Origin of the sequence: Pseudothioclava nitratireducens (assembly GCF_029210495.1) — a bacterium.
Lineage (GTDB): Bacteria > Pseudomonadota > Alphaproteobacteria > Rhodobacterales > Rhodobacteraceae > Pseudothioclava > Pseudothioclava nitratireducens.
On the sequence record NZ_JARGDK010000001.1, the window covers coordinates 109,554 to 155,999 of the forward strand.

The 46,446-nt window shown below is 65.0% G+C and carries 38 protein-coding genes (1 of these 38 cut by a window edge); 19 read left to right on the forward strand and 19 right to left on the reverse strand.

Annotation, left to right across the window (positions count from 1 at the left end; genetic code table 11):
• Positions 1–372, reverse strand: partial view of a 2-hydroxyacid dehydrogenase gene (locus P0X85_RS00565; RefSeq protein ID WP_275806862.1) — the 5' end (the start) only. Its footprint begins 615 nt before the window's first position; the window shows 372 of its 987 coding nt (coding positions 1–372); the start codon lies at positions 370–372; its stop codon lies beyond the left edge, outside the window.
• Between the two features lie 163 nt (positions 373–535).
• On the opposite strand from P0X85_RS00565, the gene P0X85_RS00570 reads away from it, so the two are divergent.
• A complete protein-coding gene (locus P0X85_RS00570) occupies positions 536–1,063 on the forward strand; it encodes an SH3 domain-containing protein (RefSeq protein WP_275806865.1) in 528 nt (175 codons plus the stop codon).
• 75 nt (positions 1,064–1,138) lie between these two features.
• Positions 1,139–2,020 (forward strand): cation diffusion facilitator family transporter, encoded by an 882-nt coding sequence (locus tag P0X85_RS00575; RefSeq protein ID WP_275806868.1) that lies wholly within the window; start codon positions 1,139–1,141, stop codon positions 2,018–2,020.
• A gap of 57 nt (positions 2,021–2,077) precedes the next feature.
• Here the strand turns inward: P0X85_RS00575 and P0X85_RS00580 are convergent, their stop codons facing one another.
• The 6 genes from P0X85_RS00580 to P0X85_RS00605 all read right to left on the reverse strand — a co-directional run bounded on the left by P0X85_RS00580 (position 2,078) and on the right by P0X85_RS00605 (position 8,662).
• On the reverse strand, positions 2,078–4,084 hold the full coding sequence (locus P0X85_RS00580) for a M3 family metallopeptidase (protein ID WP_275806871.1): 2,007 nt from the start codon (positions 4,082–4,084) through the stop codon (positions 2,078–2,080).
• A 71-nt stretch (positions 4,085–4,155) separates the two neighbouring features.
• Positions 4,156–5,229 (reverse strand): HesA/MoeB/ThiF family protein, encoded by a 1,074-nt coding sequence (locus P0X85_RS00585; protein WP_275806875.1) that lies wholly within the window; start codon positions 5,227–5,229, stop codon positions 4,156–4,158.
• A gap of 3 nt (positions 5,230–5,232) precedes the next feature.
• Complete coding sequence (dut, locus tag P0X85_RS00590) at positions 5,233–5,700, reverse strand: dUTP diphosphatase (RefSeq protein ID WP_275806878.1); 468 nt, start codon at positions 5,698–5,700, stop codon at positions 5,233–5,235.
• Positions 5,697–6,893 (reverse strand): bifunctional phosphopantothenoylcysteine decarboxylase/phosphopantothenate--cysteine ligase CoaBC, encoded by a 1,197-nt coding sequence (gene coaBC, locus P0X85_RS00595; RefSeq protein WP_275806881.1) that lies wholly within the window; start codon positions 6,891–6,893, stop codon positions 5,697–5,699. Before coaBC ends, dut begins: the two co-directional genes overlap by 4 nt.
• A gap of 63 nt (positions 6,894–6,956) precedes the next feature.
• Positions 6,957–7,787: a ChaN family lipoprotein gene (locus P0X85_RS00600; protein WP_275806884.1), complete on the reverse strand. Its 831-nt coding sequence runs from the start codon at positions 7,785–7,787 to the stop codon at positions 6,957–6,959.
• Positions 7,784–8,662 carry an RNA polymerase factor sigma-32 gene (locus tag P0X85_RS00605; RefSeq protein WP_275806887.1) on the reverse strand — a complete coding sequence of 293 codons (879 nt, stop codon included), beginning with the start codon at positions 8,660–8,662 and terminating at the stop codon, positions 7,784–7,786. Before P0X85_RS00605 ends, P0X85_RS00600 begins: the two co-directional genes overlap by 4 nt.
• Positions 8,663–8,895: 233 nt before the next feature.
• Here P0X85_RS00605 and P0X85_RS00610 point away from each other — a divergent pair, with 233 nt between their 5' ends.
• A complete protein-coding gene (locus P0X85_RS00610; protein WP_275806890.1) occupies positions 8,896–10,407 on the forward strand; it encodes a YifB family Mg chelatase-like AAA ATPase in 1,512 nt (503 codons plus the stop codon).
• Here P0X85_RS00610 and P0X85_RS00615 read toward each other — a convergent pair.
• The 4 genes from P0X85_RS00615 to rsmI are packed head-to-tail and all read right to left on the reverse strand — an operon-like array spanning position 10,388 to position 13,597.
• Positions 10,388–11,296, reverse strand: a complete 909-nt coding sequence (locus tag P0X85_RS00615; protein ID WP_275806893.1) for an alpha/beta hydrolase — start codon at positions 11,294–11,296, stop codon at positions 10,388–10,390. The genes P0X85_RS00610 and P0X85_RS00615 overlap by 20 nt on opposite strands.
• A complete protein-coding gene (gshB, locus tag P0X85_RS00620) occupies positions 11,296–12,240 on the reverse strand; it encodes a glutathione synthase (RefSeq protein WP_275806895.1) in 945 nt (314 codons plus the stop codon). Before gshB ends, P0X85_RS00615 begins: the two co-directional genes overlap by 1 nt.
• A 58-nt stretch (positions 12,241–12,298) precedes the next feature.
• On the reverse strand, positions 12,299–12,658 hold the full coding sequence (locus tag P0X85_RS00625) for a YraN family protein (protein WP_275806898.1): 360 nt from the start codon (positions 12,656–12,658) through the stop codon (positions 12,299–12,301).
• Positions 12,659–12,691: 33 nt separating this feature from the next.
• Positions 12,692–13,597: a 16S rRNA (cytidine(1402)-2'-O)-methyltransferase gene (rsmI, locus tag P0X85_RS00630; protein WP_275806901.1), complete on the reverse strand. Its 906-nt coding sequence runs from the start codon at positions 13,595–13,597 to the stop codon at positions 12,692–12,694.
• Positions 13,598–13,710: 113 nt separating this feature from the next.
• Here rsmI and P0X85_RS00635 point away from each other — a divergent pair, with 113 nt between their 5' ends.
• Genes P0X85_RS00635 through murJ form a run of 3 tightly spaced genes read left to right on the forward strand, consistent with a single transcriptional unit; the run spans position 13,711 to position 19,291 of the window.
• Positions 13,711–14,892: a penicillin-binding protein activator gene (locus P0X85_RS00635; protein ID WP_275806904.1), complete on the forward strand. Its 1,182-nt coding sequence runs from the start codon at positions 13,711–13,713 to the stop codon at positions 14,890–14,892.
• 52 nt (positions 14,893–14,944) lie between these two features.
• On the forward strand, positions 14,945–17,737 hold the full coding sequence (locus P0X85_RS00640) for a [protein-PII] uridylyltransferase (protein WP_275806907.1): 2,793 nt from the start codon (positions 14,945–14,947) through the stop codon (positions 17,735–17,737).
• On the forward strand, positions 17,738–19,291 hold the full coding sequence (gene murJ, locus P0X85_RS00645) for a murein biosynthesis integral membrane protein MurJ (RefSeq protein ID WP_275806910.1): 1,554 nt from the start codon (positions 17,738–17,740) through the stop codon (positions 19,289–19,291).
• Positions 19,292–19,294: 3 nt separating this feature from the next.
• Here murJ and P0X85_RS00650 read toward each other — a convergent pair whose 3' ends face one another.
• Positions 19,295–19,975 carry a rhomboid family intramembrane serine protease gene (locus tag P0X85_RS00650; RefSeq protein ID WP_275806913.1) on the reverse strand — a complete coding sequence of 227 codons (681 nt, stop codon included), beginning with the start codon at positions 19,973–19,975 and terminating at the stop codon, positions 19,295–19,297.
• Positions 19,976–20,073: 98 nt separating this feature from the next.
• Here P0X85_RS00650 and trpS point away from each other — a divergent pair, with 98 nt between their 5' ends.
• Positions 20,074–21,114, forward strand: coding sequence for a tryptophan--tRNA ligase (gene trpS, locus P0X85_RS00655; RefSeq protein ID WP_275806916.1), 1,041 nt, complete (start codon positions 20,074–20,076; stop codon positions 21,112–21,114).
• Positions 21,115–21,186: 72 nt separating this feature from the next.
• Here the strand turns inward: trpS and P0X85_RS00660 are convergent, their stop codons facing one another.
• Positions 21,187–22,419, reverse strand: a complete 1,233-nt coding sequence (locus P0X85_RS00660; protein WP_275806920.1) for a urate hydroxylase PuuD — start codon at positions 22,417–22,419, stop codon at positions 21,187–21,189.
• 96 nt (positions 22,420–22,515) lie between these two features.
• On the opposite strand from P0X85_RS00660, the gene P0X85_RS00665 reads away from it, so the two are divergent.
• Positions 22,516–23,448 (forward strand): LysR family transcriptional regulator, encoded by a 933-nt coding sequence (locus tag P0X85_RS00665; RefSeq protein ID WP_275806923.1) that lies wholly within the window; start codon positions 22,516–22,518, stop codon positions 23,446–23,448.
• Here P0X85_RS00665 and uraH read toward each other — a convergent pair.
• Positions 23,428–23,781: a hydroxyisourate hydrolase gene (uraH, locus tag P0X85_RS00670; protein ID WP_275806926.1), complete on the reverse strand. Its 354-nt coding sequence runs from the start codon at positions 23,779–23,781 to the stop codon at positions 23,428–23,430. The two genes, P0X85_RS00665 and uraH, sit on opposite strands and share 21 nt — an antisense overlap.
• Before the next feature lie 151 nt (positions 23,782–23,932).
• Between uraH and puuE the strand changes: the two genes are divergently transcribed.
• Positions 23,933–25,345 (forward strand): allantoinase PuuE, encoded by a 1,413-nt coding sequence (gene puuE, locus P0X85_RS00675; RefSeq protein ID WP_275806929.1) that lies wholly within the window; start codon positions 23,933–23,935, stop codon positions 25,343–25,345.
• Entirely contained in the window at positions 25,342–25,836 is a 495-nt protein-coding gene (locus tag P0X85_RS00680; RefSeq protein WP_275806932.1) for an ureidoglycolate lyase, read from the forward strand. The genes puuE and P0X85_RS00680 overlap by 4 nt, the downstream gene beginning before the upstream one ends.
• A 338-nt stretch (positions 25,837–26,174) precedes the next feature.
• Here the strand turns inward: P0X85_RS00680 and P0X85_RS00685 are convergent, their stop codons facing one another.
• The 3 genes from P0X85_RS00685 to P0X85_RS00695 form a co-directional block, all read right to left on the reverse strand.
• Complete coding sequence (locus tag P0X85_RS00685) at positions 26,175–27,029, reverse strand: bifunctional allantoicase/(S)-ureidoglycine aminohydrolase (RefSeq protein ID WP_275806935.1); 855 nt, start codon at positions 27,027–27,029, stop codon at positions 26,175–26,177.
• 154 nt (positions 27,030–27,183) lie between these two features.
• A complete protein-coding gene (locus P0X85_RS00690; RefSeq protein WP_275806938.1) occupies positions 27,184–29,355 on the reverse strand; it encodes a malate synthase G in 2,172 nt (723 codons plus the stop codon).
• Between the two features lie 158 nt (positions 29,356–29,513).
• Positions 29,514–31,172, reverse strand: coding sequence for an NAD+ synthase (locus tag P0X85_RS00695; RefSeq protein WP_275806941.1), 1,659 nt, complete (start codon positions 31,170–31,172; stop codon positions 29,514–29,516).
• A 243-nt stretch (positions 31,173–31,415) separates the two neighbouring features.
• Here P0X85_RS00695 and P0X85_RS00700 point away from each other — a divergent pair, with 243 nt between their 5' ends.
• Positions 31,416–32,867, forward strand: coding sequence for an MORN repeat-containing protein (locus P0X85_RS00700; RefSeq protein WP_275806944.1), 1,452 nt, complete (start codon positions 31,416–31,418; stop codon positions 32,865–32,867).
• Positions 32,868–32,895: 28 nt separating this feature from the next.
• Here P0X85_RS00700 and P0X85_RS00705 read toward each other — a convergent pair whose 3' ends face one another.
• Positions 32,896–33,543 (reverse strand): SDR family NAD(P)-dependent oxidoreductase, encoded by a 648-nt coding sequence (locus P0X85_RS00705; RefSeq protein WP_275806947.1) that lies wholly within the window; start codon positions 33,541–33,543, stop codon positions 32,896–32,898.
• A gap of 60 nt (positions 33,544–33,603) precedes the next feature.
• On the reverse strand, positions 33,604–37,047 hold the full coding sequence (gene putA, locus P0X85_RS00710; protein WP_275806951.1) for a bifunctional proline dehydrogenase/L-glutamate gamma-semialdehyde dehydrogenase PutA: 3,444 nt from the start codon (positions 37,045–37,047) through the stop codon (positions 33,604–33,606).
• A 117-nt stretch (positions 37,048–37,164) separates the two neighbouring features.
• On the opposite strand from putA, the gene P0X85_RS00715 reads away from it, so the two are divergent.
• The 8 genes from P0X85_RS00715 (at position 37,165) to P0X85_RS00750 (ending at position 46,370) form a co-directional block, all read left to right on the forward strand.
• Complete coding sequence (locus P0X85_RS00715) at positions 37,165–37,638, forward strand: Lrp/AsnC family transcriptional regulator (protein WP_275806954.1); 474 nt, start codon at positions 37,165–37,167, stop codon at positions 37,636–37,638.
• A 268-nt stretch (positions 37,639–37,906) separates the two neighbouring features.
• Entirely contained in the window at positions 37,907–39,466 is a 1,560-nt protein-coding gene (locus P0X85_RS00720) for a 2-isopropylmalate synthase (RefSeq protein WP_275806957.1), read from the forward strand.
• A 318-nt stretch (positions 39,467–39,784) separates the two neighbouring features.
• A complete protein-coding gene (locus P0X85_RS00725; RefSeq protein WP_338030508.1) occupies positions 39,785–40,822 on the forward strand; it encodes a rod shape-determining protein in 1,038 nt (345 codons plus the stop codon).
• Between the two features lie 52 nt (positions 40,823–40,874).
• On the forward strand, positions 40,875–41,777 hold the full coding sequence (gene mreC / locus P0X85_RS00730) for a rod shape-determining protein MreC (RefSeq protein ID WP_275806960.1): 903 nt from the start codon (positions 40,875–40,877) through the stop codon (positions 41,775–41,777).
• The gene (locus P0X85_RS00735) at positions 41,770–42,309 is read left to right on the forward strand and encodes a rod shape-determining protein MreD (protein WP_275806963.1); all 540 of its coding nucleotides are present in this window, start codon (positions 41,770–41,772) and stop codon (positions 42,307–42,309) included. The genes mreC and P0X85_RS00735 overlap by 8 nt, the downstream gene beginning before the upstream one ends.
• Positions 42,310–42,322: 13 nt before the next feature.
• Entirely contained in the window at positions 42,323–44,269 is a 1,947-nt protein-coding gene (gene mrdA / locus P0X85_RS00740) for a penicillin-binding protein 2 (protein WP_275806966.1), read from the forward strand.
• A 12-nt stretch (positions 44,270–44,281) separates the two neighbouring features.
• Complete coding sequence (rodA, locus tag P0X85_RS00745) at positions 44,282–45,421, forward strand: rod shape-determining protein RodA (RefSeq protein ID WP_275806969.1); 1,140 nt, start codon at positions 44,282–44,284, stop codon at positions 45,419–45,421.
• 10 nt (positions 45,422–45,431) lie between these two features.
• Positions 45,432–46,370: a 2-hydroxyacid dehydrogenase gene (locus P0X85_RS00750; RefSeq protein WP_275806972.1), complete on the forward strand. Its 939-nt coding sequence runs from the start codon at positions 45,432–45,434 to the stop codon at positions 46,368–46,370.
• Positions 46,371–46,446: the final 76 nt, after the last annotated feature.

Below are 46,446 nucleotides of genomic sequence, written 5' to 3' on the forward strand. Positions count from 1 at the left end.
GGGAATGCGACGCGTCACGGCGAGGATCAGGGCCATCACCATATCGGCGGTGTCCTCGGTAACCACGCCGGGGGTGTTCGACACCAGAACCCCGCGCTGACGGGCCGAGGCCACGTCGATATGGTCAACGCCGGCGCCGTAGTTGGCGATGAGTTTCAGCCGATCCCCAGCCGCCGCCAGCATATTGGCGTCGATCTGGTCGGTCACGCAGGGCACCAGAACATCCGCGCGGCTCATCGCGGCGACAAGCTCTTCGCGGCTCATCCGTTCATCGGTTTCACGCAATTCCACATCGAAAAGTTCTTTCATCCGGGTCTCGACAACCTCGGGTAACCGTCGCGTCACGACAACACTCAGCCGCGGTGCGGGCATGGCGGTGCTCTCCTCTCTTCCAAACGTCTCGACTTAGGTGCAAAGTGACCTCCAACGGGGCGAGGCACAAGGCCCCCAAGAGCAGAAATGGCAAAAATCGGCATGTTAGCGCAATTTTCTTGCGCGCCCGATTGACGCAAACCGGACGTTGGGACGATTTCGAATGATGCGAGCGGGTCTTTGGGCGGCAGCTTTGGCACTGACACTCATCGGCGGGCAAGTCTCGGCGGATTCGAGCACGGTTCAGACCGCTGCGGCGCCTGCCCGAGGTGATGTGACCAACCTTCCGATTCCCCGATACGTGTCGCTCAAGGGGTCGACCGGGAATGCCCGGCGCGGGCCTTCTTTGTCGCACCGCATCGACTGGGTGTTCAAGCATAGCGGGATGCCATTGCGCGTGACCGCCGAGTTCGGCCACTGGCGCCGGGTCGAGGACCGCGAGGGCGCGGGCGGCTGGGTGCATTACTCGCTCCTGTCGGGCGTGCGCAATGTCATCATCGAAGAGGATATGACCGAGTTGCACATGCGCGCCGACGAGGCCTCGCAAGTGGTGGCGGTCGCCGAGGCGGGGGCCATCATGCGGCTGGGCGCCTGCGGGCTGGACTGGTGCGAGGTGTCTTCGGACGGGGTCGATGGCTGGGTGCCGAAATCGGGTCTTTGGGGCGTCTTCCCCGACGAAACCCGCGACTGAAATCCGTCGCTCGGTCATGACAATGCCGCGCGGGCCTGCTAGAGCGCAGACCCGGACCGAGACACGAGGCACGAGATGCAGGCGGACAGTCAGATCAGGTTGAACCTTTCGGCAGGGCTGGCCTCGGTCGGGGTGGCGCTGGTGCTGGTGCTGCTCAAGCTTTGGGCCCTGATGCAGACCGGCGCGCTTTCGATCGCCGCTTCGATGGCCGATAGCGCGATGGATCTGTTGATCTCGGGCGCGGGGCTTTGGGCGATCATCTATGCCGCGCGTCCCGCCGATGACGATCACACGTTCGGGCACAGTTCGGTCGAGGATCTGGTCTCGCTTGGGCAGGCGCTTTTCGTGATGGCGTCGGCGCTCAGCATCGGCTGGCTGGCAATCCGGCGGCTCGTCTCTGATACGCCGCCGGATCTGGAGGCGGAAGGCGCCGGGATCGCGGTGATGTTGGTGGCTGTCGTGCTGACGGCGGGGCTGGTGCTGTGGCAGCGGCGCGTGGCGCGGCGCACCGGCAACAAGGTCGTCGCCGCCGATATGCTGCATTACGTGGGCGACCTGCTGCCGACGATTGGCGCGATCCTCGCGCTGGTGCTTTCAAAGACGATGGGGCTAAGCAAGGTCGACAGCGTAATCGCGCTGATCGCCGCGGGTCTGATGCTGCATGGCGCGCGCGGCATCGGCGCGAATGCATGGCACGCCTTGATGGACCGCGCCGCCGATCCCGAGATCGTCGCGGGGATTGAGACGATTGCGGCAGACTGGCCGGGTGTGCGCGGCTATCACGACCTGCAAACCCGCACCGCAGGGTCCAAGCTGTTCGTGAACCTGCATATCGAGCTGGACGGCGAGCAGACCCTGCGCGAAGCCCACGACATCGGCGCCGCGCTCAAGCGAGGGATCGTCGCGGCCTATCCGCAAGCCGAGGTCATCATCCACAAGGATGTCTGGCACGGCTGAAGGCCGGGGGCTCTACCCCCGGACCCCCGGGATATTTGGAGCGATTGGAAGCCGGGATCAGCTTTCCGCGAGAAGGCCGCGCCCTTTCAGAAGCGGCTCGACGCCGGGCATCTTGCCCCGGAACTCCATGTAAAGCTCTTCCGCCGGACGGGAGCCACCGGTCGAGAGGATGAAGCGCTCGAGCCGCCCGGCAACCTCGGGGTCGAAGGGGCCGCCCGCTTCTTCGAATGCCGCGAAAGCGTCCGCATCCATCACCTCGGACCACATGTAGCTGTAATAGCCAGCCGAGTACCCATCGCCCGAGAAGACATGCGCGAAATGCGGTGTCGCGTGGCGCATTCCGATGGCCGCCGGCATACCAAGCGACGAGAGCACCTCGGCTTGTTTCTCCATCGGGTCGGCGGGCGCCGCGCCCTCGTGGAAGGCCAGATCGACGAGGGCCGAGCCCAGATATTCGACCGTGGCAAAGCCCTGATCATAGGTCGCCGCCGCCAGCAGCTTGTCGAGGAGCGCCTTGGGCATCGGAGCGCCGGTTTCATAGTGGCGCGCGTGGCGCTCGAGCACCTCGGGCACTTCAAGCCAGTGTTCGTAAAGCTGGCTTGGGAGTTCGACGAAATCGCGCGCGACGCTGGTGCCCGAGATGAATTCGTAGGTCACATTGGAAAGCATCTGATGCAGCGCATGGCCGAACTCGTGGAAGAGCGTCCGGGCGTCGTCATAGGAGAGCAGCGTCGGGGCACCCTTGGCGAAGTTGCACACATTGATGACGATCGGACGGGTTTCGCCCCCGAGGTTCTTTTGCGAGCGCATCGCAGAGCACCACGCGCCCGATCGCTTCGAGCCGCGCGCGAAATAGTCGCCAAGGAACACCGCGATATGACGCCCCGCCCGGGTCACGTCCCAGCCACGCACATCGGGGTGATAGAACGGGCCCTCGATCTCACGGAATTCCAGCCCGAAGAGCTTCGTCGCGGTGTCGAACATCGCGCCGAGCATGGCATCGAGGGAGAGATAAGGCTTGAGCGCCGCCTCGTCGAGATCGTGCTCCGCCACTCGGCGCTTCTCGGAATAGTAGCGCCAGTCCCACGGCTCCAGCTCACCGTTGATCCCGTCCTCGTGCATCATTCTCGCAAGGATCGCTCCATCCGCCTCGGCGCGCGCCTTGGCCGGCTCCCAGACGCGCATCAACAGATCGCGCACGCGGTCAGGGGTCTTGGCCATCTCCGGTTCGAGCTTGTAGTCGGCAAAGCTTGCATAGCCCAAAAGCCGCGCGCGTTCCTCGCGCAGCGTCAGGATCTCGGCGGCAATCGCGCGGTTGTCGGTCTCGCCGCCATTCGCGCCCCGCGCGGCCCATGCGCGCCAGGCTTGCTCGCGCAGATCGCGCCGGGTCGAGAATTGCAGAAAGGGCACGATGAGCGATCGCGAGAGCGTGATGACCGGCCCCTTCGCGCCGCGGTCTTCGCCAGCGGCGCGGGCCGTATCGACCACGAAATCGGGCAGGCCTGAAAGGTCGTCGATCTCCATGAACCAGCCCCGCTCGTCGGCCAGAAGGTTCTGCGTGAACTGGTTCTGGATGATGGCGAGGCGTTCCTTGATCGCGCGCATCCGCTCGGCCTCCTCGCCAGTCAGGGCGGCGCCTGCGCGAATGAACATCTGATGATAGAGATCGGCCACACGCGCCTCTTCGGGGGCGAGCCCCGCGCGCTCTTCCCAGACCGCCCGCACCCGTGCGAAGAGCGCGGGGTTCATCGTGATTTCCGAGGAATAGGCGGCGAGTTTCGGCGCCAGATCGCGCTGCAACGCCTCACGCGCGGGCGTCGAATCCGCGCCCGACAAATTGTAGAAAACGCCCAGAACCTTATCGAGCGTCTCGCTTGCGCTCTCCATTGCGGCAATCGTATTGGCAAAATCGGCAGGCTCGGGGTTCTCGGCAATCGCGGCGATATTGGCGCGTGCCTCGATCAGCGCGGTCTCGATCGCGGGGCCGAAATCGGCATCGGACAGATCGGCGAAAGGCGGCAGGGCGAAGGGGCCGGTCCAGTCGGCCAAAAGCGGGTTCGTCATCGGGCAAATCTCCTTTGAGGGAAACCTAGGAGCGATACTGCCCGAGAACCAGCCCCTCTTGTCAGTCTGCCTCAAATATCCCCGCCGGAGGCTCCTGCCCCCTCGGCCCGCGCACCGCAGACCACGCAATCCGCCCGACGTTTCACCGCGATCTCGCGGCTTTCGCCCCAGAGCATGTCATGGATCAGGAGCCGCCCGCGCAGCCCGCGCCCTGCGCCGGTGATGTCCTTCACAGCCTCCCCCGCCATCATGGTGCCGATGACGCCCGGCAAGGCGCCGATCACGCCCGCCTCGGCACAAGAGGGCGCCAGCCCCGGCGCCGGCGCTTCGGGGAAAACGCAGGCGTAGCAGGGTGCTCCCCTGGCCGGATCATAGAGCGAGAGCTGCCCCTCCCACTGCGTGATCGCACCCGACAAGAGCGGTTTGCCCGCCGCCACGCAGGCCGCGTTCAACAGGTAGCGGGTCTCGAAATTATCGGTCCCGTCGATCACCAGATCATACTCCCCGACCAGCGCCGCCGCATCCCCGGCGTTGAGGCGGCGGTTATAGGGACGGACATCGATATGAGGGTTAAGCGCGCGCATCGCGGCCTCGGCGGAAAAGACCTTGGGGATGCCGATATCGGCATCGCGGTGGATCACTTGCCGTTGCAGGTTGGAGTTCGAGACCACATCGTCATCGACGACGCCAATGGTGCCCACCCCCGCCGCTGCCAGATAGAGCAGCACCGGAGAGCCGAGCCCGCCTGCCCCCACCACCAACACCTTCGCGGATTTCAGCTTTTTCTGCCCCGGCCCGCCCAGTTCACGCAGCATGATATGGCGCGCGTAGCGGTCGAGTTCGGCCTCGGAGAAGGTGCCCGCAGGCCGGGCGCTGGCCTGCACCGGCTCGGCGGCCCGGCCGCGCAGGCGCGCGAGAAGCGCCGCATAGGCCCAGACCAGCCCGCCGATCATGCCCAGCGCCACCCATGCCAGAAGGCTTCCGCCGAAGACCCGACCCAGCGCGGGCATCCCAAGCCCGGCCAGCAGATGCGCCGCCACGATCACCACCCAGAGAACCGCCAGCGCCCCCCAAAGCCGCGACCGCGCCCAGCCGCGCCAATAGCCGAGCCCGGCCAATCCGATCAGCAGGATAAGCCCGAGCATCGCTCAGCCCCGCCCGGTCGAACCGAACCCGCCCTCGCCGCGTTCGGTGTCGCTCAGGGCCTCGGTGATCTCGTAGCGCGCCTGCACCACGGGCGCGATCACCGCCTGCGCGATCCGCTCGCCATGGGTCACGGTAAAGGGCTCGGCCCCAAGATTGATCAGCAGCACGCCCAGCGGGCCGCGATAGTCACAGTCGATCGTGCCCGGCGTGTTCGGCAGGCTGATCCCGTGTTTGAACGCGAGGCCCGAGCGCGGCCGGATCTGCATCTCGAACCCTTCGGGGATCTCAACACGCAGGCCCGTCGGAATGATCGAGCGCTGCATCGGGTAGAGGGTGAAACCGCTCTCGCGGTCCTCGGGGCGCAGGTTCGCGCGCAGATCGGCACCTGCCGCCCCCGCCGTCTCATAGGCCGGGAGTGCCACGCCCGGATCGGCCCAGTCCTCACGGATCACCCGGATCAGCGGCGTCATGCCAAGGCCTCCGCGATGCGCTGCGCAAGCCGCGCGGCCACTTCGGATTTGCCCATGCGCGGCCAGCTCTCGGCCCCCTCCGCGTCGATCACGGTGACCGCGTTTTCGGTCCCGCCCATGATCCCCGTCGCGGGGCTCACATCATTGGCGACGATCCAGTCGCAGCCCTTGCGTGCCCGCTTGGCGGTTGCATGTGCAATCACATCATGGGTCTCGGCGGCAAAGCCCACCACCAGACCGGGACGGCCCTTTTTCATCTGACTGACGGTCGCAAGAATATCCGGGTTCTCCGCGAATTCGAGCGCGGGCAGGCTCCCGGTGCCATCCTTCTTCATCTTCTTGTCGGCGGCATTGGCCACGCGCCAATCCGCCACGGCGGCGGCAAAGATCGCCGCATCGGCGGGCAGCGCCGCCTGCACCGCGTCCAACATCTCGCGCGCGGTTTCCACCCGGATCAGATCGACGCCTTGCGGGGGCGCGACCGTTGCGGGGCCGGTAACGAAACTCACCTTCGCGCCCAGATCACGCAGGGCCGCGGCCAACGCCGTGCCCTGCGCGCCCGAGGAGCGGTTCGCAATGTAGCGCACCGGGTCGATCGGCTCATGCGTCGGACCGGAGGTCACGATTACATGCTTGCCCGCAAGCGGCCCGCCGCCCAGCGCGGCCTCGATGCCCGCCACGATCTCCAGCGGCTCGGCCATCCGCCCCGGCCCGTATTCGCCACAGGCCATTTCGCCTGCGTTCGGCCCGACGCTCAGCACCCCATCCGCCGCCAGAACCGCCCGGTTGCGCGCGGTCGCGGGATGCTCCCACATCCGCACATTCATCGCCGGCGCCAGCAGCACGCGCTTGTCCGTCGCAAGCAACAGCGTCGAAGCCAGATCATTCGCAAGCCCCGCCGCCATCTTCGCCATAAGATCGGCCGTCGCGGGTGCGACCACGACCAGATCGGCCGCGCGACTAAGCTGGATATGGCCCATCTCGGCCTCATCCGTCAGATCGAACAGATCACGGTAGACCTTGGACCCCGAGAGCGCCGAAACGCTGAGCGGCGTGACGAATTCCTCGGCAGCGCGCGTCAGCACAGGCACCACCTCGGCCCCGCGCTCGCGCAGCCGCCGGATCAGATCGAGCGACTTGTAGGCCGCGATCCCGCCGCCGATGATCAGAAGAACCTTCTTGCCCGCGAGCATCGCACCCTCCGCCATTTGTCAAAGGTTTAGGGGGCGGGGGGGCCGCACGCAAGGCCCGCGCGCCTATCGGAAGGCCTCACAGGGGTCGGGACGCTCGGTCGGGGCGGTGGCGATCCAGAAATCATAGGGCAGCCCGGTCTCGGGTTCCGCGCCCGGATCGCGCTCGATCTGGCCCAATGCGAACAGTCGGATGCCGGGCAGCGCCTTGCGGATCATCGCCGGCACGGCACGGTCGGTGCGGGCGTGCCCCGTCCCGGTGATCAGCGCCACCGGCCCGCCGGTCGTCTTGCGCGCCCGGATCACCGCGCGGGCAAAGACCGCATCGCGCAGCCGCTGCGCCGCGACGATGCCGGGCAGCGCCTCGGGGGGCAGGGCGTTGCAGTGATCGCGCTGCGCCTCGGCTTCAAGCTGGGCCTGAAGCTCGGGCGGATAGGGCTGGTCGATGCCAAAGCCTGCCGCGTCTACCCCAAGGAATTTCTCGGCCCCCTCGGCAATGGCCGCGCGCAACGCATCGCGCGGCAGGGCGGCACCGATGATAAGCGCGTCGGGCGCGGCCTCGAAAATCGGGGCGTAGAGCGCGAAATCGGGCCAGCCCGCTTCCTCCCATCCGACAGCCTCGGCCAGCGCCTCCGGGTCTGCGCGCAATTCTGGCGTGATGATCGCCGCCTGATCCGGGGTCAGCATCTCGAAGACGAGCGCCCGCGGCTTGAGCGCCGCCACCGCCGCCGCCTGATTGAGATGGTGGCCCGGATTGTCATGCACCTCGCCCAGCACCGCGATATCGGGCTGCGCGGTCTGGATGAAGGTCGGCAGCATCTGCGCCTCGATCTCCATGGCAGAGACGGGCGCGGCGAGCGTCGCGCCAAGCGCGCAGGCAAGCAGAACGTGTTTCATAGCAGAAGGTTCTGCACCTCGCCCCCGTGGCTTTCAAGGCTTTTGCGCATCTTGCCAAAGGCTTGCGCCTCAAGCTGCCGGATGCGTTCCTTGGACAAACCCAGTTCCTCGCCAAGGCTTTCAAGGGTGCGGGGCGCTTCGATCAGGCGGCGCTCTGTGACGATATACCGCTCCCGGTCCGAGAGCCGATCCATCGCCTCCCCGATCCAGCCGCGCATCAGCGCGCCGTCATGGTCTTCGGTCACGCGTTCCTCGGGACCCGGCCCGTCATCAATCAGCGTATCGACCCATTCACGGCCCTCGTCCTCGGTCGATTGGGTCGCGTTAAGCGAGAAGTCGGACCCCGAAAGCCGCCCTTCCATCATCTCCACGTCCGCGAGCGGCACACCGATCACCTCGGCCACCCGCGCCCGGATCGCCGCGCCGTCGAGCGTTACACCCTCGGCATTCGCCTCGCGCTCGATCTGCGCCTGCACGCGGCGCATATTGAAAAACAGCGACTTCTGCGAACTGGTCGAGCCTGTGCGCACCATCGACCAGTTGCGCATCACGAATTCCTGAATCGAGGCCTTGATCCACCAGACCGCGTAGGTCGAAAACCGCACACCGCGATCGGGGTCGAACTTGTCAGCGGCCTTCATCAAGCCAAGGCTCGCCTCCTGAATAAGATCGCTCATCGGCGCGCCGTAGCGGCGGAATTTCGACGCCATCGAGATCGCCAGCCGCATGTAAGCCGTCACAAGCCGGTGCAACGCCTGTTCGTCGCGGTGATCCCGCCACGCCCGTGCGAGTTCAAGTTCGGTCTCGGCGTCGAGATATTCCGCGCGCATCGCTTTGCGCGGAAGGGTCTCATCGGTCATTCCTTCGGTTGCCATCTCAGTCTCCCGGGTCTCCCACCCAACTGTTGGCCGTCCATCTTCAGAGTATGGGGCACGACTCTTCTAACTTCCCAGAGAGAATTTGGTTCCTCACGAAAAAGTTCAATCTGCCGCATATGTTTCGAGCCCTGTGCAAATTCGCACATCGACCTTACGGGCGGGACCTTGTTAACCATTCATCAACCAAGCTGCGCTAGCCGTTAACCTGTGTGAAGGGCAGGCAGGACAGCATGGTCGCCAGAACCTATACCGTCGCCTTCGAAGGCGTCGAAGCGCGCCTCGTCGAGGTGCAATGCGCGCTTGCGGCCGGGATGCCCGGTTTCTCGGTCGTGGGTCTGCCTGACAAGGCCGTGTCCGAGGCGCGCGAGAGGGTGCGCGCGGCGCTGGGGGCGCTCTCCATCGCGCTGCCGATGAAAAAGATCACGATCAACCTTTCGCCTGCGGATCTGCCCAAGGAGGGTTCGCATTTCGACCTGCCGATCGCGCTTGCGGTGCTGGCGGCGATCGGGATCATTCCGCCCGAAGACATAGAGGATTGCGTGTCGATCGGAGAATTGTCGCTCGATGGGCGGCTCATCCCGGTTGTGGGCGCCCTGCCCTCCGCCATGGCCGCCGCCGAGGCCGGGCGCGCCCTGATCTGTCCCGCCGCCTGCGGGTCAGAGGCTGCCTGGGTCGGCGCGACACAGGTCTTTGCCCCCTCGACGCTCGATGCGGCGCTGCGCCATTTCACGGGCCAATCCCCCCTGCCCCCGGCCCGCCCCGGCGAGGTGACACCCGATCCCTCCCTGCGCGATCTGCGCGATGTCAAAGGTCAGGAGCGCGCCAAACGCGCGCTGGAAATAGCCGCTGCCGGGCGGCATCATCTGTTCATGGTCGGCCCGCCCGGCGCCGGCAAATCCATGCTCGCCGCGCGGCTGCCCGGCATCCTGCCCCCTCTGAACGCCGCCGAGGCGCTGGAGACTTCGATGATCCAGTCGCTCGCCGGATTGTTATCGGATGGCGGCATCTCTCGCACCCGCCCGTTCCGGGAGCCGCATCACACCGCCTCGACCGCTGCCATGATCGGCGGCGGGCGCGGGGCGCGGCCCGGCGAAATCAGCCTCGCCCATAATGGCGTCCTGTTCATGGACGAGTTCCCCGAGTTCGCGCGCACCGTCCTTGATACGCTGCGCCAGCCCATCGAGACCGGAGAGGTCGTCGTCGCCCGCGCCAATGCCCATGTGCGCTACCCCTGCCGCTTCCTGTTGATTGCTGCGGCAAACCCTTGCAAATGCGGCCATTTCGGCGATGCGGCGCGGGCCTGTTCTCGTGCGCCGGGTTGCGCCGAAGATTATCTCGGGCGCATTTCGGGGCCGCTGATGGACCGGTTCGACCTGCGCATCGAGGTGCCGCCGGTGGGATTTGCCGATCTCGACCTGCCCGCTTCGGGCGACAGTTCCGCGACGGTAGCCGCACGCGTCGCTGCCGCCCGTGCGGTGCAAAACGCGCGCTTTTCCGCCCACCCGGCCACCCGCACCAATGCCGAGGCCGAAGGCGCAATTCTTGAACAGATCGCTGGCCCGGATGCCGAGGGGCGCGACCTGTTGACCCGTGCGGCAGAACGCTTCGGCCTCTCTGCGCGGGCCTATCATCGCATTTTGCGGGTGGCGCGCACGGTTGCCGATCTCGACGGGTCCGAGCATGTGCGCAAGCCGCATCTGGCCGAGGCGATCAGCTTCCGGCTCACCGGGGCGGCAGGCTGAGCATCTGCCGGATGGTCCGCGCCGCATCACTCAGCGCCGCACGAGCCTCGGGGATGTAACCGTCAAAGAGCTGCCAGACATGCGGCGCGCGCGGCCAGCTCTGGACCATGACCTCCGCGCCGAAGTCGCGCAGCCGCGCCGCCATGCGCAGGCTGTCATCCGCCAGAATCTCCGTTTCCGAATGCTGGATAAGAACGGGCGGCGCGCCCGGAAAGGCCGCGAAGAGGGGTGAGGCATCGGGGTGATCGGGTGCAGCGCCTTGCAGCACGAAATCCCGCGCCTCCTGCAAGCGATCAGAGGGCAGCATCGGGTCGCGGCGGGCATTGATGCGGTAACTCTCGCCACTGCCGGTCATGTCGGTCCAGGGCGAAAATGCGACCAGCCCCGCAGGTGGCGTTCCCCGTGCGCACAGCCGCGCCAAGAGCGCCAGCGCAAGCCCGCCGCCCGCGCTGTCCCCGCCCAGGACGATCCCGTCAGGCGCGTAGCCGCACGCTATCAGGTGATCCCAGACGGTCTCGGCATCGGTCATCGCGGCTGGGAAAGGATGCTCCGGGGCCAACCGATAGCCCGGCAGAATCACCTCGACCCGCGCCAGCCGCGAGATCCGCGCCGCCAGCGCCCGATGTGTTCGGGGCGAGCCCGCCAAATAACCACCGCCGTGGAAATAAAGCATGATCTTGCGCGGATCGGACACGCGCCCAGAGCGAACGGCCAACCCGCTGACCTCACCCAAAGGGACGGGAAGGCTCAGCGTGAAAGGCGGCGTTCGGAGGAAGGCGGCGCCGAACTCGGCCTGCTTACGGGCCTCGACCGGGTCTCGCACACGGCTCAGATACGGCCGCGCCGACAAGCGCAGCGCGATGTTCAAGAACTCTTGGCGCAGGCTCATCAACCCGCTCGCCGGGCCTCGATCGCCTCCCAGATCTTTGCCGCGATATTGACGCCGTCGAAGCGCTCCAACTCCTGAATGCCGGTGGGCGAGGTGACGTTGATTTCGGTCAGCCAGTTACCGATCACGTCGATGCCGACGAATATCTGACCCTTTTCGCGCAAAAGCGGGCCGATGGCCGCGCAAATTTCTTTATCGCGCGCGGTCAGGCCAACCTTCTCGGGCCGCCCGCCCACATGCATGTTCGAGCGCGTTTCGCCCGCCGCCGGCACGCGGTTGATCGCGCCCACCGCTTCGCCATCGACCAGAATGATGCGCTTGTCGCCCTTGCTGACATCGGGGACGAATTTCTGCGCGATCAGCGGCTCTCGATTGATGCCCGTGAACAACTCATGCAGCGAAGCAAGATTGCGATCGTTGGGATCGAGCCGGAAAACGCCCGCGCCACCATTGCCATAGAGCGGCTTGAGAATGATGTCGCCATGCTCGGCCTTGAAGGCGCGGATGGCCTCAAGGTCGCGCGCGATCAGTGTGGGCGGCGTGAGATCGGGGAAGCTCAGCACGAGGAGCTTCTCGGGGTAGTTGCGCACCCAGAACGGATCGTTGACGACAAGGGTCGCAGGATGAATGCGCTCGAGAATATGGGTTGTGGTGATATAGCCCATATCGAAGGGCGGATCCTGCCGCAGCCAGACAACATCGTATTCCGACAGGTCAACCTCGGCTTCGTCTCCCAACGCGAAATGGTTGCCCCGCTCGCGCCGTACCGTCAACGGCCAGCCGCGTGCGAGGACACGACCCTCGCGATAGATCAGCTTGTCGGGCGTGTAATAGAACAGAGAGTGCCCGCGCGCCTGCGCTTCCTCGGCAATGCGGAAGGTGCTGTCGGCATCGATATTGATCGCGCCGATCGGGTCCATCTGGATAGCAACTTTCAAGGCCATGCGCCCCCCTTTCATTGCCACCTTGATGCACTGCCGGCGCAGCCGATGCAATCGGGTGTCAGTTCAGGTAGAGCGCGTTTTCCAGCACTTCGATCTGACCGCCCCCGTCGACGAGTGCCAGATCATAACCCACGTCAGTCTTCTCATCGCACCCCTCGTTCGCCAGAAACTCTTCGGCGGAGCGCAGGATACGGAGCATTTGTCGCTGGGAGAGGCGTTCGGCTGCCTGCGCATGGGTTCTGGCACGCTTGACCTCTATAAAGACAACCCGCTCACCGTCGCGCGCGATCAGGTCGATCTCCCCGCCGTATTTCCCCCGCCAGCGCTGTGCCGCGATTCGACAACCGCTGCGCATGTAATGCGCCGCGACCTGCTCCTCGGCGGCCAGACCGGAATAATACGAGACAGCGCCACTCATCCTCATCCCTCTCTGCCTGGCCGTCGCTGCCGGTCAATCCTCCCGGTCGAGCGCCAGCGCAGCCTGATACACCTCCCGGCGTGGCAGGCCCAAAACCTCTGCGACCTCTGTCGCCGCATCCTTGACGCTCATATGCGCCAGACGCGCGCGCAGGGCCGTCTCCATATCCTCGGTGGAGACCGCCCGTTCATGCGGGCGATCCACGAGTACGACGACCTCTCCCTTGACGGGCGCCGTCTCCAATCCTGCCGCAAGATCCGACAGCGTGCCGCGCCGCACCTCTTCGAACCGTTTGGTGAGTTCCCGACACAGCGCCGCCTGTCTCATCTCTCCGAACTCTTGCACAGCGTCCGCTAACATTTCCCTAACGCGCTTGGGCGATTCATAAAAAACAAGCGTCGCGGGGATTTGCGCGAAACCTCGCAGCCATTTCTGGCGCGCCGATTTCGTGTTCGGCGGGAAGCCCGCGAACAGGAACCGATCCGACGGCAGCCCCGAGACCGTCAGCGCGGCCAGCACCGCCGAGGGACCGGGCGCGGCATGCACCGGCAAGCCCGCCGCGATCGCCGCACGTCCCAGTTGGTAGCCCGGATCGGCCACCAGAGGCGTCCCCGCTTCCGAGGCATAGACCACCGACTTACCCTCCTCCAGCGCGCGGAGGATACGCGGGCGGGCGGTCTCGCCGTTATGGTCGTGATAGGGGATCATCGGCCTCTGGGCGAGCGCGACACCATGGATATCCATGAGATGGCGCAGCGTGCGGGTATCCTCCGCCGCGATCACATCCGCATCACGCAGGATATCGAGCGCGCGCAGCGTAATGTCGCGCGCGGCCCCGATCGGGGTCGCAATGAAATAGAGCCCCGGCGCGAGCTGCGCTCCGCCTGCTGCCCTGCGCGGCTCCGGCGAAACTTTGCCCGCGCTGTCCGAATGATCCATCCGTTGCCCTCACTGCCCTTGCTGGAACGTTTACTTCGAGACGCGATACGCTTAGGGTTCGGGACGCCTCGGGTCCCCTGACCCGCCCTGTCTGCTTATCAGAGGACGCCCTCATGTTTGCCATTTTACGTAACAACCGCAACCCATTGCTGCGAATCGGCGCCCTGTTTTCCGCCCTCTGGCTGGCCGCCTGCGAGCCGATCCCGTTGAGCGGCGGCAATACCGGTCAGCGGGTCGACACTTCAACCCCGATTCCGGTGGCGCTTCTGGTGCCGGGCGGTTCGGGCAGCTCGGACGAAGAGACCATCGCGCGTGCGCTGCGCCAATCGGCACAGCTTGCGATCAGCGACCTCAAGGACGTGCGTATCGACCTGCGGGTCTACAATACCGGCGGCAATGCCGGACAAGCGGCGCAGGTCGCGGCCAAGGCCGTCGATGAGGGTGCCAAGATCATTCTGGGACCGGTCTTTGCCGAGGCCGCCAATGCCGCGGGCCTCGCCGTCGCACCGCGCAATGTGAACGTTCTGGCCTTCTCGAACAACACCGCCATTGCGGGCGGCAACGTCTTCGTGCTTGGCCCGACCTTCCCGAATACGGCCAACCGTCTTGCCCGCTACGCCTCGGCCACCGGCAAGAAGCGCATCCTCGTCGTGCATGAGCAAACCCCCGCAGGTGAGATCGGTGCCGCCGCCATCGAAGGTGCGGTCGCGCGCGCCGGCGGCTCGGTCGTGAGCAAGGCCAGCTTCCCGTTCTCGCAGCAGGGCGTGAGCAGCGCCGTGCCGCAGATCGCGCAGCGCGTGAAGGCGGGTGACGTCGATGCGCTGTTCATGACCGCCGATGCGGCGGGCGCGCTTCCGCTTCTGGCGCAGATGCTGCCCGAGCAGGGCGCAGGCCCCGCCACCGCGCAGTATATCGGCCTGACCCGTTGGGACGTGCCGCCGGCGACGCTGAGCCTTCCGGGGCTGCAAGGCGGCTGGTTCGCCCTGCCCGATCCGGCGCTCAACAACCAGTTCCAGGCGCGCTATCAGGCCGCCTATGGCGAAGCGCCCCACCCGATCGCGGGCCTCGCCTATGACGGGATCGCGGCGATTGGCGCTTTGGTGAAATCGGGCAATCCGAACGCGCTCACCAAGGCTGGCCTCACGCAGGGCTCTGGCTTTGCCGGGGTGAACGGCATCTTCCGCCTGCGCCCCGACGGCTCCAATGAGCGCGGCCTCGCCATCGCCACCGTGCGCAACGGGCAGGCCGTGGTCATCGACCCCGCGCCACGCAGCTTCGGGGGCGCCGGTTTCTGACCCGGCGCCGCCCCAACACCACCACCAACCCGACTGAACGGGACATGACCAAGTGAACGACACGATCACCTCCGCCCCGGCCCCACAGGCCGGGGCCTCTGCCACCCGGACCTACTCCGAAGCCCCCCTTCTGCTCGACCCGCAGCGGCTTGAAGCCGAGCTGGACGCGGCCATTTCCGGTGTCGAAACCGACAAGGATGTGCGCAAGGCCGTCGTGCAGTTTCTCGACACCGCGCGCGGCGAGGCCACCGCTTACATAGAGGCCGATTTCAGAGGGCATCCGCGCGCCGCACGGGATACGGTGCGCGCCTATTCCGATATGACCGACGGCATCGTCCGCTCGATCCTTCAGGTGGCCACCCGCCGCCTGCATCCGCTGCCCACCCCGACCGAAGCCGAAAAGATCGCCGTGCTCTCCGTCGGAGGCTATGGCCGCGCCGAGATGGCGCCGCATTCCGATGTCGATCTGCTGTTCCTGACGCCGTGGAAAATCACACCCTGGGCCGAGAGCGTGATCGAGTCGATGCTCTACATGATGTGGGACCTCAAGCTGAAGGTCGGCCACTCCTCGCGCACGATCGACGATTGCCTGCGGCTCGGGCGTGAGGATTACACGATCCGCACCGCCCTTCTGGAGCACCGCTTCATCGACGGCGACGAGGCGCTGGCCACCAAACTCACCGCCAAGCTGCACACCGATCTGTTCCGCGGCACCGGCGCCGAGTTCATCGAGGCCAAGCTCGCCGAGCGCGCCGAGCGCCACAAGCGCCAAGGCGGGCAGCGCTATGTTCTCGAGCCCAATGTCAAAGAGGGCAAAGGGGGCTTGCGCGACCTCCAGACGCTTTACTGGATCGCGAAATATATTCACCTCGTGGACCGCGCGGCCGAACTGGTCGATCTGGGCCTGTTCTCCGCCGAGGAATACCGCGTCTTCCGCGATGCCGAGGATTTCCTCTGGGCCGTGCGCTGCCATCTGCACCTGATCGCGCATCGGGCTTCGGATCAGCTAACCTTCGATGCGCAAGTCGAGGTGGCCGCGCGTATGGGCTATGCCGACACCGCCGGACGGCGCGCGGTTGAGGTCTTCATGCAGGACTATTTCCGCCATGCGACGCAGGTGGGCGAGGTCACGCGCATCTTCCTCACCGCGCTCGAAGCGCGGCACGTCAAAACCGCCCCCGTCCTGCAACGCATCTTCCGTCGCCGCCGCAAGCTGCGCGCACCCTATTCGGATGACAATGGGCGCATCAACATCGCCGACACCAAGGCGTTTCTCGCGGAAAAGGTGAACCTGCTGCGGCTGTTCGAAGAGGGGCTGCGCACCGGGATGCTCATTCACCCGGACGCTATGCGGGTCGTGACCGCGAACCTGCATCTGATCGACGACGAGCTACGCGAGAACCGCGAGGCGCGGCGGATTTTCCTCGACCTGCTGCTCAAGCACGGCAACCCGGAACGCGCGCTGCGGCGGATGAACGAGCTGGGCGTGCTCTCGGCCTTCATCCCCGAATTCGAGCCGATCGTGGCGATGATGCAGTTCAATATGTATCACAGCTACACGGTGGACGAGCACACCATCCAGTGCATCTCCAACCTCGCCCAGATCGAGCGCCACGAGCTGATCGAAGAGCTGCCGCTCTCATCGCATATCCTTGACGAAGGGGTGAACCGGCGCGTGCTCTATGTGGCGCTACTGCTCCATGATATCGGCAAAGGTCGCCCCGAGGACCACTCGATCCTCGGCGCGCAGATCGCACGCAAGGTCGCGCCCCGCTTGGGGCTGAACGCCAAGGAATCGGAACTCGTGGAATGGCTGGTACGCCACCACCTGCTGATGTCCGATGTGGCGCAGAAGCGTGACCTGTCCGACCCCCGGACAATCCGCGACTTCGCCAAGCAGATGAAATCGCGCGAGCGGCTCGACCTGCTCACCGTGCTGACGGTGTGCGACATTCGCGGCGTCGGCCCGAATGTCTGGAACAACTGGAAGGCGACGCTCCTGCGGCGGCTCCATTCCGACACGGCGCGCGCGCTCGAACATGGGCTTGAAGCCGTCAACCGCGAGCAGCGCACGAACGAGGCCAAGAAGGCGCTCCGCGAGGAGCTTGCCAACTGGGACCCCAAGGCCATGCGCGCCGAACTCGCCCGCCATTACGATCCCTACTGGCAAGGTCTGACGACCGAGACCCAGCTGATCTTCGCGGAACTGCTGCGCGATCTCGAAGATCACGAGATCCGTATCGACCTGCATCCCGACCCCGACCACGACGCAACTCGCGCGGCCTTTGCGCTGGCCGATCATCCGGGCATCTTCTCGCGGCTCGCAGGCGCGCTCGCTCTGGTCGGCGCGAACGTGGTGGATGCGCGGACCTATACCTCCAAGGACGGTTACGCGACCGCCGTCTTCTGGGTGCAGGATGCCGAAGGCCACCCCTATGAGGCCTCGAAACTGCAGCGCCTGAGGACCATGATCGAGAAGACGCTGAAGGGTGAAGTCGTCGCCCGCGAGGCGCTCAAGGACCGTGACAAAGTCAAGAAACGCGAGCGTGAGTTCCGCTTCCCGACGCATATCACCTTCGACAACGAGGGCTCGGAGCTTTACACCATCGTCGAGGTCGATACCCGCGACCGCCCCGGTCTGCTCTATGACCTGACGCGCGCGCTGGCCTCCTCCAATATCTACATCGCCTCTGCCGTGATCGCGACCTATGGCGCGCAGGTCGTCGACAGCTTCTATGTCAAGGACATGTTCGGCTTGAAACTCCATTCGAAATCCAAGCGCGACGCGCTGGAAAAACGGCTGCGCGACGCGATTGCGTCGGGCGCGCAGCGGGCGGGCAACTGAATGCAGCCGATCCGGCTTGTCAGCGGCTTTCTGACGGTGGGCGTATGGACGCTCGCCAGCCGCATTCTGGGCTTTGCCCGCGACATGATGATCGCCGCCTATCTGGGCACCGGCCCCGTGGCCGAAGCCTTCCTGATCGCGTTTTCGCTGCCCAACATGTTCCGCCGCTTCTTTGCCGAGGGCGCGTTCAACATGGCCTTCGTGCCGATGTTCTCGAAAAAGCTCGAAGGCGGCGAGGATGCGACGGGGTTTGCCCGCGAGGCGATGTCGGGGCTCGCAACGGTGCTGATCGCGCTGACCCTCGTGGCGATGGTGGCGATGCCGTGGCTGGTGCTGGCGATGGCGTCGGGCTTTGCGGCGGATGAACGCTTTGCGCTGGCGACACATTTCGGGCGGATTGCCTTTCCCTATATCCTGTTCATCTCGCTCGCAGCGCTGCTTTCGGGCGTGCTGAACGCGGCCGGGCGCTTCGCCGCCGCCGCCGCCGCGCCCGTCCTCTTAAACGTCGTCTTTGTCTGTGCGATGATCGCGGCGGATGCGATGGGTTGGCCGATTGGCGAGGCCCTGGCATGGGCCGTGCCGGTCGCGGGCATCGCGCAACTGGTGCTCGTCTGGGTGGCTGCGAAACGCGCGGGCTACACGATCCTGCCAAGCCGCCCCACCCTCTCGCCTGAGATGAAACGCCTCGCCCGGATCGCGGCCCCTGCGATGCTTGCGGGCGGCGTGGTGCAGATCAACCTGCTTGTCGGGCGTCAGGTCGCCTCGCATTTCGAGGGGGCCATCGCGTGGCTCAACTATGCCGACCGGCTCTATCAACTACCGCTCGGCGTGGTCGGCATCGCCATCGGCGTCGTGCTTTTGCCGGACCTGTCCCGCAAGCTGCGCGCGGGCGACACGGCTGGCGGGCAACATTCCTTCTCCCGTGCGGGCGAGTTTGCACTGGCGCTCACCATCCCGTCCGCCGTGGCGCTCGCCGTTATCGCGCTTCCCATCGTCTCGGTCCTCTACGAACGGGGCCGCTTCGATACCGAGGACAGCCTCGCCACCGCTTGGGCGGTTGCGATCTACGGGCTGGGGCTCCCGGCCTTCGTACTGCAAAAAGTGCTCCAGCCGCTCTTCTTCGCCCGCGAGAATACCCGTGCGCCCTTCTATTACGCCGTGGCCGCGATGGTGGTGAATGCGGGCATCGCCATCGGCCTTGCGCCAGTGATCGGCTACCTCTCGGCGGCCATCGCGACGACGCTGGCGGGTTGGGCGATGGTGTTCCAGCTCTGGCGCGGCGCGCGCCCGATGGGTGAGGCCGCCCGGTTCGATACGCGCTTCCGCACCCGCCTGCCCCGGATCGTCGCCGCCTCGCTTTTCATGGGGGCGGTTCTCTGGGGCGTGGCGTGGGTACTCAATGATGCGTTCTACTCGGCGGGATGGCGCTATCTGGCGCTGCTCGCCCTGATCGCCTCGGGCATTGTCAGCTACTTCGCCTTTGGCGCGAAGATCGGCGCGTTCCGCATGTCGGATTTCCGCTCGGCGGTTCGGCGTAGCACGCCGCGCGGGTGACGCTTAGCGGCGGCGGATACGGGCCAGCGCCCGCCGCCAGCCCCCCGGCGCGACAAGGAAGCTGATGAAGAAACCGGAGGCCGCGCCAACGACCTCGGCGAGCCAATCCGAGCGCGCGCCGAAAATCAGGCTGAAAACCAGCTGAATACCCAGCAGAAAGCCAATCAGCGAAAACGCCCGCATCTGGTTGGCGTTTTCCTGCCCAAGCCGCGTCCAGAGGATCCATGTAAACGCCCCGACAAGCCCGTAAACCGCCGGGTAGCCGCCATAGAGCGCAGCCTCAAACCCCACCGCCGTATGCGCCAGCGCGCCCAAGATCGACGCCCCGAAGAACACCGCCAGAACCGCCCAAGGCCGGAAGATCTCGGCCACCATCTTGCCCAGCGCAAGGATGAAAACGATCACCATCAGCGAATGGGTGAAGGAGCCATGGACGAACGGGTAGGTCACGATCCGCGCGACATGCCGCCACGGGTAGATCCCCTGCTCGATCATGGTGCGCAGGATCGTCGGGTCGAAGGCAAAGCGCTGCAACGCATCGAGCCGCCAGCCGCGCGACATCTCGCCGGCCAGACCCTGCCCGCCAATCGCGAACAGGATTTCGCCGATCACCACCGGCGCGACCAGAAGCCAGACGACCGGCGGCAGCGGATTGATCGGATGTTCGTCGTAACCTTCGCGCATCGCGCCCTCCCTGCGGGCGGGGTCCGGTTGACGCCCCGCGCGCTTTAGCGATAAGCGAGCGGAGACAAGATTTCCAGCCTGCGCGACAGGAGCGCCCGATGACTGAGACCCAGACCAACCCCAACGCGAATTTCAAACGCCGGATCTTTTCGGGGATTCAGCCCTCTGGGAACCTCACGCTCGGTAACTATCTGGGTGCTCTGAAGCGCTTTGCCGAAAAGCAGAACGAGGGGATCGAGACGATCTTTTGCATCGTCGATCTGCACGCCGTGACCGTCTGGCAGGAGCCGGAGGCGCTCAAGCGGCAGACGCGCGAACTGGCGGCGGGCTATCTGGCGTCCGGGATCGACCCCGAGCGCTCGATCCTGTTCAACCAGTCGCAGGTGAGCGCGCATGCCGAGATGGGCTGGCTTCTAAACTGCGTGGCCCGGCTCGGCTGGATGAACCGGATGACCCAGTTCAAGGATAAGGCGGGCAAGAATGCCGAGAAGGCCTCGCTCGGGCTTTACGCCTACCCCGCGCTGATGGCGGCGGACATCCTTGTCTACCACGCAACCGAGGTGCCGGTTGGCGAAGACCAAAAGCAGCACGTGGAACTGACCCGCGACATCGCGGCCAAGTTCAACCATGACTACAAGACCGAGTTCTTCCCGGCCCCGGCCCCGGTGATCGAGGGCGCCGCCACCCGCGTCATGAGCCTGCGGGACGGGTCGAAGAAGATGTCGAAGTCCGATCCCTCCGACGCGAGCCGGATCAATCTGACGGACACCGCCGACCAGATCGCCAAGAAGATCCGCAAGGCCGTGACCGACCCGGAGCCGCTGCCCGAAACGCTGGACGGGCTTGAGGGCCGGGCCGAGGCCAAGAACCTCGTGAATATCTACGCCGCGCTTTCTGGCAAGACGCCGGCAGAGGTGCTGGGCGAGTATGGCGGCGCGGGCTTTGGCACTTTCAAACCGGCGTTGGCCGATCTGGCCGTGTCGGTGATGGAGCCGATCACGACCGAGATGAACCGCCTGATGCAGGACCCCGCCGAGATCGACCGCATCCTGGGTCGCGGAGCCGAGCGGGCCGAGGCCATCGCACGCCCGATCCTCGACCGGACGCTCGACATCATGGGGATGGTACGCTCGCGCTAAGCGCGGACCGGGGGCTTCGCGTCCCGCCCCCGCTGAGTATTTTGGGTTTAAAGAAAGCGGGCCGTCTGGGGGTCACGGCTTTGTGGCGCCTTGATACCATGCGGTGATGATCTGGCGCGCTTCGGGGTCGAGCTCAAAGGCGTTGGGCGGCGGCATCGCGTGGCTTGCGCCGGCTTGCAGAAATATCTGGCGGGCGTGGCGGGCGATGTCTGCCTCGGTTTCGAGCGTCACACCTTTGGGCGGCCAGTGCATACCCTCCCAACTGGGTTCGCGGGCGTGGCACATCGAGCAACTTCCGACCACCGTGTCATAGGCCTCGGCAAATCCCGGCGCGGCGGCGAAGCGTTGCTCCGAGGCGGTCAGCGGGCGGGCCTCGGCTTCCTCCAGCGTCTCGCCCTGTTGACCCATCGACAGCCACACGATCAGAGCGAAGATCAGCGCGGTCAGCCCCCAGGTCCAGAGTGGCCCCTTGCCGGTCTTGTGCATCGTGTTGAAGTAATGCCGGATCGTCACGCCCGTCAAAAAGATCAGGCAGGCGATGATCCAGGCATGCTTGGTCGCGAAGGCCAGCGGGTAATGGTTCGACAGCATCAGGAACACCACCGGCAGTGTCAGGTAGTTGTTATGCGTCGAGCGCAACTTGGCGATCTTGCCGTATTTGGCATCCGGCACGCGGCCTGCCTTGAGATCGGCCACCACGATGCGCTGGTTCGGCATGATCTGGAAGAACACGTTGCCGGTCATGATCGAGGCGGTGAAGGCCCCCAGATGCAGAAGCGCCGCGCGCCCGGTAAAGATCTGGTTGTAGCTCCAGGACATCGCCACGAGGATCGCAAACAGGATCAGCATCAGCGCGGTCGGGTTTTCTCCAAGGCGCGATTTGCACAGCTGGTCATAGGCGATCCAGCCGATCGTCAGCGAGCCCGCCGAGATCAGCACACCCTGCCAGAGCGCCAGTTCCACCTTGCCCGGATCGAGCAGATAAAGCTCTCCCCCGACCCAGTAGACGATCATCAACAGCGCCGCCCCCGAGAGCCATGTCGAATAGCTTTGCCATTTATGCCAGGTGAGATGCTCGGGCAGGCGATCCGGGGCCACGAGATATTTGACGGTGTGATAGAAGCCGCCGCCATGGACTTCCCATTCCTCGCCATAGGCACCCTTGGGAAGGTCCGGCGCCGGGCGCAGCATCAGATCGAGCGCGATGAAATAGAACGAGGCGCCAATCCAGGCCATCGCGGTGACCACATGCAACCAGCGCACCCCGAACCCCAGCCAGTCCCACGCCACCGAAAGCTCATACATCGTCGTCTCCTGTCTCGCCTGCGCGCCAGTCTATGCGCGGCGGATTTCTTCTGCTATTCCCCGCAAAGGTTAAGCAGCATCAAAAAAACCCGAAGAATGTCTTATCTCGACAATATACGCACCTTCGTCCGCGTCTACGAGCTTGGCAGCATGTCCGCTGCGGGCCGTGACCTGCGGATCTCTCCGGCGGTGATTTCGGCGCGTATTTCTCAGCTTGAGGATCATCTCGGCGTGCGGCTGTTTCAACGCACAACGCGCAGCCTCACCCCGACCGAACAGGGGCAATCGTTTTATCGGGGTGCGACCGAAATCCTTGAGGCGGTCGAGAGCGCAGAGGCGCAGATCGTCAATATCACCGAGAACTTGCGCGGGTCACGCTATATCGCCGCACCGCTGGGCGTTGGGCGGCGACTGATCGCTCCACAAGTCCCTGATTTCCTGAAAGATTACCCAGAGGTCAGCGTCCGCCTGCGATTGACCGACCGCAAGGTCGATCTGACGACGGAGGGTCTTGATCTGGCCTTCTTCCTCGGACAGCCCGAGGATAGCAATCTGCGCATCCGCAAGATCGCCGATGTCGAGCGGGTGCTTTGCGCCGCGCCCGATTACATCGCGCGGCGGGGCATGCCGAAAAGTGGCGACGATCTTCTGGCGGGGCGGCACGAATGCCTGAACCTGCGCTTTCCCGGCGCAACCGAATTCCAATGGCGTTTGCAGACAGCGACGGGGCCGAAACGGTTTCGGGTCGCAGGGCGCTACGAGTCGGATGACGGCGATGTGCTCACGGATTGGGCGCTGGCCGGACACGGGGTCGCGCTCAAACCGGTCTTCGATATCGCCGATCATCTGCGCAGCGGCGCACTTGTCCCGGTCGCCTGCGATACCCCGCCCGAGCCGATCCAGATGGCCTGTCTGTTCACCCATCGGCGCAGGCAGGACCCCAAGACCCGCCTGTTCATGGAATTCATGATCGAACGGATCGCCGCGACGATCCGGCGTCAGGACCCCTCAGCTCCCCCGGTAGGTTGAGTAGCCAAAAGGCGAAAGCAGGAGCGGCACATGGTAATGCGCGGGCTCCGACATGCCGAAACGGATCGGGACCTCATCGAGAAAACGCGGGGTCTCGGGCGGGGTTCCGCTTGCATCGAGATAGGCGCCGGCGTGAAAGACCAGCTCATAGGTGCCGGTCTGGAACTCGGCCGCGGGCAAAATATGGCTATCGGTACGGCCATCGGCATTGGTCGTCAGGCTGCGCAGGTGATGCCGCTCGGCCCCGGCAATGCGATACAGGTCAATCCGCAGCCCCGCCGCCGGGACACCGCGCGCGGTGTCGAGAACATGGGTGGTCAGATATCCGCTCATGGGCGCGCTCCTTTCGGGTTTGCGTCTTTCTATGCGTCTTGCCAATCTGAACACAAAGCCGATGCGCCAAAAGGCTGTTTTCGGATTTTTTTGAAAAAAGACTCGAATTTTCGGGTTTATGACTTGTCAAAACAAAAAGGAACCTTGGACAGTGACACGTTATCCGCGCGACATGACGGGATATGGTGGCCATCCGCCTGCGGCCAACTGGCCGAACGGGGCGCGGATCGCCGTGCAGATCGTGCTCAACTATGAAGAAGGCGGCGAGAACAACGTCCTGCATGGCGATGCCGCCTCCGAGGCTTTTCTCTCCGAGATCACCGGTGCGCAGCCATGGCCGGGGCAGCGGCACTGGAACATGGAGTCGATCTACGAATATGGCGCGCGCGCCGGGTTCTGGCGGCTGCACCGTATGCTCGGTTCTCTGCCGATCACGGTCTACGGCGTCGCCACGGCCCTCGCGCGCTCGCCCGAGCAGGTGGCGGCGATGCAGGCCTCTGGCTGGGAGATCGCGAGCCACGGGCTGAAATGGGTCGAGCATAAGGATATGCCCGAAGCGGAGGAGCGCGCCCAGATCCGCGAGGCGATCCGGCTGCATACCGAGGTCACGGGCAGCCCCCCGCGCGGCTGGTATACCGGGCGCTGCTCGATGAACACGGTGCGGCTTGCGGCGGAAGAGGGCGCGTTTGCCTATATCGCCGACAGCTATGCCGACGACCTGCCCTACTGGATGGAGATCGGCGCGCGCGATCAGCTGATCGTGCCCTACACGCTTGATTGCAACGACATGCGCTTTGCCATTCAGGCGGGGTTCACCGCGGGCGACCAGTTCGAGACCTATCTGCGCGACAGTTTCGACACGCTTTATGCGGAGGGGCTGGCTGGCGCGCCGAAAATGCTTTCGATCGGGCTGCATTGCCGACTGATCGGGCGTCCGGGCCGGGCGGCCGCGCTCAAGCGGGTGATCGAGTATTTCAAGGGCCATGAGGGCGTCTGGTTCGCCACGCGCGAGCAGATCGCGGATCACTGGGCGGCGGCCCATCCGCATCTGCGCAAGGCACGCCCTTCGCAGATGAGCCGGGACGCGTTCGTTTCGGCCTTTGGCGGGATTTTCGAGCATAGCGCATGGATCGCCGAACGCACCCATGAGCGCGAGCTTGGCCCGGCGCATGATACGGCCCTCGGGCTGCACAGCGCACTGGCGCGGGTCTTCCGTTCCGCCAGCGCGGCGGAACGGCTGGGCGTGCTGACCGCGCACCCGGATCTGGCAGGTAAGCTTGCGCAGGCCAAACGGCTCACGGCGGAGTCGACCGCCGAACAGGCGGGCGCCGGCCTCGACGCGCTGACCGACGAAGAACGTGCGACCTTTACCGAGTTGAACGCGGCCTATACTGCGAAATTCGGATTCCCCTTCATCATCGCCGTGCGCGACAACACCAAGGCCTCGATCCTGAGCGCCTTCCGTCGCCGCATCGAGAATGACCGGGCGCGCGAATTCGCCGAAGCCTGCCGGCAGGTCGAGCGGATCGCCGAGCTGCGCCTGATCGAGAAGCTCGGCGGATGAGCGCGCGGATCGTGATCCAGCCGCTCACCCCGGAGGCGTTCGCGCCGTTCGGAGACGTGCTGGAGGCCGTGGGCGACCCGGACAAGATCATCAATCAAGGCCTGTGCGGGCGCTATCACGACCGCGCCCGGCTGGATTTCGGCACCGGGCGCGCGGGGATCAGCCTGTTCAAGGCGGAGCCGCGCAGCCTGCCCTATCGGCTCGATCTGGTGGAACGGCATCCCGAGGGCAGTCAGGCGTTCATCCCGATGAGCCTCGACCCGTTTCTGGTGATCGTGGCCCCCGATGAGGGCGATCGCCCCGGCACGCCACGCGCCTTTCTGACCGCGCCCGGACAGGGGATCAACTTCCACCGGGGGACATGGCATGGCGTGCTGACACCGCTGGCCGCGCCGGGACTTTTCACCGTGATCGACCGGATCGGCGATGGACCAAATCTTGAGGAACATTGGTTCGATCAGCCACCGCTCGTGGTTTCGGAACACCCCTAGACCGCGCAGGTCGAGGGATATGCTGCGTCGGTTGGACACGGGCAGGGAGGCCCGGTCCAAACCCGAAAAAACTCAGGGAGGAGAACCACATGGGGCTCATACCGCAGATGGGCGCGCTGGTCGAGGCGCTGCCGAGCGCAGTTCTCGGCTGTGGTGCTGAACATCGTGTTCAACGGTGGCACGAAAGTCGATGAGGAGGAGCTGCGCGAGGCCGCGATGCAGGCTGATAGCGGGCACTAAGCCGTTCCGTCCGGCGGCACACCCGCCGGACGTCCCATCACACGAAAAGCGGCGCAGAAACCCTGCGCCGCTTTTTTCTGTCGGATCGGAGCCCGGTGTCAGGTACAGCGCGCGCCGCCGCCGTAAGTGCCAGCAGGCCGGAGCGTCATATGGCGGTTCACATCCTTGTAGAGCAAATAGCGGAACTTGCCCGGCCCGCCCGCGTAACACGCCTGCGGGCAGAAGGCGCGCAGCCACATGTAATCGCCCGCTTCGACCTCGACCCAGTCATTGTTCAACCGATAGACCGCCTTGCCTTCGAGCACGTAAAGCCCGTGCTCCATCACATGCGTCTCCGCAAAGGGGATCACCCCGCCGGGTTCAAAGGTAACGATGGTGACATGCATGTCGTGGCGCAGATCGGACGGGTCCACGAAGCGGGTCGTCGCCCATTTGCCATCGGTGCCGGGCATTGGAGTCGGGGCGATGTCCTTCTCGTTCAGGATGAGCACATCGGGGCGATCCAGCCCTTCGACCGCCTCATAGGCCTTGCGAATCCAGTGGAAGCGCAGAACGTCCGCCCCACGATTGTGCAGAACCCAGTCGCTCGCCGGCGGCAGGTAGGCATAGCCCCCCGGCACCAGCTCATGAGTAGCACCATTGACCGTGAGCGTCGCGCTGCCCTCGACCACGAACAGCACCGCCTCCGCCTCGGGATCGGTTTCGGGACGGTCAGACCCGCCGCCCGGCTGCACTTCCATGATGTATTGCGAGAAGGTCTCGGCAAACCCGCTCAGCGGGCGCGACAGAACCCAAAGCCGCGTGCCCTCCCAGAAGGGCAGAAAGCTGGTGACGATGTCGCGCATCGTGCCTTTGGGGATCACCACGTAGGCCTCGGTAAAGATCGCGCGGTCGGTCAGAAGCTGCTCCTGACCCGGATGTCCTCCGTGCGGCGCGAAATACTTGGTGCTCATGGGCGCTCCTGAAATCTGGGGCTGTTGGTCACGACTATGCGACAGGGGGCGAGGGGGAACCAGACGCAAAGCGACGAGATGTGCTTTCGGATGGATTTGATAATCCGGCGCAATGCAGAGAGCGGCGCACCGGAGCACGCCGCTCTTTGAAGCCTCAGCCCGAAGCCCGCGCCTTCAACTCAAGGCGGCGGCGATGCAGGACCGGCTCGGTATAGCCTGAGGGCTGCACGCGGCCCTCAAACACCAGATCACACGCCGCCTCGAAGGCGACCCCGTCGAAGCCCGGAGCCATCGCGCGATAGGCCGGATCGCCCGCGTTCTGACGGTCCACCACCTCAGCCATCTGGCGCATGATCTCCATCACCTGATCGCGGCTAACCACCCCGTGATGGAGCCAATTCGCAACATGCTGCGCCGAGATGCGGCAGGTCGCGCGGTCTTCCATCAGGCCGACATCGTGGATGTCCGGCACTTTGGAGCAGCCAACCCCCTGATCAATCCAGCGCACAACATAGCCAAGAATACCCTGCGCGTTGTTCTCGACCTCGCGGCGGATTTGCTCGGGCGTCCAGCGCCGATAGGTGGCCAGCGGAATGTCGAGCAGTGCATCGAGATGGCCGCGCCGCCCGCCCCTGGCAAGCTGCGCCTGCACCGCCATCACATCGACCTTGTGGTAATGCGTGGCGTGAAGCGTCGCGGCCGTCGGGCTCGGCACCCAGGCGCAATTGGCGCCCGCGCGCGGATGCTCGATTTTCTGCTCCAGCATGGCCGCCATCTTATCCGGCACGGCCCACATTCCCTTGCCGATCTGCGCCTTGCCCGAAAGCCCGCATTCCAGCCCGATATCGACGTTCTGGTTCTCATAGGCCGCGATCCAGCCCTTGCGCTTGATGAAGTCCTTGCGGCTGAAGGGACCCGCCTCCATCGAGGTGTGAATCTCGTCCCCGGTGCGGTCGAGGAAGCCCGTGTTGATAAAGCAAACGCGGTGTTTCGCGGCCCGGATACATTCCTTGAGATTGACGCTGTTGCGGCGCTCTTCGTCCATGATGCCGAGTTTGACGGTGTAAACCGGCAGGCCCAGTGCCGCCTCGACCGCGCCGAAAACTTCATCCGCGAAAGCGACCTCTTCGGGGCCGTGCATCTTGGGTTTCACCACATAAACCGAGCCGCAAACCGAGTTGCGCGGGCCGGAGGTCTTTTGCAGGTCGTGCATGGCGATGAGCACGGTGATCATCGCATCCATCAGCCCCTCGAACACCTCGTTGCCCTCGCGGTCACGGATCGCCGGGTTGGTCATCAGGTGGCCGACATTGCGCACCAGCAAAAGCGCGCGGCCCTTCAGGGTCAGCTCCGATCCATCGGGCGCGGTGAAGCTACGATCCCCGTTCAGGCGGCGCGTCATCGTCTTGCCGCCCTTCTCGAAAGTCTCCTCAAGGTCGCCCTGCATCAGCCCAAGCCAGTTGCGATAGGCGAGGATCTTGTCCTCGGCATCGACGCAGGCCACCGAGTCCTCAAGGTCGATGATCGCGGACATCGCGGATTCCAGCACCACATCCGCAAGCCCCGAGGCCGAGGTCTTGCCGATCGGGTTCTCGGGATCGAACCGCAATTCGACATGCAGCCCGTGATTGCGCAGCAGCACCGAGCGCGGCGCGTCCGGCGTGCCGGTGTAGCCCACGAAAGCCCCGGGGTCGCGCAGGTCAGAGCCATCGACCTTCAGCTTGCCGTCAACGACCCGGTAGGCGCTCGCCTTCGCGTGGCTCGTCCCTGCGATCGGAAACACCTCATCGAGGAACACCGCTGCCCGCGTCACGACCCGCGCACCGCGCCCGGCATCGAACCCGCCCGAAGCGGGCGGTGCGCCCATCGCATCGGTGCCGTAAAACCCGTCATAGAAGCTACCCCAGCGCGCATTGGCCGCGTTCAGCACGAAGCGCGCATTGGTCGAGGGCACCACAAGCTGCGGCCCCGGAATCTGCGCGATTTCGGGGTCCGTGTTCGCGGTCTCGATGCTGAAATCCCCGCCCCTCGGAACGATATAGCCAATCTCTTCGAGAAACGCGCGATAGGCCTCGCGGTCATGCGGATGACCGCGACGGGCCTTATGCCAGTCGTCGATCTGCGTCTGGATCGCTTCACGCTTGGCCAGCAACGCGCGGTTGCGCGAGGTGAAGTCGTGCACGATCCCCGAAAACGCGCTCCAGAACCGATCCGGCGTGATGTCGAGCCCGGCCAACACATCCTCCTCGATGAACCGCTTCAGGCTCGGATCGATGCTGAGATCGTGCGTGAGCACCATGGCTTGGGGCGGGTTGGTATCCGGCATGTGGGCTTCCTTGGCAAAGGCTGGACGGAGCCATGCCGTTGCGAAAGACGACCGGGCACGGCTTGGGTGACAGCCATTTTCTACCAGATCTCTTTGATCTGACTTCTTTGAAAGTCCGAAAGGACTTTCAAACTATACCGGGCAATTCCTGCGCCCGTTCAGCTTGGATCGCGCCAGCGGTTCACCATCGGATAGCGCCGGTCGAGCCAGAAAGCCCGCGTCGTCAGACGTGGTCCCGGTGCCGACTGGAAGCGCTTCCACTCGGAGATATAGAGCAGATGCTCGATCCGCTTGACGGTGGCGCGGTCGAAGCCGGCGGCGACGATCTCGCCCACGGATTGATCCTCTTCGACGAGCCGTTCAAGGATCGCGTCCAGCACCTCATAGGGCGGCAGGCTGTCCTGATCTTTCTGGTCCGGGCGCAGCTCTGCCGAGGGCGGCTTATCGATGATCGAGACCGGGATGACCTCCCCGGCGGGTGCTTTCATCCACGGGCGGTGGTTCACGTTGCGCCAGCGGCAGGTCTCGAACACACGGGTTTTATACAGGTCCTTCAGCGGGTTATAGCCACCCGCCATGTCGCCATAGATGGTGCAATAGCCCACAGCGACCTCGGATTTATTGCCCGTGGTCAGCAGCATCGAGCCGAACTTGTTCGAAATCGCCATGAGCATCACGCCGCGCAGGCGCGACTGGATATTCTCTTCGGTGACATCGGGCTTGGTGCCAGCCATCAGATGCGCGAGCGCCCCCTCGACCGCATGGCGGCTCTCTTCGATCGAGACAGTATCGAGACGCGTCCCCAGACGCCCCGCGATATCGGCGGCATCGTCGAGCGAGCTTTGCGAGGTGTATTCCGAGGGCAGCATCACGCAATGCACATTCTCGGGGCCGAGCGCATCGGCGGCAATCACCGCCACCAGCGCCGAGTCGATCCCGCCAGAAAGGCCCAGCACGACTTTCGAAAAGCCCGATTTCGCCAGATAGTCGTGCAGCCCCATGACCATCGCGCGGTAGTCCTGCTCCCAGTCGTCGGGCTGCGGGTCCATGCGACCGGGCAGCGCGCGCCAGCCCTCGGCCCCGCGTTCGAAATCAATATGATCCACGATCTCTTCCCAGGGCGCGAAATGCGCGGCCATCTGCCCATGCGGATTGAGCACGAAGCTCGACCCGTCGAAAAGCTGATCGTCCTGACCGCCCAGCGCGTTGAGGTAAACCACGGGCAGACCCGTTTCGACCACCCGCGAGACGATCACGTTCATCCGCAGATCGAGCTTGCCGCGGCGATAGGGCGAGCCGTTCGGGATCAGAAGGATCTCGGCGCCGGTCTCCTCCAGCGTCTCGGCCACATCGGGGTGCCACGCGTCCTCGCAGACCGGGGTGCCGATCCGCAGCGGCCCGATCCGGTAAGGCCCCGAAATCGGCCCGGAATCAAAGAGGCGCATCTCGTCGAACACATCGTCATGCGGCAGGTGATGCTTGAGCATCCGCGCACGCACCGCGCCCTCTTCGATCACCCAATAGGCGTTGTAATGGCCGCTTTCGTCCCAATAGGGCCCGCCGATCCCCAGCGCCGGACCATCCACGATCCGCTGCGCCAGAGCCGCCATCTGCGCCATCGCGTCATGGACGAAGGCAGGCTTCAGCACGAGGTCCTGCGTCTGATAGCCGGTCAGGAACATCTCGGGCAACGCGACCATATCGGCCCCGGCCGCCTTGCCTTCGAGCCAGGCCTGATAGGCCTTCTCGGCATTGGCCGCCAAGGCGCCCACGGTCGGGTTGAGCTGCGCGAGCGTCAGACGAAAGCGATCGGCCATCGGCGTCGGGTCCTGTCGGTTGGGTCAGCGATACTCCCCTGATTTAGCAGATGTTCCCCAAGTTGAAAGCGCCGATCGGGGGGAAAATGGCGCGGCTTTACGCATCGCGCACCGCTCGCGCGGATGTGGGGGCTCGGCGCTTGTCACGCCCGGCGGCGCGCTTTAGGGTCCGGACGGGTTCAGGGGTGGGGATGCAAGCCGGATGGCGCGGCACCCCCTTCGGTCTTGAAGAAGGATCGCATCATGTCGGGCAAAGCTCTTCGCGCATTCACCTTGTCTCTGGCTGTCGCGGCCGGGTCCGCAGGCATGGCCTTTGCGCAGGATGTCGTGACCAAACAATATGACGATGGCGGGCTCTACGAGGGCACCTTCAAGAACGGCAAACAGCACGGGCGCGGGACGTACAAGCTCCCCTCCGGCTACGAATACGAGGGGGAATGGGTCGAGGGCGAGATCCGCGGCCAAGGCATCGCCCGCTTCCCAAATGGCTCTGTCTACGAGGGCAGCTTCGCGCGCGGCAAACCGCATGGGACGGGCAAGATCACCTTCGCCGACGGCGGCACCTACGAAGGTACTTGGGACTTCGGCGCGATCACCGGCGAGGGCGTGGCGAATTACGCGAATGGCACCCGCTATACCGGCCAGTTCAAGGGCGCGCTGCATGACGGCCAAGGCGTGCTCGAGGGCGCGAACGGCTATCGCTACGAGGGCGAGTGGGTCGCGGGCGTCAAGCAGGGCAAGGGCAAGATCAGCTACCCCGATGGCGCGGTCTACGAGGGCCAAATGCAGAACGGCCAACGCCACGGCCAGGGCACGCTTACGATGGCGGACGGGCTGACCTATGCGGGCGAGTGGCGCGATGGGCAAATGAACGGCCTCGGCAAACTCAGCCAGCCTAATGGCGATGTCTACGAAGGCGAGATGTCCAACGGCAAACGCCACGGGCTCGGCAAGGTGACCTATGCCAATGGCGACATCTATGACGGGGCCTTCATGCTGGACCAGCGCCACGGGCGCGGCGTGTTCACGGGCACCGATGGCTATGTCTACGATGGCGAATGGGTCGAAGGCCGGATTGAAGGGCAAGGCCGTGTCAACTACCCGGATGGCTCGACCTATGAGGGTCAGTTTGTCAACGACTTGCCCGAGGGTCAGGGCAAGATCACCTACCCCGACGGCTCAAGCTATGAGGGCGGCTGGCTGGCCGGTGTGATCGAAGGCCAAGGCATTGCACGCTACGCCAACGGGCTGATTTATGAGGGCGAATTCCTCTCGGCCCGGAACCACGGCAAAGGCAGGATGAGCTACCCTGACGGCTATGTCTACGAAGGCGACTGGGCCGATGGGCAGCGGCATGGGGAGGGCCGGGCGACCTATGCGGATGGCACCGTTTACGAGGGCAGCTTCGAGGCCGGTCAACGCTCGGGTCAGGGCACGATCACCAAGCCGGACGGATTTTCTTACACGGGCGGCTGGCGCAACGGCGAGATCGACGGCACCGGTGTTGCGACCTATGCGAATGGCGACGTCTATGAGGGCAACTTCATGCAAGGTAAGCGGCAGGGCGAAGGCACCATGCGCTATGCCTCCGGCAAGGTCGAAGCGGGGCGCTGGACCGAAGATGTGCTGACCGAGGAGCGCCCCGTCGAGGAGGCCGCGCCGTCGGAAGCCCCCGCAGAGGGCACCGCTCAATAGCAGATTTCGAACATCGGCAGCGCCGGGCCTACCAAGGAACCGGCTTGCCTTTGTAATCGAAGAACTGTCCCGATTGCGCGGGCCCAAGCGCCAGCAACACCTCCAGCAGCGCACGCGCCGCCACCTCGGGTGCCAGCTTTTCGCGCGGGTAGTCGCGGGTGAACTCTGTCTCCACTGTGCCGGGATGAAGACAAGCGACAACCAATTGAGGATATTTACGTTTCAGCTCGATCGCCGCCGTGTGCAGCAACTGGTTCAGCGCCGCTTTCGCCGTGCGGTAGCTATACCATCCCCCCAACCCGTTATCGCCAATCGACCCTACCCGCGCCGAGAGCGCCGCGAAATGGGCGGGGCGGTCGCGCGGCAAAAGCCGCGCGGCATGTTTGAGGATGAGCGCCGGTCCTACGGCATTCACGAGGAACTGCGCTTGCAGTTCTTCAACCGATAGCTGCGAAAGTGCCTTCTCCGGTGTGCCAAGCGCGCCGGTCGCCACGAATATCAGATCGAACCCGGGCTCGAGACGCCCGAGATGGCTCTCGACGCTAGCCTCCGAGGTCACGTCAAACCCGTCCGCCCGGCGCGAAAGCCCGGTCACCGCCCAGCCGTCCGCCTCCAGACACACCCGGATTGCCGACCCGATCCCGCCACTATCGCCCAACACCAATGCCCGCTTCATCGCATCCTTCGCCCCAGTCACGGGGCAAAGGATAAGGCGCGGGCGTGGGGCGGCAAGGGCTCAGCCGACCGCCAGCCCACCCGAGAGCAGCGCCGCGTTGCCGCCGGCAGCGGTCGTATCCACGCACAGATGCCGCTCCAGCAGGACGTGCCCCGCATCCGGGGTCGTCACGATGAGAGGCAGGATCGCGCCGGGCCGCGAAGCGAGGGCCTGCGCATATGCCGCAGCCCCCTCTCCCCAGTAGAGCGCGCCCGCGAACCCTTCGAGCGTGGCAAGGGCCGTCGCCTCAAGCCGCCCCTGGACCTCGACTGCGACACCGCCCAAAGCGCGCACGGCCGATGCCTGCTCTACCACCGCCGCAGGCCCCGGACCGAGGCACAGGATCGGCGCGCGCGGCACCGTCCGGAGCCGGTTCGACTCGCCCGTCGGGCCGGGCAGGTCCTCTGTCGAGACGATCCGTTCCGGCGCATTCGCTGCCTCGAAGATCGCGGCTTGCACCGCCAGCGGGTCGGCCTCGGACCCCCAGTTATCCATCGCGCCGGGCATCGCGGCACGCGCGAAACGGCTCAGATAGAGCGGCCCGCCCGCCTTGGGTCCCGTACCGGAAAGCCCCTCACCGCCAAAGGGTTGCGAGCCGACCACCGCGCCGATCTGGTTGCGGTTCACGTAGACGTTGCCGATATGGAGCCGGTCCGCAATGTCCTGCACGCGGCTGTCGATCCGTGTATGCAGACCGAAGGTCAGCCCGTAGCCACGTGCGTTGATCGCAGCGATGACCTGATCGAGGTCGCCCGCCGCGAAACGCGCGACGTGCAGCACCGGGCCGAAGACCTCGCGCTCCAGCGCCGAGATGCCCGGCACCTCAATCATCGCAGGCGCGACAAAGGTGCCCTGATTGGGCGGTGTCAGCGCGTGGAGCAGCCGACCATCCGCGCGGGCGGCCGCGATATAGGCGGCGATCTGATCACGGGCCTCGGTATCGATCACCGGCCCCACATCGGTCGCAAGCGACCACGGATCGCCAAGGCGTAGCTCCTCCATGGCGCCCCGGATCATCGCGATCAGATGAGGTGCGACGTCTTCCTGCACATAGAGACAGCGCAGCGCCGAACAGCGCTGACCCGCCGACTGGAAAGCCGAGGCAACGACATCGCGCACCGCTTGTTCGGGCAGCGCGGTCGAGTCGACGATCATCGCATTGAGCCCCCCGGTCTCGGCGATCAGCGGAGCCTCGGGGGCAAGGTTAGCGGCCATCGAACGGCGAATGATTTGCGCGGTCTCGGTCGAGCCGGTGAACACCACGCCGTCGATGCGCGGGTCAGACGTGAGCGCCGCGCCGACCGTGCCGCCCTGCCCAGGCAGAAGCTGCAATGCGCTTACCGGAACCCCCGCCTTGTGCAGCAACTCCGCCCCGATCGCGGCAATGATCGGCGTCTGCTCGGCAGGCTTGGCGAGAACCGCATTGCCCATCGCCAGCGCCGCCGCGATCTGCCCTGTGAAAATCGCCAGCGGGAAGTTCCATGGCGAAATCGCGGTGACGCGCCCAAGGGGCTGGGTCTCGCCGCGTGCTTCGGCCTGAGCCGCATAGTAGCGCAGGAAATCGACCGCCTCGCGCAACTCGCCCACCGCGTCGGGCAGGGTCTTGCCCGCCTCACGCGCAAGGGCCGCAAAGATCAGGCCGAAATTCTCTTCGTAGAGGTCCGCCGCCCGGCGCAGCACCTCGGCGCGCGTCGAAACCGGCGCATCCCAAGGCGCGGCCCCCGCCAGCGCAAGGGCCACACAATCGGTATCCGCTTCTTGCACCGTGCCGATCTCGGCGCCGGTTGCGGGATTGGTGACGGGAACGGTCACCCCGCTCGCCTCGCCCGCGATCAGCGGACGCGCGGCGGGCAGAACCGCAGCCGAGCGCGCGGCCTCGATCCGGGCCAGCGTCACCTCATCCGAGAGGTCGAACCCGGTCGAATTCGTCCGTTCCGGCGCAAAGAGATCGGCGGGTTTCGACAGGCCTGCGGGCGGGCGGGCCATGGCCAGCGCATCAAACGGGTCGCGCGCGATTTCCTCGGGCGTGACCTCGGTATCGACGATCTGGTTCACGAAGGACGAATTCGCGCCGTTCTCGAGCAGCCGCCGCACGAGATAGGCCAGCAAGTCCCGATGCGCGCCGACCGGCGCATAGATGCGGCAACGGCTCCCCGCTTCCTTGAGCACCATATCATGCAGCCGCTCGCCCATGCCGTGAAGCCGCTGGAACTCGAAGGGCGCATCGCCAGCCATCTCGAGGATCGCGGCCACGCTATGCGCATTATGCGTCGCAAATTGCGGATAGAGGCGCGAGGCCTCCAGAAGCTTGCGCGCATTGCACAGGTAGCTGACATCGGTCGCGGTTTTGGTCGTGAAGAGCGGGAAGTCGGGATGCCCCTCGACCTGCGCGCGCTTCATCTCACTATCCCAATAGGCCCCTTTCACCAAGCGCACCATGAGCTTGCGATCCAGCGCCTCGGCCGTCTCTTGCAGCCAGTCGATCACCCCGCCCGCGCGCTTGCCATAGGCCTGCACGACGACGCCGAACCCGTCCCAGCCCGCCAGTTCCGGGCCAGCCAGAACCGCCCCGATGACGCGGAGCGACAGGGTCAGCCGGTCCTGTTCCTCCGCGTCGATATTGAAGCCCATATTCGCCGCGCGGGCCTGACGGGCGAGCGCAGTGACCACCGGCACGAGTTCCGCCATCACCCGGTCTTCCTGCGCGACCTGATAGCGCGGATGCAGCGCCGAGAGCTTCACCGAAATCCCCGGATTGTCGCGCACCGAGCCGTGGGTGCAGGCCGCGGCGATGGCCGTCATCGCATCGGCATAGGCGCGGGCATAGCGCGCCGCGTCGCCCGCCGTCATCGCCGCCTCACCCAGCATGTCGTAGCTGTAGGTGTAGCCCTTGGCCTCTTGCGCGCGCGCGCGGGTCAGCGCGTCGCCAATGGTCTGGCCAAGCACGAATTGCCGCCCCATTTCCTTCATCGCGCGCGACACGGCCGAACGGATTACCGGCTCGCCCAGCCGCTTGATCGCGCCGCGCAGCGTGCCCGCCAGCCCCGGCTTCGGGTCTTCGAGCACCCGGCCCGTCAGCATCAGGGCCCAGGTCGAGGCATTGACCAGCGAGGACGAGGCCTCACCCAGATGCCGCCCCCAGTCCGAGGGCGCGATCTTGTCCTCGATCAACTCGTCGATGGTCTCGCGGTCCGGCACGCGCAGCATCGCCTCCGCCAGACACATCAACGCCACGCCCTCGCGGGTCGAAAGCCCGTATTCGGCGAGGAAATGTTCCATGAGCGTCGGCGCGGTCTCGGCGCGGATGCGGGCGATATAGCCAGCCGCACGCTTGGAGATGCGCGCGCGGACCTCGGGCGCAGGTGCGAATGCGGCCACCAGATCGGCGAGCACATCGTCCTCGGCGCGGAATTTCAGACCGTCGAGGGCGGTCGGCTGCGGGGCGGAAACCGGGAGGTGGATCATGGAAGACCTCTGCGAGCTGAGATACCCCATGATAGCACTGCCAGTCTGGTCGTTTCCTCCAATCTATGCCAATCTGGCAGCACAGAAGACTATAATTATGCGAAATAGGCAGGCCAAATGACCAGTGATCTCGACAGCTATGACCGCAAGATCCTGTCGCTCCTGACGCGCGACGCCCGTATGCCGGTGGCGCAGATCAGCCAGCAGATCGGCCTGTCGAAAACCCCGGTCGCGGCGCGCATCAAGCGAATGGAGGAGAGCGGGCTGATCGCGGGCTACCGCGCGATCCTGTCCACCGTGCAGCTTGGCCTGAGCCATATCGCCTTTGTCGAGGTCAAGCTGACCGACACCCGCGAAAGCAGCCTGCGCGCCTTTAATGCTGCGGTCAAAAAGGTGCCGGAGATCGCGGAATGCCACATGATCGCGGGCGGCTATGACTACCTGCTCAAGGTTCGCACCAGCAGCATCGAGGCCTACCGCATCGTCATGGGCCAGCAGATCTCGGCCCTGCCCCATGTGCTCACCACCTCAACCTATGTCGCGATGGAAACCGTCGTCGAACAGACCAATCCCCCGATGTCGACCATCTGAGATTTCCTCTTTTCATCCCGCAATGAGCGGCTATAGTCGCCCCCATGACACGCAGCATCGCATATGTTTCGACCCGGACCGCGCATTCGCGCGGCCTGTCGCTGCGCGGTCTCCTTCTTCTTAGCAGCCTCTGAGCGTGCCCTTCGGGCGCGACCGCTCGGAGGTAGCCAGCGCCCGATCCCCTCAAAGCCCAAGCGAGCCGCTGGCCTTTGAGGGTCTTTCACGCTAAAGCCACTGCAAAGAAGAGACGAGACCAATGGCCCAAAACATGACCGACAAATCCCGCGTTCTGATTTTCGACACGACCCTGCGCGATGGCGAGCAATCGCCGGGCGCCACGATGACCCATGACGAGAAGCTGGAAATCGCCATGCTGCTCGACGAGATGGGCGTGGACATCATCGAGGCCGGGTTCCCGATTGCCTCGGAAGGCGATTTCGAGGCCGTCAGCGACATTGCGAAACGCTCGAAGAATTCTGTGATTGCGGGGCTGAGCCGGGCGAATTACAAGGATATCGACCGCTGCTGGGAGGCCGTGAAACACGCCGCCCGCCCGCGCATCCACACCTTCATCGGCACCTCGCCAAGCCACCGCGAGATCACCAAGCTCAATCAGGACGAAATGATCGAGCGGATCGCCGACACGGTGACCCATGCGCGCAACCTGTGCGAGGACGTGCAATGGTCGGCGATGGACGCGATCCGGACCGAGCGCGATTATCTCTGCCGCGTCGTGGAGACCGCGATCAAGGCGGGCGCCACCACGATCAACATCCCCGACACCGTAGGCTACACCCTGCCCTCAGAGAGCGCGGACATCATCCACATGCTGCTGGAAAAGGTTCCGGGCGCGGATGAGGTGATCTTTGCGACCCACTGCCATAACGACCTCGGCATGGCGACGGCGAACGCGTTGGCGGCGGTTTCGGCTGGCGCGCGTCAGATTGAATGCACCATCAACGGTCTGGGCGAGCGCGCGGGCAATACCGCGCTCGAAGAGGTCGTCATGGCGATCAAGGTCCGCAAGGATCTGATGCCCTACACGACCAATATCGACACCACCAAGATCATGCACCTGTCGCGCCGCGTGAGCCAGGTTTCGGGCTTCCCGGTGCAATTCAACAAGGCCATCGTCGGCAAGAACGCCTTCCTGCACGAGTCGGGCATTCACCAGGATGGCGTGCTGAAGAATGTCGAGACCTTCGAGATCATGCGCCCTGCCGACATCGGCATCACCGAGACCAATATCGCCATGGGCAAGCACTCGGGCCGCGCGGCGCTGCGTTCGAAGCTGAACGATCTGGGCTACGATCTGGCCGATAACCAGCTCAACGACGTGTTCGTGCGGTTCAAGGCGCTCGCCGACCGCAAGAAGGAAATCTACGACGAGGATCTGGTCGCACTGATGACCGACTCGGCGGCCAATACCGGCGACGATTATCTGCAAGTCAAATGGCTGCGCGTGGTCTGCGGCTCGGACGGGCAGGAAGCCGAGCTGAAGATGCTGGTAGATGGCACTGAAAAGAGCGCGAAATGCCAAGGTGACGGGCCGGTCGATGCGGTCTTCAACTGCGTCAAGGAGATCTACCCGACCCAGGCGCGGCTCAAGCTCTATCAGGTCCATGCCGTGACCGAGGGCACCGACGCGCAGGCGACGGTCAGCGTTCGCATGGAGGAGGACGGGCGCATCGTGACCGGCTCTGCCGCCGATACCGATACGATCCTCGCCAGCGTCAAAGCCTATGTCGGCGCACTCAACCGTCTGCGCGTGCGCAGCCAAAAAACCGCGCCCGACGCGGACGTGAAATCGGTGAGCTACAAGCTCTGATCCGACATTTGGATGTCACACGAACGGGCGGCCCAATGGGACCGCCCGTTCACATGCCCACGCACTGACCGCACATGCCGCAAATTTTGACATATTCGTGAGATGTGGAATTTCGGCTATCTTGGGCGCCAATGTAGTCCCTTTAGACAAGCGAATGTTGGAAAAGTGAAATTCCCTTTGGCAGGGTCAGCGAAGTTCCGCGCCTCTGCAACGGACTGACCGGGAATCCGCTTCCCCGTGCGAAGGCATTTTACTATACGAACAGCAACCAAGGCTCGCCCGAGTCGGGGCGTGCTGGATATTGGATTGGGACGGAAAATGGCAGGTTTTGGCGGGATCTTTTCCTCGGACATGGCGATCGACCTCGGAACGGCGAACACGCTGGTCTATGTGAAGGGCAAGGGGATCATCCTCAACGAACCCTCGGTGGTCGCCTATCACGTCAAGGACGGCAAGAAGCAGGTGCTGGCGGTCGGTGAAGATGCGAAGCTTATGCTGGGCCGGACCCCCGGCTCGATCGAGGCGATCCGCCCGATGCGCGACGGCGTCATCGCGGATTTCGACAGCGCCGAGGAAATGATCAAGCATTTCATCCGCAAGGTCCACAAGCGCAACACTTTCTCCAAGCCCAAGGTCATCGTCTGCGTCCCCCATGGCGCGACGCCTGTGGAAAAGCGCGCGATCCGTCAGTCGGTGCTCTCGGCGGGCGCACGCCGCGCGGGCCTCATCGCGGAACCGATTGCAGCGGCCATCGGCGCGGGCATGCCGATCACCGACCCCACGGGCTCGATGGTGGTCGATATTGGCGGCGGTACCACCGAGGTGGCGGTGCTCTCGCTCGGTGACATCGTCTATGCCCGCTCGGTGCGTGTGGGTGGCGACCGCATGGACGAGGCGATCATCTCCTACCTGCGCCGCAACCAGAACCTCCTGGTCGGCGAGTCCACGGCAGAGCGGATCAAGACCACGATCGGCACCGCCCGCATGCCCGATGACGGGCGCGGCGTGAGCCTTCTGGTGCGTGGCCGCGACCTGCTGAACGGCGTGCCGAAGGAAGTCGAGATCACGCAGGCGCAGGTCGCCGAAGCTCTGGCGGAGCCCGTGCAGCAGATTTGCGACGCGGTGATGCAGGCGCTCGAGACCACGCCCCCCGATCTGGCGGCTGATATCGTGGACCGTGGCGTGATGCTCACGGGCGGCGGCGCGCTTCTGGGCGAGCTGGACCTTGCGCTCCGCGAACAGACCGGCCTATCGATCTCGATCGCCGATCAGTCGCTGAATTGTGTTGCGCTCGGCACCGGCAAGGCACTGGAATACGAAAAGCAACTGCGGCATGTCATCGACTATGACAGCTGAGGCCGGGGGGCGCATCGCGCCCGTCTGACCGCAGGTCATTTTGGGGACGATCATGGCCAGGGAACGCGACGACGAGGATTTCATTGGCCCGCTGCGCCGCATCCTGATTGCGGTGCTGGCGATTGTGCTGGCCATCACATTCCTCGTGTGGCGCGTGGACAACCCCCGGATGGAGCGCTTCCGCGCGGCCTTTGTGGATCGGTTCGTGCCGACCTTCGACTGGGCCATGGTGCCGGTCACCAAGCTGTTCGGCATGGTCGAGGGCTTTCAGTCCTACACCCGCATCTACGAGCAGAATCAGGAATTGCGCCGCGAATTGCAGCGGATGAAGAGCTGGGAAGAAGCCGCCATTCAGCTAGAGCAGCAGAACGCGAAACTGCTGGCGCTGAACAATGTGCGGCTCGACCCCAAGCTGACGAGTGTCTCGGGTGTGGTGCTTGCGGACTCGGGCAGCCCGTTCCACCAGTCGGTGCTTCTGAATATCGGCTCGCGCGACGGGATCGTCGATGGCTGGGCGGTGATGGACGGGCTGGGGCTCGTCGGACGCATCTCGGGCGTGGGCAAGACCACGAGCCGCGTGCTTCTGCTGTCGGATACATCAAGCCGCATCCCGGTGCGGATCATGCCCTCTGGCCAGCGTGCGATCCTTGCGGGCGACAACTCCAAACACCCGCCCATCGACTTTCTGGTCAACCCCGAGCAGGTCCGCCCCGGCGATCAGGTGGTCAGCTCGGGTGACGGTGGCGTGTTCCCGAACGGTCTCTTGGTCGGTCAGGTCATGGAGACCCCGGACCGCCGCCTGCGCGTGCGCCTCGCTGCCGATTACGAGCAACTCGACTACCTGCGCGTGTTGCGCAGTCACCCGGCCGAACAGTTGCACGACACCGGCGCGCTGATCCCGCCGCCCGCGCTCGATGCCGAGGCCCCCGTCGAGGGAGAGCCCGGCGATGGTTGATCCGCTCACCACACGCCGGGTTCTGCATCGGGTGCTGTTTGTCGCGCTCTGTTCGGTGATCCTCTTCGTGCGGCTGCTGCCCATCGATCCCACCGCGCATGGGCTGCCCGGCCCCGACCTGATGCTGGCGCTGACGCTGGCTTGGGTCTTGCGCCGTCCCGATTACGTGCCAGCGGTCCTGATCGTCATGGTGTTTATCTTCGAGGATATGATGCTCTGGCGTCCAATCGGGCTTTGGCCGCTGATCGTGTTGATGGCCACCGAGTGGCTGCGCCGGCGCGAGACTGCGCTGCGCGATATGCCATTCCTGCTGGAACTGGCGCTGGTGGGCGGCGTGATGTTGGCGATGCTGGTGGTGCAACGGCTGATCTTGCAGATCACCATGGTCGATCAGCCCGCGCTTGGTCTTGAGTTGCTGCGCTGGCTGGTGACGCTGGCCGCCTACCCGCTGGTCGCGGGCTTCTCGCTCTTTGCCTTCGGATTGCGTCGCGCCGCCACCGGCGAGGTCGACGCTTTCGGGCAACGGCTGTAAGGGGGCGGGACGGATGCGCAGATCGCCCAAGGATACCGCCGAAAGCAGCCGCAAGATCACCCGCCGCGCGCTCATGCTCGGCGGGGCGCAGGTGGCCATCGTTGCGACGCTTGGCCTGCGGATGCGCCGGATGCAGCTTGAGCAAGCCGATCAATACCGGATGCTGGCCGAGGGCAACTCGGTCAAGATCCGCCTGATTCCGCCCGCGCGCGGGCTGATTTACGACCGCAACGGCATCCTGATTGCGGGCAACGAGCAGAATTATCGCGTCACCTTCACCCGCGACGACGCCGATGATGTGGACCGCGTGGTCACCGATCTGCGCCGCCTGATCGCGCTGTCCGACGCGGATACCGCCGCGCTTTTGGAAGACATTCGCAAGCGCCCGCCGACCACGCCGATCACCGTGGCCGACCGGTTGCCCTGGGATGACTTTTCGCGCGTGGCGGTGAACGCGCCTGCTCTGCCCGGCGTCACCCCCGAGGTCGGGCTAAGCCGCATCTACCCGCGCGGGGCCGATTTTGCGCATGTCGTCGGTTATGTCGGCCCGGTTTCCGACTACGACCTGAGCCGGATCGAAAACCCCGATCCGGTGCTGCGCATCCCCAAGTTCCAGCTCGGCAAGCTCGGCGTCGAGGCCAAGTTCGAGGATGACCTGCGCGGCCATGCCGGTCAGCGCCGGGTCGAGGTGAACAGCGCTGGGCGTGAGATGCGCGACCTTGGCCGCCAAGAGGGCGAGCCGGGAGAAAACCTGCAACTCACCATCGACTACAAGCTGCAAAACTACGCCTTGGCGCGACTGGGCGAAGAGTCCGCCGCCGCGGTGGTGATGGATGTAACGACGGGCGACATTCTGTGCTGTTCCTCGGCGCCGTCCTTCGACCCGAACCTGTTCGTGCGCGGAATTTCGGTCAAGGATTACAAAACCCTGACCGAAGACGACCACCGCCCGCTGGCCGACAAGACCGTGCAGGGGCTTTATCCGCCCGGCTCGACCTACAAGATGGTCACCGCGCTCGCCGCGCTCAAGGACGGGGCGATCACGCCGGAAACCACGGTGCGCTGCCCGGGTCACCTTGAGGTCGGCGGTCGGCGGTTCCACTGCTGGAAGCGCGCAGGCCACGGACCGGTCAATCTCGTGAAAAGCCTCGAGCAAAGCTGTGACGTCTATTACTACGATCTCGCCCAGCGGATCGGCATCGAAAAGATGTCCGAGATGGCGCAGATCCTTGGTCTGGGCACACGGCCCGACCTGCCAATGTCCGCCGTGGCCGAAGGGCTCGCACCGACCAAGGCCTGGAAGCAAGAGCGCTACGGCAAGGACTGGCTGATTGGCGACACGATCAACGCCTCGATCGGGCAGGGTTATGTGCTGGCCTCGCCGATGCATCTGGCGGTGATGACGGCGCGCATCGCAAGCGGCAAGGCGGTGGAGCCGCGCCTCGTGCGGGCGCGTGGCGGCGTGGAAATCCCGGCACGCGAGGCGCCGGAGCTTCCGCTCGACGCCGCGTGGCTTGCACAGGTGCGCCGGGGCATGAGTGCCGTGGTCAATGCCGAGCGTGGCACGGCGCGTAGCTCGCGTGTGGTCATGGCGGAATGGAAAATGGCGGGCAAAACCGGCACCAGTCAGGTGCGTAACATTACCGCCGCCGAGCGCGCGCGGGGCGTGATCCGCAACGATCAGCTTCCGTGGAACCGGCGTGACCATGCGCTTTTCGTGGCCTATGCGCCGGTCGACAATCCGAAATATGCGATCAGCGTGATCGTCGAGCATGGCGGGGGCGGCTCCACCGCGGCCGCGCCGATCGCGCGCGACATCCTGCTCTTTGCGCTCAACGGTGGTGTGCCACCCCTCGACGCCTATCCCAGCGCCCAGCGCGGGCGCATCCGCACGCAGCACGAAACGCTCGACCTCGTCGATCCCGACAGCGTGTCCAGCGATGTGAAAACACGGGTCTGAGGGGCGCGCACGATGAGCTATCTCGAGTCCAATCTCAAGACCGTGCCCACCGGGCTGAGCAAGGTGCTTTACCTGAACTGGCCGCTGGTCATCCTTTTGACGGCGGTCGCCTCGACCGGTTTTCTGATGCTGTATTCGGTCGCGGGCGGCACGCTCGACACATGGGCCGAGCCGCAAATGAAGCGCTTTGCCGTCGGCATGACGGCGATGTTCATCGTCGCCTTCGTGCCGATCTGGTTCTGGCGCAATATCTCGCTCGCGGCCTATCTGGTGGCGCTGGTCCTCTTGATCGCGGTGGAGTTCTTTGGCGCCATCGGCATGGGCGCGCAACGCTGGCTCGAACTTGGCCCACTCCGGATTCAGCCCTCGGAACTGATGAAAATCACGCTCGTGATGCTGCTCGCGGCCTATTACGACTGGCTCGATGTGGACAAGGTCTCGCGCCCGCTCTGGGTCGCGCTTCCGGTCGCGATCATCCTTGTTCCGACCTTCCTTGTGCTCGCGCAGCCTGACCTTGGAACGGCGGTAATGCTGGTCGCGGGCGGCGGGTTGGTGATGTTCGCCGCGGGTGTGAGCCTCTGGTATTTCGGCACGGTGATCGCCCTGATCGTCGCGCTGGTCTTCGGCGTGCTGGAAAGCCGCGGCACCGACTGGCAATTGCTTCACGACTACCAATACAAGCGGATCGACACCTTCCTCGACCCCTCTGCCGACCCGCTTGGCGCGGGCTATAACATCACGCAGGCGCAAATCGCGCTCGGGTCGGGCGGCTGGTCCGGGCGTGGCTTCATGCAGGGCACCCAGTCGCGCCTGAACTTCCTGCCCGAGAAACATACGGACTTCATCTTCACGACGCTGGCCGAAGAGTTCGGCTTCGTCGGCGCCTTCTCCCTGCTGATGCTTTATGCCGGGATCATCGCTTTCTGCATCCATGCCGCCGTGGTCAACCGCGACCGGTTTTCATCATTGCTGACATTGGGCGTGGGCGGGACATTCTTCTTCTTCTTCGCGATCAATATGGCGATGGTGATGGGGCTGATGCCCGTGGTCGGCGTGCCCTTGCCCCTTGTCTCCTATGGCGGGACGGCGATGATGATCCTGCTCGCGGCCTTTGGCCTCGTGCAAAGCGCCCATGTCCACCGCCCTCGCTAGGGAAGCCCCAATGCCTCGCATCCTTTTCGCAGCCAAACCCGAGCAATGGCCCGCCTATGAGACCCCCCTGGCGACGGCCCTTGCGGAAGCCGGCATTGACGCCGAGATCGTCCATCCCGGCGCCGATCCGGCGAGCATCGACTACATCGTCTACACCCCTTTCGGCCCCGTGCAGGACTTCACCCCTTACACGCGCACCAAGGCCGTGCTCAGCCTGTGGGCCGGGGTCGAGCGGATCGTCGGGAACGAGACCCTGACCCAGCCGCTCTGCCGCATGGTTGACGAGGGGCTTGAACGCGGCATGGTCGAGTGGGTAACCGGCCATACGCTGCGCTATCACCTCGGGATCGACTTCTACCGCACGCATCAGGACGGGGTCTGGCGTCAGGGCGAACAGGTGCCGCCCCTCGCCCCCGACCGCTCGGTCGTGATCCTCGGCCTCGGTGCGCTCGGCGCGGCCTGCGCGAAGGCGCTGGCGGGTCTGGGCTTCAAGGTGACCGGCTGGAGCCGCACGCCCAAAACGCTCGAAGGGATCGATTGCGTCCACGGCGCGGAGGGCCTGAAAATGGCGCTTGAGCGCGCCGAAATCCTCGCGACGATCCTGCCGAATACGCCCGAGACGACGAACCTGCTCAATGCGGAGAGCCTCGCGCGGATGCCGAAAGGTGCCGTGATCCTCAACCCGGGACGCGGCAATGTCATCGACGATGACGCGTTGCTGGCTGCCCTCGATGCCGGCCAGATTGGCGGCGCGACGCTGGATGTCTTCAAGACCGAACCGCTGCCTGCCGACCACCCATACTGGGCCCACCCGAAGGTGACCGTCACCCCGCATATCGCCGCCGAGACGCGGCCCGCCTCGGCGGCACGGGTCATCGCTGAGAACATCCGGCGCGGTGAAGCAGGCGAGCCCTTCCTGTTCCGCGTCGACCGCGCGCAGGGCTACTGACCCGCTTCCAATCGCTCGAAATATCCCGGGGGTCTGGGGGCAGAGCCCCCAGCCCTTTCACAGGCGGAGAGGCCGG

What these genes read in the sequence shown, in the direction of transcription:
- P0X85_RS00660 (WP_275806920.1), bottom strand. Translation starts at nt 22,419, where the DNA reads ATGTATGAGCTTTCGGTGGCGTGGGACTGGCTGGGGTTCGGGGTGCGC.
- P0X85_RS00625 (WP_275806898.1), bottom strand. Translation starts at nt 12,658, where the DNA reads ATGAGTGGCGCTGTCTCGTATTATTCCGGTCTGGCCGCCGAGGAGCAG.
- P0X85_RS00615 (WP_275806893.1), bottom strand. Translation starts at nt 11,296, where the DNA reads ATGAGCCTGCGCCAAGAGTTCTTGAACATCGCGCTGCGCTTGTCGGCG.
- P0X85_RS00725 (WP_338030508.1), top strand. Translation starts at nt 39,785, where the DNA reads ATGGCAGGTTTTGGCGGGATCTTTTCCTCGGACATGGCGATCGACCTC.
- P0X85_RS00700 (WP_275806944.1), top strand. Translation starts at nt 31,416, where the DNA reads ATGTCGGGCAAAGCTCTTCGCGCATTCACCTTGTCTCTGGCTGTCGCG.
- P0X85_RS00635 (WP_275806904.1), top strand. Translation starts at nt 13,711, where the DNA reads ATGTTTGCCATTTTACGTAACAACCGCAACCCATTGCTGCGAATCGGC.
- dut (WP_275806878.1), bottom strand. Translation starts at nt 5,700, where the DNA reads ATGACGCCGCTGATCCGGGTGATCCGTGAGGACTGGGCCGATCCGGGC.
- putA (WP_275806951.1), bottom strand. Translation starts at nt 37,047, where the DNA reads ATGATCCACCTCCCGGTTTCCGCCCCGCAGCCGACCGCCCTCGACGGT.
- coaBC (WP_275806881.1), bottom strand. Translation starts at nt 6,893, where the DNA reads ATGCTCGCGGGCAAGAAGGTTCTTCTGATCATCGGCGGCGGGATCGCG.
- P0X85_RS00735 (WP_275806963.1), top strand. Translation starts at nt 41,770, where the DNA reads ATGGTTGATCCGCTCACCACACGCCGGGTTCTGCATCGGGTGCTGTTT.
- gshB (WP_275806895.1), bottom strand. Translation starts at nt 12,240, where the DNA reads ATGGCCTTGAAAGTTGCTATCCAGATGGACCCGATCGGCGCGATCAAT.
- P0X85_RS00610 (WP_275806890.1), top strand. Translation starts at nt 8,896, where the DNA reads ATGGTCGCCAGAACCTATACCGTCGCCTTCGAAGGCGTCGAAGCGCGC.
- mreC (WP_275806960.1), top strand. Translation starts at nt 40,875, where the DNA reads ATGGCCAGGGAACGCGACGACGAGGATTTCATTGGCCCGCTGCGCCGC.
- P0X85_RS00695 (WP_275806941.1), bottom strand. Translation starts at nt 31,172, where the DNA reads ATGGCCGATCGCTTTCGTCTGACGCTCGCGCAGCTCAACCCGACCGTG.
- P0X85_RS00685 (WP_275806935.1), bottom strand. Translation starts at nt 27,029, where the DNA reads ATGAGCACCAAGTATTTCGCGCCGCACGGAGGACATCCGGGTCAGGAG.
- P0X85_RS00580 (WP_275806871.1), bottom strand. Translation starts at nt 4,084, where the DNA reads ATGACGAACCCGCTTTTGGCCGACTGGACCGGCCCCTTCGCCCTGCCG.
- P0X85_RS00690 (WP_275806938.1), bottom strand. Translation starts at nt 29,355, where the DNA reads ATGCCGGATACCAACCCGCCCCAAGCCATGGTGCTCACGCACGATCTC.
- P0X85_RS00575 (WP_275806868.1), top strand. Translation starts at nt 1,139, where the DNA reads ATGCAGGCGGACAGTCAGATCAGGTTGAACCTTTCGGCAGGGCTGGCC.
- uraH (WP_275806926.1), bottom strand. Translation starts at nt 23,781, where the DNA reads ATGAGCGGATATCTGACCACCCATGTTCTCGACACCGCGCGCGGTGTC.
- P0X85_RS00665 (WP_275806923.1), top strand. Translation starts at nt 22,516, where the DNA reads ATGTCTTATCTCGACAATATACGCACCTTCGTCCGCGTCTACGAGCTT.
- rodA (WP_275806969.1), top strand. Translation starts at nt 44,282, where the DNA reads ATGAGCTATCTCGAGTCCAATCTCAAGACCGTGCCCACCGGGCTGAGC.
- P0X85_RS00705 (WP_275806947.1), bottom strand. Translation starts at nt 33,543, where the DNA reads ATGAAGCGGGCATTGGTGTTGGGCGATAGTGGCGGGATCGGGTCGGCA.
- mrdA (WP_275806966.1), top strand. Translation starts at nt 42,323, where the DNA reads ATGCGCAGATCGCCCAAGGATACCGCCGAAAGCAGCCGCAAGATCACC.
- P0X85_RS00585 (WP_275806875.1), bottom strand. Translation starts at nt 5,229, where the DNA reads ATGCTCGGGCTTATCCTGCTGATCGGATTGGCCGGGCTCGGCTATTGG.
- P0X85_RS00715 (WP_275806954.1), top strand. Translation starts at nt 37,165, where the DNA reads ATGACCAGTGATCTCGACAGCTATGACCGCAAGATCCTGTCGCTCCTG.
- P0X85_RS00600 (WP_275806884.1), bottom strand. Translation starts at nt 7,787, where the DNA reads ATGAAACACGTTCTGCTTGCCTGCGCGCTTGGCGCGACGCTCGCCGCG.
- rsmI (WP_275806901.1), bottom strand. Translation starts at nt 13,597, where the DNA reads ATGGATCATTCGGACAGCGCGGGCAAAGTTTCGCCGGAGCCGCGCAGG.
- P0X85_RS00570 (WP_275806865.1), top strand. Translation starts at nt 536, where the DNA reads ATGATGCGAGCGGGTCTTTGGGCGGCAGCTTTGGCACTGACACTCATC.
- P0X85_RS00720 (WP_275806957.1), top strand. Translation starts at nt 37,907, where the DNA reads ATGACCGACAAATCCCGCGTTCTGATTTTCGACACGACCCTGCGCGAT.
- P0X85_RS00750 (WP_275806972.1), top strand. Translation starts at nt 45,432, where the DNA reads ATGCCTCGCATCCTTTTCGCAGCCAAACCCGAGCAATGGCCCGCCTAT.
- trpS (WP_275806916.1), top strand. Translation starts at nt 20,074, where the DNA reads ATGACTGAGACCCAGACCAACCCCAACGCGAATTTCAAACGCCGGATC.
- murJ (WP_275806910.1), top strand. Translation starts at nt 17,738, where the DNA reads ATGCAGCCGATCCGGCTTGTCAGCGGCTTTCTGACGGTGGGCGTATGG.
- P0X85_RS00605 (WP_275806887.1), bottom strand. Translation starts at nt 8,662, where the DNA reads ATGGCAACCGAAGGAATGACCGATGAGACCCTTCCGCGCAAAGCGATG.
- P0X85_RS00680 (WP_275806932.1), top strand. Translation starts at nt 25,342, where the DNA reads ATGAGCGCGCGGATCGTGATCCAGCCGCTCACCCCGGAGGCGTTCGCG.
- P0X85_RS00650 (WP_275806913.1), bottom strand. Translation starts at nt 19,975, where the DNA reads ATGCGCGAAGGTTACGACGAACATCCGATCAATCCGCTGCCGCCGGTC.